52 protein-coding genes (2 of these 52 cut by a window edge) are annotated in these 56315 nt (G+C 70.6%); 28 read left to right on the forward strand and 24 right to left on the reverse strand.

Features of this window, described 5'->3' with window-relative positions:
* The 5 genes in view from acsA to AHIS1636_RS13190 are tightly spaced (each overlapping or abutting the next) and all read left to right on the forward strand, a layout consistent with a single transcriptional unit that may run on beyond the window.
* Nucleotides 1–1477: the 3' portion of an acetate--CoA ligase gene (gene acsA, locus AHIS1636_RS13170; RefSeq protein WP_264796290.1), read on the forward strand. 323 nt of this gene lie to the left of the window's left edge; the window shows 1477 of its 1800 coding nt (coding positions 324–1800); its start codon lies beyond the left edge, outside the window; the stop codon is at nt 1475–1477.
* Nucleotides 1477–2496 carry a pyruvate dehydrogenase (acetyl-transferring) E1 component subunit alpha gene (gene pdhA / locus AHIS1636_RS13175; protein WP_264796291.1) on the forward strand — a complete coding sequence of 340 codons (1020 nt, stop codon included), beginning with the start codon at nt 1477–1479 and terminating at the stop codon, nt 2494–2496. The genes acsA and pdhA overlap by 1 nt, the downstream gene beginning before the upstream one ends.
* Nucleotides 2493–3473: an alpha-ketoacid dehydrogenase subunit beta gene (locus AHIS1636_RS13180; protein WP_264796292.1), complete on the forward strand. Its 981-nt coding sequence runs from the start codon at nt 2493–2495 to the stop codon at nt 3471–3473. Before pdhA ends, AHIS1636_RS13180 begins: the two co-directional genes overlap by 4 nt.
* Nucleotides 3466–4947, forward strand: coding sequence for a dihydrolipoamide acetyltransferase family protein (locus tag AHIS1636_RS13185; RefSeq protein ID WP_264796293.1), 1482 nt, complete (start codon nt 3466–3468; stop codon nt 4945–4947). The genes AHIS1636_RS13180 and AHIS1636_RS13185 overlap by 8 nt, the downstream gene beginning before the upstream one ends.
* Nucleotides 4944–5186 carry an acyl carrier protein gene (locus AHIS1636_RS13190; RefSeq protein WP_264796294.1) on the forward strand — a complete coding sequence of 81 codons (243 nt, stop codon included), beginning with the start codon at nt 4944–4946 and terminating at the stop codon, nt 5184–5186. The genes AHIS1636_RS13185 and AHIS1636_RS13190 overlap by 4 nt, the downstream gene beginning before the upstream one ends.
* Before the next feature lie 12 nt (nt 5187–5198).
* On the opposite strand, the gene AHIS1636_RS13195 is transcribed toward AHIS1636_RS13190, so the two are convergent.
* Complete coding sequence (locus AHIS1636_RS13195; RefSeq protein ID WP_264796295.1) at nt 5199–5534, reverse strand: CU044_2847 family protein; 336 nt, start codon at nt 5532–5534, stop codon at nt 5199–5201.
* Between the two features lie 209 nt (nt 5535–5743).
* On the opposite strand from AHIS1636_RS13195, the gene AHIS1636_RS13200 reads away from it, so the two are divergent.
* Both AHIS1636_RS13200 and AHIS1636_RS13205 read left to right on the forward strand, forming a co-directional pair.
* Nucleotides 5744–6772, forward strand: coding sequence for a zinc-dependent alcohol dehydrogenase family protein (locus tag AHIS1636_RS13200; protein ID WP_264796296.1), 1029 nt, complete (start codon nt 5744–5746; stop codon nt 6770–6772).
* A complete protein-coding gene (locus AHIS1636_RS13205; protein ID WP_264796297.1) occupies nt 6769–10047 on the forward strand; it encodes an HAD-IA family hydrolase in 3279 nt (1092 codons plus the stop codon). The genes AHIS1636_RS13200 and AHIS1636_RS13205 overlap by 4 nt, the downstream gene beginning before the upstream one ends.
* Here the strand turns inward: AHIS1636_RS13205 and AHIS1636_RS13210 are convergent.
* Genes AHIS1636_RS13210 through AHIS1636_RS13220 form a run of 3 tightly spaced genes read right to left on the reverse strand, consistent with a single transcriptional unit; the run spans nt 9992 to nt 15056 of the window.
* The gene (locus AHIS1636_RS13210; RefSeq protein WP_373875843.1) at nt 9992–12589 is read right to left on the reverse strand and encodes a cation-translocating P-type ATPase; all 2598 of its coding nucleotides are present in this window, start codon (nt 12587–12589) and stop codon (nt 9992–9994) included. The genes AHIS1636_RS13205 and AHIS1636_RS13210 overlap by 56 nt on opposite strands.
* A gap of 11 nt (nt 12590–12600) precedes the next feature.
* Nucleotides 12601–14490 carry a heavy metal translocating P-type ATPase gene (locus tag AHIS1636_RS13215; protein WP_264796299.1) on the reverse strand — a complete coding sequence of 630 codons (1890 nt, stop codon included), beginning with the start codon at nt 14488–14490 and terminating at the stop codon, nt 12601–12603.
* Nucleotides 14487–15056: a flavodoxin domain-containing protein gene (locus AHIS1636_RS13220; protein WP_264796300.1), complete on the reverse strand. Its 570-nt coding sequence runs from the start codon at nt 15054–15056 to the stop codon at nt 14487–14489. The genes AHIS1636_RS13215 and AHIS1636_RS13220 overlap by 4 nt, the downstream gene beginning before the upstream one ends.
* 215 nt (nt 15057–15271) lie before the next feature.
* On the opposite strand from AHIS1636_RS13220, the gene AHIS1636_RS13225 reads away from it, so the two are divergent.
* The 4 genes from AHIS1636_RS13225 (at nt 15272) to AHIS1636_RS13240 (ending at nt 17794) form a co-directional block, all read left to right on the forward strand.
* Nucleotides 15272–15904 (forward strand): cation efflux transmembrane domain-containing protein, encoded by a 633-nt coding sequence (locus AHIS1636_RS13225; RefSeq protein ID WP_264796301.1) that lies wholly within the window; start codon nt 15272–15274, stop codon nt 15902–15904.
* Nucleotides 15905–16138: 234 nt separating this feature from the next.
* Complete coding sequence (locus AHIS1636_RS13230; protein WP_264796302.1) at nt 16139–16441, forward strand: hypothetical protein; 303 nt, start codon at nt 16139–16141, stop codon at nt 16439–16441.
* Between the two features lie 208 nt (nt 16442–16649).
* A complete protein-coding gene (locus AHIS1636_RS13235) occupies nt 16650–17066 on the forward strand; it encodes a hypothetical protein (RefSeq protein ID WP_264796303.1) in 417 nt (138 codons plus the stop codon).
* A gap of 80 nt (nt 17067–17146) precedes the next feature.
* The gene (locus AHIS1636_RS13240) at nt 17147–17794 is read left to right on the forward strand and encodes an SDR family oxidoreductase (protein WP_264796304.1); all 648 of its coding nucleotides are present in this window, start codon (nt 17147–17149) and stop codon (nt 17792–17794) included.
* A 9-nt stretch (nt 17795–17803) separates the two neighbouring features.
* Here the strand turns inward: AHIS1636_RS13240 and AHIS1636_RS13245 are convergent, their stop codons facing one another.
* Both AHIS1636_RS13245 and AHIS1636_RS13250 read right to left on the reverse strand, forming a co-directional pair.
* Entirely contained in the window at nt 17804–18862 is a 1059-nt protein-coding gene (locus AHIS1636_RS13245; RefSeq protein WP_264796305.1) for a zinc-dependent alcohol dehydrogenase family protein, read from the reverse strand.
* Nucleotides 18863–18907: 45 nt separating this feature from the next.
* Complete coding sequence (locus AHIS1636_RS13250) at nt 18908–19270, reverse strand: hypothetical protein (RefSeq protein ID WP_264796306.1); 363 nt, start codon at nt 19268–19270, stop codon at nt 18908–18910.
* 529 nt (nt 19271–19799) lie between these two features.
* Here AHIS1636_RS13250 and AHIS1636_RS13255 point away from each other — a divergent pair.
* From AHIS1636_RS13255 to AHIS1636_RS13300, 10 genes are all read left to right on the forward strand, one after another.
* Complete coding sequence (locus AHIS1636_RS13255; protein WP_264796307.1) at nt 19800–21353, forward strand: sensor histidine kinase; 1554 nt, start codon at nt 19800–19802, stop codon at nt 21351–21353.
* 210 nt (nt 21354–21563) lie between these two features.
* Nucleotides 21564–23192 carry a RecQ family ATP-dependent DNA helicase gene (locus tag AHIS1636_RS13260; protein WP_264796350.1) on the forward strand — a complete coding sequence of 543 codons (1629 nt, stop codon included), beginning with the start codon at nt 21564–21566 and terminating at the stop codon, nt 23190–23192.
* 190 nt (nt 23193–23382) lie between these two features.
* Nucleotides 23383–24429 carry a T6SS phospholipase effector Tle1-like catalytic domain-containing protein gene (locus tag AHIS1636_RS13265; RefSeq protein ID WP_264796308.1) on the forward strand — a complete coding sequence of 349 codons (1047 nt, stop codon included), beginning with the start codon at nt 23383–23385 and terminating at the stop codon, nt 24427–24429.
* Nucleotides 24408–25586 (forward strand): caspase family protein, encoded by a 1179-nt coding sequence (locus AHIS1636_RS13270; protein WP_264796309.1) that lies wholly within the window; start codon nt 24408–24410, stop codon nt 25584–25586. Before AHIS1636_RS13265 ends, AHIS1636_RS13270 begins: the two co-directional genes overlap by 22 nt.
* On the forward strand, nt 25583–26884 hold the full coding sequence (locus AHIS1636_RS13275; RefSeq protein ID WP_264796310.1) for a hypothetical protein: 1302 nt from the start codon (nt 25583–25585) through the stop codon (nt 26882–26884). Before AHIS1636_RS13270 ends, AHIS1636_RS13275 begins: the two co-directional genes overlap by 4 nt.
* Entirely contained in the window at nt 26877–27914 is a 1038-nt protein-coding gene (locus AHIS1636_RS13280; RefSeq protein WP_264796311.1) for a ComEC/Rec2 family competence protein, read from the forward strand. The genes AHIS1636_RS13275 and AHIS1636_RS13280 overlap by 8 nt, the downstream gene beginning before the upstream one ends.
* 49 nt (nt 27915–27963) lie before the next feature.
* The gene (locus AHIS1636_RS13285) at nt 27964–28653 is read left to right on the forward strand and encodes a zinc metalloprotease (protein WP_264796312.1); all 690 of its coding nucleotides are present in this window, start codon (nt 27964–27966) and stop codon (nt 28651–28653) included.
* Between the two features lie 34 nt (nt 28654–28687).
* Nucleotides 28688–31072 carry a caspase family protein gene (locus tag AHIS1636_RS13290; protein ID WP_264796313.1) on the forward strand — a complete coding sequence of 795 codons (2385 nt, stop codon included), beginning with the start codon at nt 28688–28690 and terminating at the stop codon, nt 31070–31072.
* Nucleotides 31065–31610 (forward strand): hypothetical protein, encoded by a 546-nt coding sequence (locus AHIS1636_RS13295; protein WP_264796314.1) that lies wholly within the window; start codon nt 31065–31067, stop codon nt 31608–31610. Before AHIS1636_RS13290 ends, AHIS1636_RS13295 begins: the two co-directional genes overlap by 8 nt.
* Before the next feature lie 34 nt (nt 31611–31644).
* Nucleotides 31645–32094, forward strand: a complete 450-nt coding sequence (locus AHIS1636_RS13300) for an exodeoxyribonuclease VII small subunit (RefSeq protein ID WP_264796315.1) — start codon at nt 31645–31647, stop codon at nt 32092–32094.
* On the opposite strand, the gene AHIS1636_RS13305 is transcribed toward AHIS1636_RS13300, so the two are convergent.
* Both AHIS1636_RS13305 and AHIS1636_RS13310 read right to left on the reverse strand, forming a co-directional pair.
* Nucleotides 32084–33166 carry a PKD domain-containing protein gene (locus AHIS1636_RS13305; protein ID WP_264796316.1) on the reverse strand — a complete coding sequence of 361 codons (1083 nt, stop codon included), beginning with the start codon at nt 33164–33166 and terminating at the stop codon, nt 32084–32086. The genes AHIS1636_RS13300 and AHIS1636_RS13305 overlap by 11 nt on opposite strands.
* Nucleotides 33167–33277: 111 nt before the next feature.
* Nucleotides 33278–33709: a hypothetical protein gene (locus AHIS1636_RS13310; protein ID WP_264796317.1), complete on the reverse strand. Its 432-nt coding sequence runs from the start codon at nt 33707–33709 to the stop codon at nt 33278–33280.
* A 264-nt stretch (nt 33710–33973) separates the two neighbouring features.
* On the opposite strand from AHIS1636_RS13310, the gene AHIS1636_RS13315 reads away from it, so the two are divergent.
* Nucleotides 33974–34492, forward strand: coding sequence for a hypothetical protein (locus AHIS1636_RS13315; protein ID WP_264796318.1), 519 nt, complete (start codon nt 33974–33976; stop codon nt 34490–34492).
* A 68-nt stretch (nt 34493–34560) separates the two neighbouring features.
* Here the strand turns inward: AHIS1636_RS13315 and AHIS1636_RS13320 are convergent, their stop codons facing one another.
* From AHIS1636_RS13320 to AHIS1636_RS13340, 5 genes are all read right to left on the reverse strand, one after another.
* Nucleotides 34561–35262: a response regulator gene (locus AHIS1636_RS13320; protein WP_264796319.1), complete on the reverse strand. Its 702-nt coding sequence runs from the start codon at nt 35260–35262 to the stop codon at nt 34561–34563.
* The gene (locus AHIS1636_RS13325; protein ID WP_264796320.1) at nt 35262–36464 is read right to left on the reverse strand and encodes a sensor histidine kinase; all 1203 of its coding nucleotides are present in this window, start codon (nt 36462–36464) and stop codon (nt 35262–35264) included. The genes AHIS1636_RS13320 and AHIS1636_RS13325 overlap by 1 nt, the downstream gene beginning before the upstream one ends.
* A 6-nt stretch (nt 36465–36470) precedes the next feature.
* Complete coding sequence (locus tag AHIS1636_RS13330; protein ID WP_264796321.1) at nt 36471–37175, reverse strand: hypothetical protein; 705 nt, start codon at nt 37173–37175, stop codon at nt 36471–36473.
* A gap of 87 nt (nt 37176–37262) precedes the next feature.
* Nucleotides 37263–38072: an alpha/beta fold hydrolase gene (locus AHIS1636_RS13335; protein WP_264796322.1), complete on the reverse strand. Its 810-nt coding sequence runs from the start codon at nt 38070–38072 to the stop codon at nt 37263–37265.
* Between the two features lie 125 nt (nt 38073–38197).
* Nucleotides 38198–38329, reverse strand: coding sequence for a hypothetical protein (locus tag AHIS1636_RS13340; protein ID WP_264796323.1), 132 nt, complete (start codon nt 38327–38329; stop codon nt 38198–38200).
* A 700-nt stretch (nt 38330–39029) separates the two neighbouring features.
* On the opposite strand from AHIS1636_RS13340, the gene AHIS1636_RS13345 reads away from it, so the two are divergent.
* Nucleotides 39030–40220 (forward strand): acyltransferase family protein, encoded by a 1191-nt coding sequence (locus AHIS1636_RS13345; RefSeq protein ID WP_264796324.1) that lies wholly within the window; start codon nt 39030–39032, stop codon nt 40218–40220.
* Nucleotides 40221–40264: 44 nt separating this feature from the next.
* Here the strand turns inward: AHIS1636_RS13345 and AHIS1636_RS13350 are convergent, their stop codons facing one another.
* Entirely contained in the window at nt 40265–41383 is a 1119-nt protein-coding gene (locus AHIS1636_RS13350; RefSeq protein WP_264796325.1) for a zinc-binding dehydrogenase, read from the reverse strand.
* 2 nt (nt 41384–41385) lie between these two features.
* Nucleotides 41386–42213, reverse strand: coding sequence for an alpha/beta fold hydrolase (locus tag AHIS1636_RS13355; RefSeq protein WP_264796326.1), 828 nt, complete (start codon nt 42211–42213; stop codon nt 41386–41388).
* Nucleotides 42214–42467: 254 nt separating this feature from the next.
* On the opposite strand from AHIS1636_RS13355, the gene AHIS1636_RS13360 reads away from it, so the two are divergent.
* Both AHIS1636_RS13360 and AHIS1636_RS13365 read left to right on the forward strand, forming a co-directional pair.
* Nucleotides 42468–43454 (forward strand): glycosyltransferase family 2 protein, encoded by a 987-nt coding sequence (locus tag AHIS1636_RS13360; protein ID WP_264796327.1) that lies wholly within the window; start codon nt 42468–42470, stop codon nt 43452–43454.
* Nucleotides 43451–44803: a polysialyltransferase family glycosyltransferase gene (locus tag AHIS1636_RS13365; RefSeq protein ID WP_264796328.1), complete on the forward strand. Its 1353-nt coding sequence runs from the start codon at nt 43451–43453 to the stop codon at nt 44801–44803. Before AHIS1636_RS13360 ends, AHIS1636_RS13365 begins: the two co-directional genes overlap by 4 nt.
* Nucleotides 44804–44880: 77 nt before the next feature.
* Here AHIS1636_RS13365 and AHIS1636_RS13370 read toward each other — a convergent pair whose 3' ends face one another.
* Both AHIS1636_RS13370 and AHIS1636_RS13375 read right to left on the reverse strand, forming a co-directional pair.
* The gene (locus AHIS1636_RS13370) at nt 44881–46173 is read right to left on the reverse strand and encodes an alanine racemase (protein WP_264796329.1); all 1293 of its coding nucleotides are present in this window, start codon (nt 46171–46173) and stop codon (nt 44881–44883) included.
* Entirely contained in the window at nt 46170–46889 is a 720-nt protein-coding gene (locus AHIS1636_RS13375; protein ID WP_264796330.1) for a hypothetical protein, read from the reverse strand. Before AHIS1636_RS13375 ends, AHIS1636_RS13370 begins: the two co-directional genes overlap by 4 nt.
* 152 nt (nt 46890–47041) lie before the next feature.
* On the opposite strand from AHIS1636_RS13375, the gene AHIS1636_RS13380 reads away from it, so the two are divergent.
* Nucleotides 47042–47278: a DUF6480 family protein gene (locus tag AHIS1636_RS13380; protein WP_264796331.1), complete on the forward strand. Its 237-nt coding sequence runs from the start codon at nt 47042–47044 to the stop codon at nt 47276–47278.
* A gap of 80 nt (nt 47279–47358) precedes the next feature.
* Here the strand turns inward: AHIS1636_RS13380 and AHIS1636_RS13385 are convergent, their stop codons facing one another.
* From AHIS1636_RS13385 to AHIS1636_RS13410, 6 genes are all read right to left on the reverse strand, one after another.
* Nucleotides 47359–48906, reverse strand: coding sequence for a molybdopterin-dependent oxidoreductase (locus AHIS1636_RS13385; protein ID WP_373875845.1), 1548 nt, complete (start codon nt 48904–48906; stop codon nt 47359–47361).
* 306 nt (nt 48907–49212) lie between these two features.
* A complete protein-coding gene (locus tag AHIS1636_RS13390; protein ID WP_264796332.1) occupies nt 49213–49656 on the reverse strand; it encodes a DUF4383 domain-containing protein in 444 nt (147 codons plus the stop codon).
* Nucleotides 49657–49955: 299 nt separating this feature from the next.
* Nucleotides 49956–50900 carry an anti-sigma factor gene (locus AHIS1636_RS13395; protein ID WP_264796333.1) on the reverse strand — a complete coding sequence of 315 codons (945 nt, stop codon included), beginning with the start codon at nt 50898–50900 and terminating at the stop codon, nt 49956–49958.
* Nucleotides 50900–51478 carry an ECF RNA polymerase sigma factor SigK gene (sigK, locus tag AHIS1636_RS13400; RefSeq protein WP_264796334.1) on the reverse strand — a complete coding sequence of 193 codons (579 nt, stop codon included), beginning with the start codon at nt 51476–51478 and terminating at the stop codon, nt 50900–50902. The genes AHIS1636_RS13395 and sigK overlap by 1 nt, the downstream gene beginning before the upstream one ends.
* Before the next feature lie 130 nt (nt 51479–51608).
* A complete protein-coding gene (locus AHIS1636_RS13405; RefSeq protein WP_264796335.1) occupies nt 51609–52280 on the reverse strand; it encodes a fasciclin domain-containing protein in 672 nt (223 codons plus the stop codon).
* Nucleotides 52281–52421: 141 nt separating this feature from the next.
* The gene (locus tag AHIS1636_RS13410) at nt 52422–53438 is read right to left on the reverse strand and encodes a LacI family DNA-binding transcriptional regulator (RefSeq protein WP_264796336.1); all 1017 of its coding nucleotides are present in this window, start codon (nt 53436–53438) and stop codon (nt 52422–52424) included.
* 219 nt (nt 53439–53657) lie between these two features.
* Here AHIS1636_RS13410 and AHIS1636_RS13415 point away from each other — a divergent pair, with 219 nt between their 5' ends.
* Nucleotides 53658–54761, forward strand: coding sequence for a Gfo/Idh/MocA family oxidoreductase (locus AHIS1636_RS13415; RefSeq protein ID WP_264796337.1), 1104 nt, complete (start codon nt 53658–53660; stop codon nt 54759–54761).
* Nucleotides 54758–55552, forward strand: a complete 795-nt coding sequence (locus tag AHIS1636_RS13420) for a TIM barrel protein (protein WP_264796338.1) — start codon at nt 54758–54760, stop codon at nt 55550–55552. Before AHIS1636_RS13415 ends, AHIS1636_RS13420 begins: the two co-directional genes overlap by 4 nt.
* Nucleotides 55553–55556: 4 nt before the next feature.
* On the opposite strand, the gene AHIS1636_RS13425 is transcribed toward AHIS1636_RS13420, so the two are convergent.
* Nucleotides 55557–56315: the 3' portion of a Gfo/Idh/MocA family oxidoreductase gene (locus tag AHIS1636_RS13425; protein ID WP_264796339.1), read on the reverse strand. Its footprint extends 264 nt past the window's final position; 759 of the gene's 1023 nt are visible here — the last part of the coding sequence; its start codon lies off the right edge, out of view — the gene reads right to left on this strand; the stop codon is at nt 55557–55559.

Here is a 56315-nt window from a genome sequence, read left to right on the forward strand (position 1 = left end):
CCGCCCGGGGGAACGCGTTTTCTCGCTGCTCGGACGCGTGCCGCCGCTGTACTCCGCGGTCCTGGGGACGCTAAAGCACGGCAGCGTCTTCTGTCCGTTGTTCTCCGCCTTCGGCCCGGAACCCGTACGGCAAAGGCTGTCGCTCGGCGGAGCCAGGGTCCTGGTCACCACCGCGTCCCTGTACCGGCGCAAGATTGCCGGGATCCGCACCGCCTTGCCGGAACTCCGGCACGTCCTCCTGGTGGATGCCGACGAGGCGCCCGGCCCGGACACGCTGGACCTGGGTGCCCTGATGCGGGAAGTGACGCCGGCGGCGGGGACCGCACTCACCGGTCCGGAGGACATGGCGCTGCTGCACTTCACCAGCGGTACAACCGGCACCCCCAAGGGAGCCATCCACGTCCACGATGCCGTCGCCGCGCACTATGCGACCGGCCGCTTCGCCCTGGACCTTCATCCGCAAGACATCTACTGGTGCACGGCCGACCCGGGTTGGGTCACCGGAACGTCCTACGGGATCGTCGCGCCGCTGGTGCATGGCGTGACCTCGATCGTGGACGAAGAGGAGATGGACGTGGACCGCTGGTACGGCATCCTCGCCGGCCAGCGGGTGACGGTCTGGTATACGGCGCCGACGGCGCTGCGCCTGCTCATGAAGGCCGGCACGGGGCACGCGGAGGGCCACGATCTATCCGCGCTGCGTTTCGTCGCGAGCGTGGGCGAACCCCTGAACCCAGAGGTGGTGGTGTGGGGCCAGGAAGCATTCGGCCTCCCGGTCCACGACAACTGGTGGCAGACCGAAACCGGCGGAATCATGATCGCCAACTTCCCGGCGCTGCCGATCCGCCCCGGCTCCATGGGCCTGCCCCTGCCCGGCGTCGAGGCGGCGCTCGTGAAGCGGGACGCGGCGGACCGCCCCGTGATCGAGGACGGCGAAGCGGTCCTCGTCTCCAGCCCCGGCGAGGTCGGCGAGCTCGCGCTGCGCCCGGGCTGGCCCTCGATGTTCCGGGGCTACCTCCACGAAGACGAACGCTACCGCCGCTGTTTCGCGGGCGGCTGGTACCTGACCGGCGACCTCGCCAAGCGGGACCCGGACGGCTACTACTGGTTCGTCGGCCGCGGCGACGACGTTATCAAGTCCTCTGGCCATCTCATCGGCCCCTTCGAAGTCGAAAGCTCGCTCATGGAACACCCGGCCGTCGCCCAGGCAGGGGTGGTCGGCGTGCCCGATCCGGTGGCGGGCGAAATGGTCAAGGCCTTCGTCGAACTCCGACCCGGCCATGAACCGGACGACGCACTGCGGCTGGAGATCATCGGCTTTGCGCGCAAGCGGCTGGGGCCTGCGGTGGCGCCGCGGCAACTTGACTTCACGCCTGCTCTGCCCCGCACCAGGAGCGGAAAGATCCTGCGCCGGCTGCTGAAGGCCAGGGAACTCGGGCTTCCCGAAGGCGACACCTCGACCGTGGAAGGACAATGATGGCTGGGTACCGCTCCAAAACCGGCACGGCAGGCGCCGCGGACCGATCCCCCGAAGCCGGCCGGCGGCGGGAGCTGCTCCGCGAGATGCTCCGGGTCCGGCGGCTCGAAGAGCGCTGCGTGGAACTCTACAGCGAAGCCAAGATCCGGGGCTTCCTCCACGTCTACATCGGCGAGGAAGCGGTAGCCGCCGGTGTCATGTCCGCCTTGGCTCCCGAGGACGCCGTGGTGGCGACCTACCGGGAGCATGGGCACGCGCTGCTGCGGGGGGTGCCTGCCGGGGCCATCCTGGCCGAAATGTACGGGAAGGTGGAGGGCTGCTGCCGGGGACGGGGCGGCTCCATGCACCTGTTCGACGCCGACACCCGTTTCTACGGCGGCAACGCCATCGTCGCGGGCGGCCTGCCGCTCGCGGTGGGGCTGGCGTTGGCGGACAAGCTCTCGGGCCGGTCCCGTGTGACCGCGTGCTTCTTCGGCGAAGGCGCCGCGGCCGAGGGCGAGTTCCACGAAAGCCTGAATCTCGCGGCGCTGTGGAACCTGCCCGTCCTGTTTTGCTGCGAGAACAACCTCTACGCGATGGGGACGGCGCTCGCCCGGTCGCAGTCCCAGACGGACCTTGCGCTGAAGGCGGCCAGCTACGAGATTCCGTCCTGGGCCGTGGACGGCATGGACGTCCTGGAAGTGGAAGGGGCGGCGAGGCGGGCGGCCGATGGCATCCGCGGTGGCAGCGGGCCCCACTTCCTGGAACTGCGCACCTACCGCTTCCGGGCGCATTCCATGTTCGATCCGGAGCGGTACCGGGACAAGGCCGAAGTCGCCCGGTGGACGGAACGGGATCCCCTGCTGCTGCTCCGGACGCTGCTCGAATCCTCGGGCCAGCTGGACGCCGCGGACTGGGAGGCCATGGAGCGCGAGGTCGATGCCGAGATGGCCGAAGCGGTGAGGTTCGCCGAGGCGGGCACCCCCGAACCCGCCGACCAGTTGCTGCGGTTCGTCTACAGCACCCCGGTGCAGCCATGAAGACCACCTACCGCGAGGCGATCCGGGCTGCCCTGCGGGAGGCCCTGATCAATGACGAGCGGGTCTTCCTCATGGGCGAGGACGTGGGTGCCTACGGCGGTTGCTTCGCGGTGAGCCTGGGCCTGTTCGAAGAATTCGGGCCGGAACGGATCCGCGACACCCCGTTGTCGGAATCCGCCTTCGTGGGCGCGGGGATCGGTGCGGCGCTGGGCGGGATGCGTCCGATCGTGGAAATCATGACCGTGAACTTCAGCCTGCTGGCGCTCGACCAGATCGTCAACAACGCCGCCACCCTGCTGCACATGTCCGGCGGCCAGTTCAATGTGCCGATCGTGATCCGCACGACCACGGGTGCCGGCCGCCAGCTGGGAGCGCAGCACTCGCACAGTCTGGAAGGCTGGTTCGCGCACATTCCGGGCCTGCGCATCCTGGCCCCGGCCACCTTGGAAGACGCGCGCGGGATGCTCCCCACGGCGCTGCAGGACCCCGATCCGGTCCTCATCTTCGAGCACGGTTCCCTCTACAACGCCGCAGGGGAACTGGACGACGACGCCGGTGCGGTGGAGATCGGGCATGCCGCGGTACGGCGGGCCGGGACCGACGTTTCGCTCATCACCTACGGCGGAACGCTGCCGGTCACGCTGGAGGCGGCCGCCACGCTGGCGGAGGAGGACATCGACGCCGAGGTGCTGGACCTGCGGACGCTGCGTCCCCTCGATGAGGCAGCGGTGCTGGCGACCGTCGCGAAGACGCACCGCGCCGTCGTCGTTGATGAAGGCTGGCGCAGCGGCAGCCTGTCCGCTGAGGTGAGCGCACGCATCACGGAGTCGGCGTTCTACGACCTCGATGCCCCCGTCCTCAGGGTCTGCAGCGCTGAAGTGCCCGTGCCCTATGCCAAGCAGCTGGAGCTGGAAGCCCTGCCTTCTGCCGCCCGGATCGCAATTGCCGCACGCCAGGTGGTGGGGGCGCGTGGGTGACTTCCGGATGCCGTCCCTGGGCGCCGACATGGAGCGCGGCAAGCTCATCGAGTGGCTGGTCAAGCCTGGAGACTACGTGCACCGCGGCGACCTTGTCGCCGTCGTCGACACGGACAAGACGGTGATGGACGTCGAAACCTTCGAAGAAGGAATCGTCGCCGAGCTCTTCACGGACATTGGGTCCACCGTCCCGGTGGGAACCGTGATGGCGCGGATAGTCCAGACGCCGGCGGAGACTTCCGCAGCCGCGCCCGGGCAGGGTCCGCCGCGCGCCGTCCCTCCGCCGGAAGGCACGACGGAGGCTGCCCCGCGGCCCCGCAGCTGGCCGCCGCCGATCCGGAACCTTGCGCAGCGGCTGGGCGTGGACCTGGCCTCGGTTGCGGGGACCGGACCGGCCGGCGCCGTCACCCGGGCGGACGTGGAACGCGCCGCGGCCGCCGCGGGTGCGGCTGCGGGTGCGGGTGGAGCCGTGCCTGCGGAGCAGGTTCCTGCGGCTGTGCCTCCGCCGGCGAAACCGGTGCCCGCGGTTGCTGCACAGGCGGAGCCGGTGCGCGGCAGGACGGTCAGGTCCTCGCCGCGGGCCCGGAAGATCGCCCGGGAACTCGGCATTGATCCCGCCGCCGTGCACGGCTCCGGGCCCGAGGGCGCTGTTACCGAATCGGATGTCCGGGCGGCAGCAGCCCGCGCCGGCGCGGCTGCCGGCCCGGAGCAGGCGGCACCGCCCGGTCCCGAGCAGGCGGCGCCGGCCACACCCCTTCCGCCGCCTGGCCCGCCGGCCGAGGCAGCCGAGGCTGGCGGGGCCGCCGATCGCAGAGGCAGCCTGCGCCGCGCGGTCGGCAAGCTGATGTCGCGTTCCAAGAAGGACATCCCGCACTACTACCTCAGCAGCACCGTTGACCTGCACGCGGCGCTGACCTGGATGGAGGCGGCCAATGCCCGCGTCCCGGTGGCGTCGCGGCTGGTGCCCGCGGCGCTGCTGCTCAAGGCGACGGCCTTGGCCGCCCTGGAGGTCCCGGAGGTCAACGGCCATTATGCAGACGGCCGCCACCGGCCAAGCAGCGCGGTCCATCTGGGGGTTGCCGTGTCGCTCCGAGAAGGCGGCATCATCGCCCCGGCCATCCGCGACGCCGACAGCCTGGCCCTGGCCGACCTGATGGCGAGCCTGCGCGACGTCGTGGGCCGCGCCCGGTCCGGCAGGCTGCAGCGGGCGGAGATGGCCGATCCGACCCTCACCGTCACGAACCTCGGCGACCTCGGCGTCGATGCCGTCTTCGGCGTCATCTATCCTCCACAGGTAGCCATGGTCGGCTTCGGCCGCATCGCGGAGCAGGCATGGGCCCACGAGGGCATGCTGGCGGCCCGGCGCTGCGTCACGGCCACGCTCTCGGCGGACCACCGCGTCAGCGACGGGCTGCGGGGCGGCCGCTTCCTGGCGAGGATTGGCGAACTGCTGCAGAAACCGGAGGAGTTGTGAACCGAACGAAAGCCGCGGAGACGGCGTGGGCGGCGCTGCACCAGGTGGCGCCGGACCTCGAGCCGGACCTCACCGAGGGCGGCGCCCGGCTGCGCCAGGACCTGGAACTGGACTCATTGGACTTCCTCGCCCTGGTGGAGACGCTCTCCCGCGATGCCGGAGTGGAGATTCCGGAGAGCGACTACGCGCAGGTCGCCACCGTGGACGGGCTGGTCGGCTATCTCGAGACCCACGGCTGAGGCCGCCGGCTCCTACTCCTCTTCGCCTTCCGCCATGGCGGGACCGCCGGACCAGGACATCCGGACGACGAAGTGCGCGTCGCCGCAGTTCCTCGCGATGATGGCCCCCGCGTCGCCCGCCAGCTTGATCCCGAAGGTGATTTCGACCTCCTCGGGCGCCAGCTCGGCGAGGGCGTCCACCGCGGCGCTGGCGGCCGGGCGGACCGCGGCGAGGGCCTCCTCCAGCCGGCGGCCCGCGTCCAGGATGCCCTGCTCGTTGCGCGCGGGACGGTCCACGCCGTAGCTGTCCTCGTCGACCTCCACCAGCACCGTGCCGGAGCCGACTTCATACCTCAGCACCTCAGTCATTGCCTTCTCCTTGTCCGCGCCACCGGCAGGCCCCTCCCCAGCCCGTGCTGGCTCAAGTATCCGCCGGACGGACGCGCGAGGGGATGACCCATTTGGGGGGGCCCGGCCGCACCATCGAGTCCGTCCCGACAGTGACGCCCGACTCTGCCCAAAGCGGGCCGGTGCGGGGATACTGGAGGAATTCCCATCGTCGAGGGAGCCGAGGGGTCATGAAGGCCTGGTGGATCGACCATACTGCCCCGCTGACGGGCCCGGTCCGCGACGGGCCGCTGCGCTTCGGCCACCTTCCCGACCCGGTGCCTGGGGCCGGCGAACTGCTGGTGCAGGTGCGGGTGTGCGGGGTCTGCCGCACGGACCTGCACCTGGCCGAAGGCGACCTGGCGCCGCACCGCCGGCACGCCGTGCCCGGGCATGAGGTGGTCGGCACGGTGCTGGAGGCCGGTGCGGGCTGCACGCGGTTCCGGACCGGCGAGCGCGTTGGCATCGCGTGGCTGCGCAGCACCTGCGGCACCTGCCGGTTCTGCCGGCGGGGCGCGGAGAACCTCTGCCTGGCGCCGCGGTTCACCGGCTGGGACGACGACGGCGGGTACGCGGAGCGTGCGACCGTCCCGGAGGATTTCGCGTACCGGATTCCGGACGAGTTCACCGACGAACAGGCCGCTCCCCTGCTCTGCGCCGGCATCATCGGCTACCGCGCCCTGCGCCGTTCTGCGCTGCGTGCGGGCGGCAGGCTGGGCATCTACGGTTTCGGCGCCTCCGCGCACCTGGCTGCACAGGTGGCAATGTACGAGGGTGCCGAGGTCTACGTGATGACCCGGTCCGGCGAAGCCCGCGAACTGGCCGCACGGCTGGGCGCAGCCTTCGTCGGCGGCGCCGAGGACGAACCGCCCGACCTGCTGGATGCCGCGATCCTCTTCGCCCCGGCGGGCAACCTGGTGCCGGCTGCGCTGCGTGCGCTGGACCGCGGCGGAACCCTGGCCGTTGCGGGCATCTACCTCAGCACCATTCCGCCGCTGGACTACGCCGCCGACCTCTTCCAGGAACGCCAGCTGCGCAGCGTGACCGCCAACACCCGGCGGGACGGCGAGGAACTGCTGGAGCTGGCCGCCCGGATTCCGCTCCGCCCGACCACGGTCAGCTATCCGCTGGAACAGGCGGGGCAGGCCCTGCGGGACCTGGCCGCAGACCGGGTCACCGGCGCAGCCGTCCTCCGGGTCTCCGCCGGCCGGGCCCCGTGAACACGCCGGGGCTGCCCGACGGGATGATGCTGCCCGCCGGCCGGCACGGCGGCTCGCCCACCGCCGCGGGCACCCTTTCCCCGTTCTCCGCCGTCATCCTCGACCTGGACGGCGTCGTCACGGACACCGCCAGCGTGCACCGGGCCGCGTGGAAGGAACTCTTCGAGCGGGTCTTCGCGGACGCCAGGATGCCCCCTGCCGCCCGGAGCCGGTCCTATACCGACGACGATTACTTCCGGTACCTTGACGGCCGCACCCGGCTGGAGGGCATCGCCGCCCTGCTCGCCTCGCGGCACGCCGAGCTGCCGGAGGGCGACCCTGCCGATCCGCCGGAAGCCTGGACCCTGAACGGCCTGGGGAATGCGAAAAACCTGCTCTTCCGCGATTGGCTGCGGCAGCACGGGGTCAAGACCTTCCCCGGAACGGTGGACTTCGTGGACCGGCTGCGGGCCGGACGTGTCCCGGTGGGCCTGGTCACCGCCAGCCGCAATGCCGTCCCGGTGCTCACCGCCGCCGGGCTCGAGGACGCGTTCGACGCCGTCGTCGACGGTTACGCCGCCGCGCAGCAGCACCTGGCCGGCAAGCCGGACCCGGCGATGTTCCTGGAGGCCGCACGCCGGCTGCACGTGCCGCCGCAGCGCATCGCGGTCCTGGAGGACTCCGCGGCGGGCATCGCCGCGGCGCGGGCCGGCGGCTTCGGCCTGGCCGTCGGGATCGACCGCACCGGCCGGCGCCGCGACCTGGAGCGGGCCGGCGCCCAGCAGGTGCTCGAGGACGTCGCCGAGTTCGACATCGGCCTGGTCCTCGCCGACCCGTGGCACCTGGTCTACGACGGCTTCGATCCCCAGCACGAGGGCCACCGGGAAGCACTCACCGCGCTGGGCAACGGCTACCTGGCCACGCGCGGCGCGGCGCCGGAACGCGCGGCCGACGGTGTCCATTACCCGGGCACGTACCTCGCCGGCGTCTACAACAGCCTGCCCTACCTCGTGGACGGCGTGTGGACCGTCGGCGAACACATGGTCAACGCGCCCAACTGGCTGCCCTTCGACCTCCGGCTGGGCGGCACGTGGTGGTCGGACGGCGCCCTGGCGATGCTCCGCGAGCGCCGCGACCTCGACCTGAAGCGTGCCCTGCTGGTCCGCCACGTGCTGCTGCGGGACGAGGCCGGCCGGCGGCTGGACGTGAGGCAGCGGCGCATCGTGTCCCTGGCGCGGCCCCACCTGGCTCTGCTGGAGACGACGCTGACGGCCCGCGGCTGGAGCGGAATGGTGGAGCTGCGCACCGGGATCGACGGCGAGGTTGTGAACCGGAATGTGCCGGAGGACGCCGCGCTGGGCAACCGCCACCTGCGCTGGCTGCCGGAGGAGCCGGCCGGGCCGCGGGATCCGGAGGACCTGGAGACGCTGGAGGTCGAAACCAACCACAGCCGTATCCGGATCGCGACCGCCGTGCGCACCGGATTCGGCTGGCCGGACACCGCCGGCAATCGGCCGCCGGTCCTCCCGGCGCCGGCTCCGTCCCCGGAGGAGCAGGACCGGTCCGCCGGCACCGAGGGTCCGTGGCGGCACGCCTGGACCGTGCACCTGTCCGACGGCATTTCGCTCAGTGTCTGCCGCACCGCCGCCGTGGTGACGTCCCGGGATGCCGCGATCGCCTCGCCGCTCGACGGCGCCAAGGCGGCGCTGGCGCGCACGCCGGCGGGCTTCGCCGAGCCTTTCGCCGAGCACGAGGCGGCGTGGCGGCGGCTGCTGCGGTTGTTCACCATCGACCTGCATGCCGACCCGCAGACCCAGCTGATCCTGAACCTGCATGTCTTCCACCTGCTGCAGACGCTCACCCCGCACACGGCCGGGCTGGACGCGGGGGTGCCGGCGCGCGGGCTGCACGGCGAGGGCTACCGCGGCCACATTTTCTGGGACGACCTGTTCGTCCTGCCGCTACTCACCTCGCGGCTGCCGGCGGTGAGCCGCTCGGTGCTGGACTACCGCTGGCGCCGCCTCGACGCGGCGCGGGATGCGGCGCGCGCGGCCGGGCTGCCGGGCGCCATGTTCCCGTGGCGCAGCGGCAGCGACGGCACGGAGCAGACTCCGTCGTCGTTGTTCAACCGCTACAGCGGACGGTGGATGGCGGACAACTCCCGGCTGCAGCGCCACGGCGGCCTGGCGGTGGCGTACAACGCGTGGCAGTATTTCGAGGCCACCCAGGACCGGGACTGGCTGCTGCTGCACGGGGCGGAGATCATCGTGGAAGTTGCGCGGCTGTTCTCCGCTATGGCCACCAGCGACGACGGCGGCCGGTACCACCTGCGCGGCGTCATGGGGCCGGACGAGTACCATGACGGCTACCCGGGGACGCCCGGCAGCGGGCTGGACGACAACGCCTACACCAACGTGATGGCCGCCTGGATCTGCACCCGGGTAGCCCGGATCATGCGCCTGCTGCAGGGCCGCGACGGCCGCGACCTGCGGGAACGCCTCGGCATCGGCACGGCGGAGCTGGACCGCTGGCGGCAGCTGTCGCGGCGGCTCTACGTCCCCTTCCACGACGGGATCATCAGCCAGTTCGAAGGGTACGGCGACCTGCGGGAACTCGACTGGGCCGGGCTGCGGCGCCGCTACGGCAAGATCGAGCGGCTGGACCTGATCCTCGCCGCCGAAGGCGATTCGCCCAACCACTACCGGCTGTCCAAGCAGGCCGACGTGCTGATGCTCTTCTACGTCCTTGGCGAGGACCAGCTGCGCCGGCTGCTGCAGCGGCTGGGCTACCCGGTCACGCAGGCCCAGCTGGACCGCACCGTCGACTTCTACCTGGCCCGGACCGTGCACGGTTCCACGCTGAGCCGGGTGGCGCATGCCTCGGTGCTGGCCGCATCCGATCCGGAGCGGGCCTGGTCGACCTTCCGCGAGGCACTGGATGCGGACCTGGACGACACGCAGGGCGGCACCACCCGCACCGGCATCCACCTTGGCGCGATGGCCGGCTCCGTCGACGTCATCCAGCGCAGCTTCGCAGGGCTGCGGCTGGCCGGCGACGAACTGGTGTTCGCCCCGCGGCTGCCGGCCGAACTGGAGCAGGTGTCCTTCCGGCTGCGCTACCGGGACAACCTCCTGGACATCGCGCTCGACCACGCGGTGCTGCAGGTCTCCGCCGCCCGGGGCTCCGCGCCGCCGGTGCGGGTCCGCGTCGGCGCCAGGACGGCCGTCCTGGCGCCCGGCGCTACCGTGGCCCTGCCGCTGCCTGCCGCCCGGCCGCCGCGGACCGGCGGTGCCTGACCGACTTGTACGCGTAGTCCGCGGCGAGCAGGCCGGGGATGGCGAGCAGCGCCACCAGCAGGCCGGGCAGGGTCGGCGGAGCCTGGCCGAGCATCCGCGCGATCGGCTCCACGAACAGGAAGGCGGCCAGCGCGAGCAGTTCGGCCCCGACCGCCCAGAGCAGCAGCGGATTGCTGCGCCAGCCGAGCTGCCACGGCGGGACCGTTTCGCTGCGGCAGGCGAAGGCATTGGCGAGCTGGGCCAGCACCACCACGGTGAACGCGGTCCCCGAGGCCGCGGCAAGCACTTCCGGGCCGGGCAGCCCGCCGCCCGGCCGCCAGCCCGCGAGCCAGAGGAGCATGGTGAAGCCCGCCATCTCGAAGAGCGCCTCGACCGGCCCGAGCACGCCGAAGACCCGGCGCATCAGCGCCCCGTCCATCAGGTGGCGCCGTTCCGGGGGCCGGTTCAGCACGCGCTTGCCCGGAGGTTCGCTGCCCAGCGCGAGCGCCGGCAGCAGGTCGGTGCCGATGTCGAGGAACAGGATCTGCAGCACGCCCAGCGCCAGCGGGAAGCTGCCGCCGGAGAGGGCCCAGATGACGAACGGCGTCAGCTCGGCGACGTTGTCCGTCAGGTGGTAGGTCAGGAAACGCCGGATGTTGGCGTAGGTGGCGCGGCCCTGTTCGACGGCGGTGATGATCGTGGCGAAGTCGTCGTCCAGCAGCACCAGGTCCGCCGCTTCGCGGGCGACGTCCGTGCCGCTGGCCCCCATGGCGACCCCGATGTCCGCCTCCTGGAGCGCCGGACCGTCGTTGACGCCGTCGCCGGTCATCGCCAGCACGTGTCCGCGCTGCTGCAGGCACCGGGCCACCCGCAGCTTCTGCTCCGGCGAGACCCGGCTGACCACCACGCCGTCACGGTCCAGCAGGGCGCCGAGCACCTGGTCGTCCGCCGGCAGCCCGTGCCCCTCCAGGACCAGGCCGCCGGGTTCCTGCAGCCCGATTTCGCGCGCGATCGCCGCGGCGGTGGCGGGATGGTCGCCGGTGACCATGGCCACCTTGATCCCGGCGCCGCGGGCCTTCGCCAGCGCCTCGGGCACCGAGGGCCGCGGCGGGTCGTGCAGCCCGACCAGGCCCAGCAGCTCGAGCCGTGCCTCCGCCTCCTCCGGCCGCTCCGGGACGGCGCCGGGCGGGAGGCCGCGCCGGGCGACCGCGAGCACCCGCAGGCCGCGCGCCGCCAGGTCGGCCAGCGCCCGGTGGGCGTCCTCAATCCCTGCCTCGTCCGTGCCGTCCGCGCACAGCGGGAGGACTCCTTCCGGAGCGCCCTTGAGCAGCAGCTCGCCGTCGACCACCACGGACTCCCGGCGGCGGACGGCGTCGAACGCCCAGCGGACCGAGACCCGTTCCTCGACCGGCGCCGCCCCGCCGGACATCCGGTGCGCGAGCGCGTCCAGGGCCGCCTCCATCGGGTCGCCCTCGGCGGCCCAGCCCTGTTCCCGCTGCACGATCCGGCCGCGGGAGGCCGCCCGGGCCGCCCGGGCCAGCCGCCGGCCCGCCGCGACGGCCGCCGGACTGCCGTCCAGTTCGGCCATCGGCTCGTACCCGGTCCCCTCCACTGCAACGCTGCCTTGGGGAGTCCAGAGTTCGACGGCGCTCATTCGGTTCTGCGTCAGCGTCCCGGTCTTGTCGGTGCAGATGAAGGTCGTGGAGCCCAGGGTCTCCACTGCCTGCAGATGCCGCACCAGCGCGTTCCGCCCGGCCATCCGCTGTGCGCCCATGGCGAGGGACAGGGTGACGGTCGGCAGCAGGCCCTCGGGAATCAGCGCCACCGACACCCCGATCGCGAACAGGAACGCGTCCCGCCAGGACGTCCCGGTCAGCAGCGACACCAGGAAGAACAGGCCGCCGAGGGCCAGCGCCACCAGCGCGATGACCCGCACGATGCGCCGCAGCTCCCGGTTGAGCGGACTCGGCGGCGGCTTGGTCTGCGTGGTCAGCGCCGCGATGTCCGCCAGCCGCGTGCGGCCGCCGGTCGCGATGACCAGGGCCTCGGCGTCCCCGTTGGCCAGGAAGGTTCCGCCGAAGCCGGTATCTTCCGGCCCCTTGGCCACCGGCTCGCTCTCGCCGGACAGCATGGACTCGTCCACGGTGCAGCTGTTCGTCCGGACAAAGCGCACGTCCGCCGGGACCCGGTCCCCCGCCGCCAGCAGCACCGCGTCCCCGGCCACCAGCTCAGAGACGTGGATCTTCACCGGCCTGCCGTCCCGCACCGCCAGCACCTGGCTCGGCAGCAGGGCCCGCAGCGTGGCCGCGGCATGTTCGGCGCGCGCCTCCTGCGCGTACGAGAACAGGCCGTTGACTACCACTACGACCAGCACCGCCACGCCCAGCTCCGGCATTCCGGCCACGAACGCCAGCGCCGCCGCCACCCAAAGCATCAGCGCGAAGAAGTGCGTGAACTCGGCCGCCACCCGGCGCCAGCGCGGCACGGGCCGCACCCGCGGCAGCAGGTTGGGCCCCTGCCGGACGAGCTGCTCCCGGGCCTGGTCGGTGCTCAGGCCGAGCATGGCATCCATGGCTATGGGACGGAATCCGAATACCGCGGTTCCCGCGCCGCCGGAACCGCGGCCGCCGCCGTCGTACGCCCCGGCCCCAGCGCCCGCAGCGCGTTGAGGATGGTGGCCAGGTCCACCAGTTCCTGGAACAGCGCCCCGGCCACCGCCGGCACGAAGCCCAGCGCCGCGAGGACCATCAGCCCGATGCTCAGCGCGATCCCGATCCAGATGCTCTCCAACGCCACCTTGACGCTGCGGCGGCCGATCTCCACCGCCCGCGGCACCTTGGACAGGTCGTCGAGCATGATCACCACGTCGGCGGACTCGCTCGCCGCGGTCGACCCCTTGGCGCCCATTGCCACGCCGACGTCGGCGGCCGCCAGCACCGGTGCATCATTGACGCCGTCGCCGACCATCATGACCGGCCGGTGCGGCAGCGAGCGCACCGTCTCCACCTTGTCGGCCGGCAGGCACTCAGCCTGGACCCGGGTCAGCCCCACCTCCGCGGCGATGTGCCCCGCCGTCTCGCGGGCGTCGCCGGTGAGCATCAGGGTCTCTTCCACCCCGAGCGCCCGCAGCTGCCCCAGCACCGACGCGGCGTTCGGGCGCACGGCGTCGCTCATCACGAGCGTCCCGGCGAAGTCCCCGTCGACGGCCACGTACACGGCCATCTCGCCGCTGGCCAGCGGAGTCCGCTCCACGCCGCGCGACCGGTTGGCGACGAAGGCAGGCTTGCCGACGACGACGGCGTGCCCGCCGATCTGCGCTGCGACGCCGTGGGTGGCAGCCTCCTCCGCCTCGGCGGCCGCCTGCAGCTCCAGGCCTCGGTCCGCCGCGGCCTCCATCACGGACGCGGCCAGCACATGGGAGGAGTACTGCTCGGCGGATGCGGCCAGCCGCAGCAGCCCGTCCGGCCCCAGCCGCGCGCCCGCGGCACCGGCCGGGCGGATCTCCAGGAGCACCGGGCGGCCCCCGGTCAGCGTGCCGGTCTTGTCGAACGCGGCCACCTTGACCCGGCTCAGCTTCTCCAGGGTGCCACCGTTCTTGATGATGATCCCGGACTTCGCCGCGCGCCCCATTCCGCCCACGAAGGCCACCGGCGCCGCAATCAGCAGCGGACACGGCGTCGCCACCACCAGCACCTCCGCGAACCGTGCCGGGTCGCCGCTGAACAGCCATGCCGCCCCGGCCAGCAGGAAAGCGAAGGCGGTGAACGGCACCGCGTACCGGTCGGCAAGCCTGACCACCGGCGCCCTGCTGGCGGAGGCCTCCCGGACCAGTGCCACGATCCGGCTGTACTGCGAGTCCTCTGCGGCGGCCGTGGCACGGATCCGCACCGCCGCCTGCCCGTTGAGCGCACCGCTCATCACATCCTGCCCGGCCGTGCGTTCCACCGGCAGGCTCTCTCCGGTCAGCGCCGACTCGTCGAAGGAACCGAAGCCGGACAGCAGGGTCCCGTCCACCGGCACCACCTCCGCCGGGCGCACCAGCAGCACGTCGTCTGGGCGGACCTCGTCAACGCTGATCTCCTCGGGCGGCTCGCCCGCCCGTTCGCGGTGCGCCGTCATCGGCGCCCGCTCCAGCAGCGCGCTCAGCTCGCGCTGCGCACGACCCTGGGCGAAGTCCTCGAGCGCGCGCCCGCCGGAGAGCATCAGCACAATGATCAGCGACGCAATGTATTCGCCGACGACGACGGTGCTCACCACCGCCGTCACGGCCAGCAGGTCGATGCCCCAGTGGCCCCGAAGCAGCTGGCGGACCATGTCCCAGGCCAGCCGCGCGGCCACCAGCAGGGAGTAGAGGCTGGCCGTCCACTGTGCCGCTTCCGGATAGCCGAACAGCAGCAGCCCGGCCACCACCGCGGCACAAAGCAACGTGGCCGCCACCAGCGGGTAGCGGCCGATCAGCGTCAAGGGTCCTCCCTCCCGTTGCCCCCGGCCTGTCCCTGGCCGGGAAGCGTGCCCGCGGCCGCAGCCAGCTCCTGCGAGATCCCGTCCGCCCAGGACTCGATCGCGGCCCAGTCCCGGAAGTCCCCGAAGCGCCCGCCGATCAGCTTGAACATGGCATGCGCCGTGCCCTTCAGCTGGCCCTCGCGGTAGACCCCGGAGAAGAGCCGGTGCCCCTGCGCCTGCAGGACGTCGGCCCCGAGCAGCCCCAGGATCCGCTTCTCCTGCAGTTGCTTCCCCTTCGCCCGCAGCAGTTTGGGCAACCCGTCGGACATCCCCACGCTGAACAACCACAGGGGAAGGGCCGACAGCGCCGACACATGCCGCGAAACGAAGTCGGCGGCCTCCGGCAGCCACGCCTGGTTGTGCACCGCGCTCCCCAGCACCACGGCGTCGTACCCGGAAACCTCCGGCCCGCCCCCCATCTCCGCCACGTCAACGTCCCGACCCGCTCCCCGCAGCCGGCCGGCCACCCGCTCGGCGATCTCCGCCGTCGACCCGTTCCTGCTGGCAAAAGCCACCAATATCCGCATGAAGCGCCTCCTAAAGCACCCGCACCGCCCGGCAGCATCAGCGTAGCCGGGCCCGCCCGCGCCTGCCCAGTGCCTTAGGCCGCCAATCCGGGGGTATCCGCCACTCATCCGGCACGAAACGACGGCGGCGCACGGGTCCGGCGGCCGGTATCCTGCAGGGGTAAGCACAGCCAAGGGGTCCGCGGATCGGCGGGCCCGCGGGAGGTCAGCCGCACGTGGATTCACCGGCAGCAGCGGGGCACGAACCCGAACGCAGGCTGCGGCGTGCCGTGCTGTGGGTTGCGGGGCTGAACCTGGCCTATTTCTTCGTCGAGTTCGCCGTCGCCATCGCGATCGGCTCCGTCTCGCTCTTCGCGGACAGCGTCGACTTCCTCGAAGACACCGCCATCAACCTGCTGATCTTCGCCGCGCTCGGCTGGACGCTGCACCGCCGGGCCCTGGCGGGCAAGGCCATGGCCCTGATCATCCTCCTGCCCGCCCTCGCCGCCGCGTGGCAGGCCTTCGCCAAAGTGGCGTCCCCCGAACCGCCGGATCCGCTGTCGCTGGTGCTGACCGCCGGGGGCGCCGCCGTGATCAACCTGGTGTGCTCGCTGATCCTCGCCCGTTTCCGGCACCACGGCGGCTCGCTGTCCGCGGCGGCCTTCCTTTCTGCGCGGAACGACGTACTCGTGAACCTTGCCATCATCGCGATGGCGTTGCTGACCGCCTGGTTCGGCTCCGGCTGGCCGGACATCGTCCTCGGCCTGATCATCGTCATCCTCAACGTGGGCGCCGCCAAGGAAGTCTGGGAGACCGCCGAAGAGGAGCGCCTGGCAGCGAGGGCCCTGGCCGGCGAGGAAATCGACTGACTGCGGCAGCGGCCCGTCATGGTGCAGGCTGTCACGCCCGCCTGCGCCGCCCGCCGGCTGGTCCGGGAGCCGGCGTGTCAGGGATCTCACCGCCCGTCGGCTGCGGCCTCCCGGTGAATTGGTTCATCCGGTCCTAAAATGACCGAGGACCCGACGCCGCCCTGCGAGCCGCCGGATCCAAGGTAACCATTCCCTGCTTGGTCCGGCCCTGGCGGCCGGCCGGAAGTTGAGTTGATGAACACGGGCGATATCGACCCTTACCCGCGCCGCCGCGACATCCGCACCGGCGCGGCCGACCCGGTTCCGCCGACCGGCATGATCCCGGTCGTACCGATCGTCGAGGCGCCCGCCGGTGACCCCATGCCGACGCGGAAGGAACTGCGCACCGGCATGATCCAGGTCGTTCCCGTCCCCGGGGAGGCAGCGCAGAAAACCGTCGCACCGGAGCAGCCGCGCCGCCGCGGGCCCTGGCTGACCGCCGGGGCGGTAGCCGTCGTCGTTGCCGGCCTGCTGGCCTGGCTCCTGCTGGGCGCCTGACCCCGCCCGGCCTCCCGGCCGCGTCCGAGCCCAAGGATCGGGGGCAGGATTTGGCGCTTTCCGCCGTGTCGGCGCGGGAAAGCCCGGGTCTATGATGTGGCTATCCATAGAGTGATGAGCACCCGCGACGGCGGGCTCCTGGCTGGCCGGCGCGGCATGCCTTTCGAGGCACCGGTTTCCGTCCACCGCCCACCCCTTGGGACCCATCATGAAAACCCTGTCACGTACCTGTTCGGCCGCCGGGTTTGCCGCCCTTCTGGCGTTCGCCGGAACGGCCGCGGCCAACGCCGCCACCATCACTGTTCCCGATACGGGCACGCTCCTGGCCGACGGCGCGGGAGCCACGGTCTCCGTCAGCTACACGTGCAGCAGCGGCTCGACCGTCAGCATCTTCCTGGACGCAGCCCAGACCGTCGGGGGCAACCGCGTCGCCACCGGTAACGGTTTCTCCAGCACCGCCGACTGCACCGGCGGGACCGACTCCCTCGACGTGACCTTCCTCGCCGCGGGTGATTTCGTGGCCTTCGAGGAAGGCACCGCAGCCATCCGGGTCGTCCTGATTTCCTGCGACACCCAAACCTGCGAGCAAGCCATCGAGGCAGGCGAAGTCGACCTCACCGAGTAACCCGCACCGGCTGGCCTTCCGGGCGCCGCCCGTCCTAGGGTGGCTGTGACACCGTCCCAGCTACCCTAGGAGCCGCCAGCATGCCACGCATCGCCATCATCGGAGGCCACGGAAAAGTCGCCCTGCACCTCGCCCGCATCCTCGCCGGCCAGGGCCACCAGGTCAGCTCACTGATCCGGAAGCCCGAAGACCGGGCGGACGTTGAGGCGACGGGTGCGACGGCAGTGCTTGCCGACGTCGAACATCTCACCACGGAGGAACTGGCAGAGACGCTCCGCGGCCATGACGCCGTAGTCTGGTCCGCCGGGGCCGGCGGCGGCAACCCTGCGCGCACCTATGCCGTGGACCGTGACGCTGCCATCCGGTCCATGGACGCGGCCGCGCAGGCCGGCGTCGGGCGGTACGTCATGGTCTCCTACTTCACCTCGGGAACGGACGAGGTCCCGGAAGACAACCCGTTCCGCCCTTACGCAGAGGCCAAGGCGGCCGCGGACGAGTACCTGCGCGGCACGTCGCTGGCGTGGACCATCCTCGGACCCGGCCGGCTCACGCTGGAACCGGCCACCGGACGGATCGACGTCGGCCGGGCCGCGGAGAAGGGCGACGTCAGCCGCGAGGACGTTGCGCGCGTGGCGGCCGCCGTGCTGGAGCGGCCGGAGACTGCGGGCCGGTTCATCGCGTTCAACAACGGCAACACGCCGATCGAGGAAGCGCTGGTTACCGCCTGACCCGCGCGTTCATTCCCGCGTGATCACCACTTTGAGCGCCTTGGTTTCGGCCGCGCGGCCGAACGTGTCGTAGGCCTCGAGGATGTTGTCGAGCGTGAAGTGGTGGGTCGCGAACATCTCGGCGGCGATCTTCTGCTGCTCGACCAGGCGCAGCAGCATCGGCGTGGTGTTGGCGTTCACCAGCCCCATGCTGATGTTGATGTTCCGGATCCACAGGTCTTCCAGGTGCAGTTCCACCGGCCTGCCGTGCACGCCGACGTTGGCCACGTTGCCCCCGGGCCGGACCAGGTCCACCGCCATCTGGAACGTCTCCGGAATGCCTACGGCTTCCACGGCGACGTCCACGCCCGCGCCGTCCGTCACGGCCAGCACCTGGTCCTTCCAGTCCGGAGCCGACGAGGCCACCGTATGCGTCGCCCCGAACTCGCGGGCCCGCTCCAGCCGGTTTTCGTCGAGGTCCACGGCGACCACCGCCGCCGCACCGTACAGTCCGGCGGTGGCGACCACGGCCAGTCCCACCGGCCCTGCCCCGATGACCGCGACGGTATCGCCCGGCTTGACCCGGCCGTACTGCACGCCGATCTCGAAGCCGGTAGGCAGGATGTCCGAGAGCATCACCGCCTGCTCGTCGCTGACGCCTTCGGGCAGCTTGTAGAGCGAGTTGGCCGCGTACGGCACCCTCACGTACTCGGCCTGCGTGCCGTCGATCAGGTGGCCGAAGACCCAGCCGATCCCGGAGGCCCCTTCGCTGCCGAGGCAGTGCGAATAAAGTCCCGACTTGCAATTGGGACACTGGCCGCAGGACTTGATGCAGGAAATGATCACCCGGTCGCCGGCGGCGAGGCCCGTCACGGCGGAACCCGCCTCGGTGACGGTGCCGACCCCCTCGTGGCCCAGGATCCGGCCGCTTTGCACGGCGGGGACATCACCCTTGAGGATGTGCAGGTCGGTGCCGCAGATCGTCGTCGTGTCGATCCTGACGATCGCGTCGGTCGGCTCCAGCAGCTGCGGATCCGGCACTTCCGTCCAGTCCTTCTTGCCCGGCCCGCCGTATACCAGTGCTTTCATCAGTGCCCTCCCAGGCTCCCCTGCCGCAACACTGCCCCTTCGCTGCTAGGCAGCTACCAGGTCGAGGACGCGAAGCCGGCACGCCAAGTGCAGCGGGTCGGAGGCCTCCGGCAAGTGCTCCTGCCGCTCCACGGTCTTAAGGTCGTCCAGCGCGTTCCCCGTGACCCGGGCCCCGGAGAGGTCCACCAGGATCTCGATGCCCGGAGCGAGCGCGTTGGTTCGCCGCGCCACCGCATAGAGCGCGCGCAGGTTTTCGGACGTCAGTGTCCCGCCGACCTGGATCCGCGCCGACTGCAGGTCGGTGTCCAGCCGGACCAGCACCCTGATCTTGCGCCCGGATGCCGCTTCGAAAGCTGCCCGGTCGGAACCGGGCCTGCGGGCGATACCCCCGGAGACTTTGTCTTTCATCAATGTCCTGTCGACCCCCATATCGGTTTGTCCATCCGGCGCCCCCTGCGCCGGATGCCATACAACGCCGTGGGCCGTCCGCAGCGGACGACCCACGGTTTTCTCCGCAGCGGGGACTGGAAGGGCACCACTTCTTCCGTCCCCTGCGGACTTCCGGGTCTGTCTCAAGCGCAACCGGTTTCCCCCACCGGCCCCCGAAAACGCGCCGCTTACAGCATCACGTCTGCGTGCCGGCGGCGGCAGGGTCCAAAGTCCCGGATTCCATGATCCAGATCACTTTGGCCGCGCGGCCCCAGTCCCTGCGCTTCCCGTCGGGCCCCTGCGGAACTGCCCGCCTCCCCTCCGACATGTTCTTGACATGTCCGCAAGGGATGGCCTTTAGTGGCATATGTGCGGCCGGGGGGAACCGCACACGGAATGACACTATTCGGCCCGATGGGGGTGCCGGACCAGGCGATGATCCGCCTGCCGTGCTGAATCGGGCACCTTTTGGGGGAAGCATGAGTCTCAACCCGGGACGGGCCGCACTATGGTGACCCAAGACATGCTCCTGGCAGCGTTGGATGTAGCCTCCGACCTCGGCATCGAGACCACCATGCGCAGGCTGGTCCGCTCAGTACGCAGCCTGACCGACGCGGAATCCGCGCAGCTCCGGCTCGCGGTAAGCGGTGACGGCAGCCGCACCATTTCGGCGACGCACGAATCGCCGGAGCCCCGGGAGACAGTCGACCGCGCTGGCGTGTCCCCCTACGACGACGACGCTCCCCTTCCCCGCGTAACTGCGCCAGGTCCTTCGGACACAGGACGGCGCATCACCGCCGCGCTGCTCGTCCACGACAAGGAGTACGGCAGGCTCGACCTCACGGGCAAGGTAGGCGGCGCCGGTTTCACCGAGGAAGACCGCGCCGCCGTGGCCTGCCTGGTTTCCGCAGGCAGCGTGGCGATTGCCAATTCGCTGCGGTTCGATTCCATGCGCCGCTGGCTGGGAACCTCGATCGCCCTCAGCACGCAGTTGCCTCCCAAATCGCAGGACGTGCGCGAGCTCATCGTGAACCAGGCGCTGCGCCCCTCGGCCGCCGTCCTTGCGGCAGTGGTGTCACCGAGCTCCGACCGCAGCTTCGCCCGGTGCGAAGCCGCCGCCGGAGAACGGGCGGAGAAGGTACTGCGCAAGACGCTGGCGCTGACTGATTCGGTGGCGGGCGACGTGCTGGCCGCCGGACGCCCCCGGGTGTGCCGGGCGGCGGACCTCGTGGGCGAAGATTTTGCCGACGGCCTCGGCGAAGCCCTGCTCGCTCCCCTGATGCCTCGCGGCGGTGAACCGAGCCTGCTGATTCTCTGCCGCGAGCGCGGCGCGGACCCCTTCCAGCCGCTTGACCTTGAGATGGCCGAGGTCTTCTGCACCCACGCGGGGCTGGCCATGGAACTGACGCAGGGCCAGCGGCTGCGCGAGCAGCTGGTCCTGTTCGCCGACCGTGACCGTATTGCCCGCGACCTGCACGACGTCGTGATACAGCGCCTGTTTGCCGCCGGGCTCAGCATCCAGAGCCTGCGGCGCTACACGGACGACGAAGCAGCCCACCAGCGGATCACGGGAGTCACTCAGGAACTGGACGAAGCCATCCGTGAACTAAGGGACACCATCTATTCCCTCCAGGCGGAAACCGAGGAGGAGCTGAGCAGCCGGTTGGCGCGCACCGTCCAGGACGGCACCGACTCGCAGTCGGCCATACCCCGGCTGGAAATCAACGGCCCGGTCGATGCCGCGGTCCCCGACCGGATCGCCGACCATTTGGTCGCCGTCGCCACCGAGGGCGTCAGCAACGCCGTACGGCACTCCGGCGCTACCACCATCGACGTCTCGGTCACCGTCGAGGACGGCATTGTCCGGCTGGTCGTCCAAGACGATGGCCGGGGCTTCGCGGCGACGAGGCGGCGCAGCGGCTTGGCCAACCTCGAACAACGGGCCTCGGACCTGCACGGAACCTTCAAGGTCAGCAGCCTGCCGGGGAAAGGCACGCGCCTCAGCTGGACCGCGCCGCTTCCCGGCGACGATTCGTCCGAAACGGCGGCAGAACTCAGTTAGCCCCAAGCCGGCATGCGCCGAAAGTCACTCCCGACCGGAACCCGGCCTGCTGAACTAACGCCGGGCCCGCGGGATTACGATGGGCGCAGACCCGAAGGAGCCAGCGTGCCGAAGCAACAGAAGCCCGAACGTCCCGCCGACCGGCAGCAGCCGGAGCCGGCAGCCCGCGACACGCAGGAGACGCCAGCCGCGGACGGAGCCGGAAACACCATCGGCGCCGATGAGCTGCGCCGCGTCGCGGAGGAATCCTTCGGCCTCAAGACCCTCCGCGAGGGGCAGCTCGAGGCGATGGAAGCCGCGGCCGCCGGTCGGGACGTGCTGGCGGTCATGCCGACCGGCCACGGAAAGTCCGCGATCTACCAGGTGCCCGGGCTCGCCTTGCCGGGCACCGCCGTCGTCATTTCGCCGCTGATCGCCCTGCAGTTCGACCAGCTGGAGGCGATCAACGAAGACCTCGGCGAGGAACGGGCGTTCGCGATCAATTCGCACGTGGGGGTCAAGGCCGAAAGGACCGCTTGGGAAGCCGTGGAGGGCGGCGCGGCCAAGTTCATCTTCCTGGCGCCGGAACAACTGGCGCGGGAGGAGACCCTGGAGCGGCTGGCGGCGCAGGACGTGTCGCTGTTCGTGGTGGACGAGTCGCACTGCATTTCCTCGTGGGGCCACGATTTCCGTCCCGATTACCTGACGCTGACCGCCGTCGTGAAGCGCCTCGGCCATCCGCCGGTCATCGCGCTGACGGCCACAGCGTCCCCGCATACCCGGGCGGAGATCGAGGACCGGCTCGGCATGCGGGACCCGTTCCTGGTGGTGCACAGCTTCGACCGGCCCAACCTGAACCTCAGCGTGGTGCGCCACCACCGGGACGAGGACAAGCGGCACGCTGTGCTGGACCAGGTCACGGAACTGCGCGGCCCCGGCCTGCTCTACGCCGGCACGCGGAAGGACACCGAGTGGTACGCCGCCGAACTGGCCGAGCGCGGCCTGCGCACGGACGCGTACCACGCCGGCCGTAAGGCGTCGGAGCGCGAGGCCATCCACGAGCGGTTCCACGCCAACGAGGTGGACGTTGTCGTGGCCACCACCGCGTTCGGCATGGGGATCGACAAGCCTGACGTGCGGTTCGTGGTGCACGCCAACATCACCGATTCGCTGGACAGCTACTACCAGGAAATCGGCCGTGCCGGGCGGGACGGCGAACCCGCCCGCGCCGTCCTGCACTACCGCTCCGAGGACCTCGGCATGCAGCAGTTCTTCGTCGGCGCGACGCCCGATCCCGAGGACCTGAAGGCCGTCTTCGGCGCCCTGCAGGAGCACGGTCCGTTGCGCCCGGCCAAACTCAGCGACCGGACCGAGCTCGGCACGCGGCGGCAGTCCCGCGTGCTCAACCTGCTCGAGCACAGCGGCAGCATTGCCGCCAACCGGCAGGGCTACCGTGCCCGCGGCGGCGTGTCCGCGGCAGAAGCCGTGGAGAAGGCGCTGGCCGAGGCCGAGTCCCGCCGCAAGATCGACCAGTCCCGGATCGAGATGGCCCGCGGCTACGCCGAAACGGACAACTGCCGCCGCGACTGGCTGCTGAATTACTTCGGCGAGGAGACGGACGGCTACTGCGGGAACTGCGACAACTGCGAGGCGGGCTCCCGGGCGGAGGCGATGGCGCATGAGGCGGCCATGCCGGAAGGCTACGAGATCCAGCAGCCCGTCTCGCACCGCGAGTGGGGCCCCGGCATCGTCATGGGCACGCAGCCGGACCGCATCACCATCCTGTTCGAGTCGGTCGGCTACAAGGACATCGCGCTGAAGGCCATCGAGGCGGAGGAAGGCCTGCTGACCAGCGGATGAAGTACGCTAACGGCCGGCCGGTGACGCAGCCGTAACGGCCCGATAACACCGCTTCTGATAGATCGGTTCAACGTGCCTCCGCGGTGCCAGGGACAGCCCGGCTTCCTGCGGCAGGGACCGCCGCGCGGCCGATGCCCAACGCGACATTATCGACGACAAGAACCAGAGCTTGATTCGACGGTGGTGGGAATTGGGGAGGAGTATCGTCGTCTGCCTCGACGGCACCGGCGGCCAGGTAGACGCCGCCGGGAGCAGCAATGTCGTGCGGCTTTTCGAAATGCTCGAGCTCGGCGACCGCAGCAAACAGATCGCCTACTACGATCCGGGCGTCGGTACGTTCAGCTCCTTCGCCGCCTGGGTACCGGCGCTCAAGCGGGTGGCGAAGGTCCTGGGCCTCGCCACCGGAATCGGGATGCGCGAGAACCTCGCCGAGGCCTACACCTTCATCCTGCAGCACTGGCAGCCGGAGGACCGGCTCTACGTCTTCGGTTTTAGCCGCGGCGCCTACACCGCCCGGGCATTGGCAGGGCTGCTCTACCGGGTGGGCGTCATGCGCCCGGGAAGCGAAAACCTGGTGGAGTACGCCATCAATGCCTACGCCCGGAACGAGCGCCGCTGGGAGGACGACGACTGGGACCAGATCGACCGCTTCGCCCGTGCCTTCTCCGTGCGGCGCGGCCGCTCTCTGGCCGTGCCGATCGAGTTCCTGGGCATCTGGGACACGGTGAAGGCCGCGGGTGTGCTGCGCCGGGACCTGAAATGGCCCTACACCAGGCAGTTGCCCAACGTGCGGCGGATCTGGCACGCCGTCTCGTTGGACGAACGCCGGCGTCCCTTCCGGGAGTACCTGGTCGAAGCCGGCTCGGTGGGGACCGAAGTCAACGAGGTATGGTTCGCCGGCGTGCACGCCGACGTGGGCGGGACCTTCCTGGACGACTGGCGGCTCGCGGACGTGGCGCTGAAGTGGATGGCCGACGGCGCCATCGCCGCCGGGCTCGGCGTCCGTTCCGATTCCTACCGGAAAACCTGCACGCTGGCAGAGAGCCACGCCCTGGGAAAGATCCACCGGCCGGGCTTCGTCTGGTATGCCCTGGTGCTGCGGCCCCGCACCGTTCCCGCCGGCGCGCGCGTGCATGCGAGCGTCCGTGACCGCATCGCCGCGGACGGCAGCTACGGGCGCCGCCTGCCGCCCGACACTGTCTGGGAGGACACGCAGTGGCTGGCTCCGCGGATCTGATCTACACCGGTCCGGAGGGAGCCGGCACCCATGCACTGGTCATCGGGATCGGCGCGTATCCGAACCTGCTGGGCGGCAGCAGCCCGGCCGCAAAGGCGGCGGGCATGGGACAGCTGACTTCGCCGCCGCTCTCGGCTCGCTCGGTGGCCTCGTGGCTGCTGGCGGACTACAACTTCGAGGCGAAGCCGCTGGCCAGCCTCTCGTTGCTGCTCAGCGAACAGAAGCCCGCGCCCTTCCGCAATCCAAGGACCGGAGCCGGCCATACCGTCCCGGAGGCTACCGCCGACAACATCGAGGCGGCGGTCAAGGCCTGGAGGAAGCGGGCGAACGGCTCCCCCGACAACAGGCTGGTCTTCTACTTCTGCGGCCACGGCATCTCCGAGGGCACGGACATGGCCCTGCTCGCCTCGGATTTCTCTCCCGATGACGAAGACAACCCGCTGGACCAGGCGCTCGACTTTGAACAGCTGCGCCGTGGGCTGAAGGGCTGCCAGGCCAGCGAGCAGGTCTTTTTCGTCGATGCCTGCCGGGCCGCCTCGAACTTCCTGATCAGCCAGACCGACGCGCGCTTCGCCGGACGCGTTCCGCTGCTGGGACTCCGCCGTCCGCCGGAGCTGCCCCGCGTCCTCTCGGTCCCCTACTACGCCTCCCTCGCCGGCGAACGTGCCTATGGGCGGCCCGGCCAGGTCAGCCTCTTCACCCAGGCGCTGCTCCGCGGACTGCGCGGCGCCGGCAGCGACAATCCGGAGGGTGACTGGCGGGTCAGCACGGCGACGCTGGCGACTGCCATCGACGACTTCATGAGGCGCCCGGTCCTGGCGGGACGCGCTGCCACCGTCCAGACGCCCACGGTCCATGAACTGGCGGTCTTCGACCTCCACCGGCTGCCCGGCGATCCGCTTGTTCCGGTCTACGTGAGCTGCCAGCCGGCGGAGCAGAACGCCGCGGCCGAGTTCGTCTGCCGCCAGGGCAGCGAGGAATGCGGCCGCCGTCCGCGGTCCGAGGTAGACGCCGAGGACCCGTTCAGCGAGTGGTACCTCGAACTGGCCCTTGGCGACTACTTGTTCGAGGCCGAGGTAGACGGTGCCGTACCGCGCTCGCTCACCAGGGCCGTGCGTCCTCCCTACAGCCCGGTCCGGCTGGCGGCCGCGCCATGACCGGCCTGCTGCGGGTGCGCGTGAACGTTGCCGGGGGCGGTCCCGGGCTGGAGGACGGCGTGAAGATCGTCGGCAATATCCATGCCACGGCGCCAGGGGCCCGGGGATTGCGCTCCGTCCTGTTCCCGCTCGGGACCCAGGCGCCACCGGCCGAGTTCAGCGTCGAGGCCGGCGGCTACCTTGTCGAAGCCACACTGCCCTCCGGGGTACTGCTGGCCGGACAAGTCCATGTTGCCGACGGCGCATCCGCCACCGTCGAGCTGGACGCGCCCGGAGAGCCGGATGAATCCCGGTCGCTGCAGTACGTCCTGGGCAACGTCCTGCCCGTACCGGGCCCGCCGGCCCGCGTCCCGCCCCCGCAGCAGGACCTTCCGGGGCGACTCGGGATCCCGCGCCCCGCGCCGCAGGCGGAGGCTCCGAAGCTGGTGCGGCTCCGCGCGGAGGCTTCCTCCGCCGCGTCCTACGGCAGCTTGAACGAGCTGGCCGGCCTCCCGCCCGCGGATGCCGCGACCGCCGTGCGGGCCGCCATGGCGCCTACCGGCCCGCCGGAAGACCCGGTGCCGGCCACGGGGGACGACGCCGTCGCCATCTACCGTTTCCCGGGCGGGACCACGCCCGCCGGCGGACCGGTTCCGTCCCGGGAGTTCCTCCTCGTGGAAGCCGCCGGGCATCGCCTGCTCGCCGTCCTGCCCGCACCGTGGCTGGATGCCCGCGGCCGGAACACCGCGGCCGAAGTTGTTGTCCACCTCCGGCCCCGGCCAGCAGTAAGCCGGGTGTCGGTGACCGTGCGGGACCCGGACCTGACGGCGGGACTCGCGTACCTGGCCGCGGGCAATCTCGCGAAAGCGGCCGCCGTCTTCGCGCCCGCGGAAGGCCTGCTGCACGCCCCGGACACTCCGGGCGCCGTCGCCAATCCCCTGGCTGCCGCCGCCGCCTGCTACCTCTTCCTCGGCACCGGCTCGCCGGGAACCTCGGCGGGCTGGACCGCTCGGGTGCCGGACCTGTCCCGGCAGCTTCCGCTGTCCGGCGACGGGCCCATCCTGCAGGCCGCGCTGCGGCTCCGGGAAGCAACTACCGCCCGGGACGAGGAGGCCGCGATGCAGCTGGCCAAGGCCGCCTTCCGCCGCGGGCTGCCGGCGTTTACGCTCGGACTCTCCTGGCTGGTGGACCTGCTCGCCGAGTTCGGCGACGACGCGGAGAGCGCGGCCATGCTGGCCCAGGTGCGCCGCCTCGCCTGGCGCGCAGAGATGCGGGAAGCGTTCGTCATCCTCGAACTGGGAGGAGGCCGGGATGATTGAGCTGACCATGCTGCCGGCCCAGGACGGAGACGCCCTGCTGCTGTCCTACGGGGCGGCCGGCAGTTCCGTCCCGCAGCACCGCATCCTGATCGACGGCGGCAGAACCTCCTCCTATCAGCTGTACGCCCCGTTACTCGCTCGGCAAGCAATCGATGTCCTGGTCGTCACGCACGTCGACCAGGACCACGTGCTCGGTGTGCTCGCCCTGGTCAACGATCCGGCGCACCCGCCGCTCGGCGATGTGTGGTTCAACGGCTACGACCACCTCGTGGGCGACGGCCTGGAGCACTTTGGCCCCCGCGACGGCGAACTGCTCACCGCTGCTGTGGCTGCCCAGGGCCTTGCCTGGAACGCGGCGTTCGGGGGCAGGACCGTCCTCGCCGGCCGACGCGCGGAACTGGCCGGCGGGGCCGTGGTGTCAGTGCTCTCTCCGGACCGGACGCAGCTGGACCGGCTCCGTCCGCTCTGGGAAAAGGAATGCGCACGGCACGGCCTCATCCCGGGCCGGGAGCCGGCGCAGCCGGAACTGCCGGGCCTCGAAAGCCTCGGAGCCGCGGCAGGCATCGAGGAACTCGCCGCCTCGCGGTTCGTCCCCGACGGATCGCTCACCAACGCCACCAGCATCGGCTTCCTCTTCGAGTTCGAAGGCAGGCGGCTGGTCTTCACCGGTGACGGGGCCGACGGACGCCTGGCGGCATCGCTGCGGCCGCTCGCCGAAGATGCGGGCGGCAGGCTGGGCATCGACGCGCTCAAGGTTCCGCACCACGGCAGCGCCGCCAACCTCTCGAAGGACCTGCTGGCGCTGCTCGACTGCCCGCGCTACCTGATTTCGACCAGCGGCGACCGGCACCGCCATCCCGACGACGAGTGCATGGCCCGGATCCTCAAATTCGGCGGTCCCTCCAAGGAGATCGTCTTCAACTACCGGGAGCGGGCCGCCCGGTGGCAGGACCCGGCCCTGCAGAAGGAATACGGCTACCGCGTCCTCGCGCCCGAGACGTCCGACGGCTTCATCACCCTCGCGTGGTGAACCCGGCAAAACCGGCGAATTTCCGGCAGTTACCAAGGAAGGAAGACCAATGGCTGACAGCACGAACAAGGACCGCTACTGCGTGATCCGGACGGCCACCGCAACCTCCGGCAACACCAAGGCGGCGCTGCTCAACGAGGCGCGCTGGAACGTGTCCCGGTTGAAGGTCGGCTTCCTGGAGGGCGACCCCGGGCTCCAGCAGCGGGTCCTCGCCGTCGCACGGGAGTGGACGGGCCCGGACCTGGCGAACCTGCAGTTCGATGAGGCCGCGGATGCCGAGGCGGACATCCGGGTTGCGTTCCAGCAAGGCAACGGCTCGTGGTCCTACCTGGGGACCCAGGCGCAGCACATCGGCGCCGGCGAACCCACCATGAACTACGGCTGGCTGACGCCGGATTCCCCCGACGACGAAGTCAGGCGGGTCGTGCTGCACGAATTCGGGCATGCGGTCGGACTGATCCACGAACACCAGAATCCGCAGAAACCGATCCAGTGGAACCGGGCCGCCGTGATTGCCGACCTGTCCGGGCCGCCGAACAACTGGGACGAGGCCACGATCGAGAACAACATCTTCCGCAAGTACGATCCCCAGGACCTGGCCGGCACGGACACCGACAGTTCATCGATCATGATGTACCCGATCCCCGCGTCCTGGACCTTGGACGGCTTCTCCGCGGACCTGAACAGCTCGCTCTCCGCAACGGACAAGGACTTCATCCGGTCCGCCTACCCCTGGTAAACCGCCCGCACCATAGAGCAGGAGGAGGGAGCACGTGGCTGACTACGCCGTCGTCGTCGGGATTTCCCGGTACCCGAAGTTCGCCGCCCCCGGCGCGAACGCGGACCTGCAGGGGCCGGACACGGATGCGGCCGACATCCGCGACTGGCTCCTGGCGCCCGACGGCGGGGCGCTCAGCCCCGAAAATGTCCGGATGGTCCGGTCGGCGGACTTCGAACCCCCGCGGCCGGAGGAACCCCAGCCGGAGGAGGCGAAAATCCGCAGGGTCCTGACCTGGATCGAGGAGGAAACGGCCCGGACGATGGGCGGCAGGCTCTACCTCTACTTCTCGGGCCACGGGTTCGCGCCGGTGCTGGAGGAAGGGGCGCTCTTCACCGCCGAGGCCACGCTGAGCGTCCCCTCGTATGTCTACGCGTACGACTGGATGCGGAATTTCCGGAAGGCCCTGCGGTTCCGTGAATACGTGCTGTGGATGGACTGCTGCATGACGAGCCAGCAGAGCATTCCGGTCAGCAGCGTGCCGATCCGCGCCGGCAGCGGCACCGGCGTGCCCGGCCCGGCGTTCGTCGCCGTGGCGGCGCAGACCAAGAGCGCCTTGGAGCACCCCATGCCGGACGGGAAGGTCCACGGGGTCTTCAGCTACACGCTGCTGCAGGGCCTGCGTGGCGGCGCCACCGACGAGCACGGCAGGATCACGGGCGAGAGCCTGAAGGCCTTCCTGCACGACACCATGCCGGAGTTCCTGCCCGAGCAGGTCCGCAATTCTTCGGCGGTGGACCTCCATCCGTTCATCAGGGCCGACGCCGGCATCACGTTCAGGCGCCTGCACAGCCGCCCCACCTACCCCGTCCGTCTTGGCCTGCCGCCGAACGCGGCCGGGCAGCCGCTGAAGCTCTGGACCGGCCGGCCGCACGCGGCGGTCGTGGACCAGAAAATCACCGGCAGCTTCTGGCAGGGACAGCTGGCCCGGGGACTCTATGTCGCGGAAATGCCCGACGCCGGCATCCGCCAAGGCTTCCAGGTCACCGGGGCCGGCCCCCTGGACATCGAACTTAAGCAGACCGGCCGGCGGGTGCGGCCGCCGCATCCCACGCAGCTGTACGGAATCGACGTCGAGGCCAACAACCCCGCCGCGACCGTCTCGGTGCTGGACCACAACCTGAACCGCATCTTCTCCGACACCGGAGCCCTGCACGAATTCGACGCCCCCGGCGTCTACAAGATCCGGATCGAACTCGGCCGCGATATCTCTTCGGTGACCGAGGACGTGATCCTCCTCGACGATCACCTGGCCGCGGCATCTCCCGCTCCCGCCGTGCCGTCGCCTGCACCGATTCCGGGCAGCGCGATGGTGCACGAGAGCCATGTCGAACCGTTCGTGAAAGCGGTCGAACGCGCGGGTGCAGCCGGCGGGCCGGTCGGCTCCACCCTCTCCGTCCTGGCGCGCTACTGGCTGGAGGCGGACAGGCTGCCCGGCCAACCGGGCCATCCGATGGAAGGCCTGGAGCTCGTATCCCCATCCGGGGGCGTTGTCGCCGGCCTGCTGGAGCATTCGCAACTGCAGCACGGGTCGTCCGCCGAGCCGGTAGCGGTCTGGGAACGCGAGCTGGAACCCGGCCCGTACTACCTGCGCCATACCTTCCGCAGCGGCCGGATCGGGGAAGCGACCGTGATGGCCTGCGCCGGCTGGGTGACCCAGGTCGCCCTGCAGCGCTCCCCCGCCCTGCTCATTCCGGGCGTCGGGGAGAACGATATCGTTCCCATTGTCGACGCGGCGGTGTTCATGCGCCGGGCCGGAGGCAGCGCGAGGGAGACGGACGCCGCGTCCGAAGAGGACCAGGTGCTGGAGACCGCGCGCCTGGCGCTGGCCCAGGGCCGCGACCTGCTGGGCAAGCCGCACGGTTCGGGGCTGCAGAAACTGCTGCTGGAGGAATATGAAGACCCGATCGCGGCGATCATCGGTTCCTACCTGCTGCTGATCGCGATGGAGGGCGCCCAGGGCGGAACCCCGAGCCAGCATGAGCAGCTGGACGCGGCGGTGGTCCGGCTCAGGCAGAAGGTCGAGGGCTTCCACCCGGACATCGCCGCCTTGTCGCTGCGCTGCACTGATCCCGCCCTCCGCTGGCAGGAACCGTTCCCCGTCCCGCCGATCTTCAAATACGGGTGGAAGCTGCTGACGCAGGCGAGCTATGCCAATTCCCGGCTCATACCGGATGAGCTTTGGCAGCGCGTGCACGCCGTAACGAACTTCGGTCCGTTCCTGACCTGGGCGGCGGATCCCGGCGCCAAGCTGCTGCATGCCCGCCAGCTCGCCCGCTGGGCCAAGGACAATGCTCCGCAGGAAGACGAGGAGGCGACGCGCAGGCTGCTGATTCCGGCGTCCGCGGCCAAGACCATCCTCGGGAACGACAGTGTTTGAGCTGGCCCTGGCGGAGGGGCTGTCCGTCTCCTTCCAGCGCTATCCGCTGCCCGCTTCCGGCCTGCTCTCCTCCCTCCCGGCCAGCGCCGGCGCGCTGCCCTGCTGTTCCGCAGGACCGGGCAGTTTCCTGGTCGCGCTGCCCCAGGGCGAGGGCTGCTGGATCGGCATCACGGCCTCCGGCGCCATACCGCCCGCGGACGTGGGCGTCCTGGTCCACACCGCGGACCACCGGACGGTGGATCCCCTCTCCGGCGGGGAAGCCGGTCAGCCTCCCGGCCCGTCCCGTGTCCGGGTACCGCCCTCGGCGCAGGTTCCGGGAATCGGCAGGAACGACGGCGGGTGGTGGTGCCTGCGGCGTCCTCCCGCCCCTGCCGGGTTTCCCGCCGTCCGCTCGCTGGACGTCTACGCCGGCGGACGTGGCAGTGCCGCCTCGCTGCGTGCCAGGTTCGTCCCGGCCCCGGTCTTCGAACGCCTCGGCGGCGGAATCACGCCGCCGCTGCGCCCGGATGCCCGGTACGGAGGCTGGCGGCTGCCCTGAGCCCAGCTGCGCACACGATCGAAGGGAAGACGAGATGGACAACGCGCAAGGCCGCCAGGACCTAAGCCGGCAAATCGACGAGCGCCGTGAAAACATCCGCGCGTACCTGCGCCGTGCGCGGCCGAGGCGCAACCTTCTGACCAACACCAGCGTCATCGCGAGCGCCGTGGCGGCCGCCTTGACCGCCGGCCCGGGCTTCGGCCAGGACGGCTTCAATAATGCGGTAGCGGAAATCTTCTCCCTCCCGGACAGCGCCATCGTCTGGCAGGTCATCTGCGTGCTGGCCTCGATCCTTTCGCTGGTTGCAGCTATCACCACCGGGCTGGCGAATTCCCGCAACACGAGCGAGCAGATTTCCACCGCCGAATCGGCCAGTGCGCAGCTCGAGGGCCTGCTGGCCGCGCTCAGGTACGGGCAGCTTCCTCTGGACGAGGCCGTGCGGCTCTACCAGGAGTACAGCTCCAAGGCAGCCTTCATCGACTAGGCGGAGTGGAGGTATTGGAGGCGGGGGCATGCCTGGGCTTGTACCGCCGCCGCTGCCACCACACGTAGAGCGCGCCTATCGCACCGACCACCACGGGAATGCTCAAGCCGAGCGGCCCGGCCCATTCCTTGACCGCGTTGCCCACGACGTAGCCCAGCCGCACCTGCACATCGATGGTTTCCCGGTACGTCTCGACCATGATGCTGCTGCCTTCGGGCCCCGGCGCCAGCAGCCGCAATGTCAGCTCCTTATCCCCGGCCTCGCGCGGCGTGATGTCCCAGCTCCACTCGCCCACGCCTTCGGCGGGGAGCGAGATCAGTCCGCCGGCGCCGCTGGTCGCCGTGATGTCCATGCCGTCCCCGGTCAGTTCGGCCCGCATCAGCTCGCAGAGCCGTGGCGTGCGGGTCTCCACCGGCCCCTCGCCGGGCAGGCCCTGTGACGGATCCTCGTCCGAGCCGTGCAGCGCCACGCGGATCGACCATGACGTGGTTTCGCCCTGCTCCATTGGCGACGGCGGCCGGAACACGAGCGTGCCCTCGAAGCAGCGGTCCAGGATGTCCTGGGCGGCCTGTCCCGGAAGGGGCGGGCTGCTGCCTGCCCCCGGTTCCGTGCCGGGCACCGGCTCCTCGGAGTAGGAATACCAGGTTTCGGTCGGAAGCGGCGGGATAACGACGTCGGGCGGCGTGCTTTGCGCGGGCGGCGGCCCGGCCGGCAGCTGCAGCGTCACGGTCTGGCTGAAAGCCGACGACATCCCGGACCTGTCGGTGACGGTCAGCACAATGGTGTAGGTTCCGGGTCCGCCGAACTGGTGTTCCAGCGCTTTGCCTTCGCCGCGGGTTCCATCCCCGAGGTCCCAGTCGTAGGAGGCGATGGATCCGTCCGGATCGAGGGAAGCGGACGCATCGAGGAAGCAGTCCAGGTCCTCGCACGCGGCTTCGAAGACCGCGATCGGAGGCAGCGGCGGCTGCCCCGTGGTCCCCGCGGCGAGCGGGGGCGGGCCAGCGCCGGCTGGGGCGGTCCCGGCCAGCCAGGACATGGCGGCCACGAGCACAAGCAGGACCCTGCGGAGCACACGTGGCGCTCCGCCTGCCCCCGTCACGCCTGCTGCAGGGAACACGGATCCTCCGCCTGGCCCCGGTCTGCGGTCTCCCTCCTCCTAATGTGGCCCCGGCCGGAGCAGCAGTCAACGCGCGGCGGCCCGGGCCCCGCCGGCCTCCAGGCCGGCACCGGCCTGGTCGAGCACCCACTGGAGCCGCTCCAGCCACCAGCCGAGTTCACTGCTGAGGTACCTGATGTAGTTCTGCCGGGCCGTCGCGAGGTCGGCCGCGACAAGGTCCGCCAGGCGGCGGACCGCCCCGAGCAGGTCCTCGTCGGTTCCCGCCGCGCCGTCCTGCAGCGCCGCGCGGTATCCCTCGGCGAGCGCGGCGAACGTGCACGCCTCCGCCACCTGGGCGTAGCGCGGCATGTAGACGGTCGCTTCGTTCGGCGGCGGGGCGGGAGCCGCTTGCAGGTGCCTGAAACCGCAGCAGAACCGGACTGTGGCGGCGTAGGAATCGCGCAGCAGCGCGGGAGACGGATCGTGGCTCCTGTCCGCGCAAAGGGCTTGGACAGACATGAAGGCGTCTATCCGTGGAACTGCTTGCTCGGCCATCCTAAGGTCCTCTCCCATGTCGGTGCGATTGCCATCAGTGTGCCCGCGGGGCCGCTCCGCCGGCGTCGGCCTGCCGCTGCAAATCTCCCGCCGCCGCTACAACCGGGGATGTACGCGCCAAATCAGACCCGGGGTGGACTCGCGGCCGGCCCCCGGGGGCCGAAGCTGTTGGTGTGTTCCCGACGGGAACGCGAACTACGGACAAGACCTCTCAGCAGGAGCAAGCACATGGTCACTAAGAAGACGGATTCCTTACCAGGGCAGGCGACCCGCAGGTCCAGGTTCGGAAAGGCGGGAGCGGCGGCAGCCGCGCTGGCCCTGGCCGCCGGTACCGTCCCCATGGCGTTGGCCGGCCCGGCGCAGGCCAGCAACGATTACGGCGGGGACGATCACCAGGGATGTGAAGTGTGGGCGCTCAAGCCCGTGGTCGACTACAACGATTACGGCACGCACGACGACTCCGTCGACTACCGGGTCAAGGTCCATTGCGACGAGGGCTACGGCATCGAGTTGTACGACCAGCAGTGGGAGCAGGACCACGGTCCGGACGAGTACTTGGGCGACTGGTCGACGGACGACTACTTCGAGCACGAGGACACCCGGATCTACCACATCGAGCGGCAGGCCCCGGACACCGAACACGGTGACGAGGAGGTCTACCACCGCGTGACCTACCAGGTCTACGACGGACAATGGAGCGGCTGGCACGGCTGGAAGTACAGCCACGTCGCGTACGTCTACCAGTAGGCCGGACGCCTAGACTAGTCCGGGCCGGAAGCCAGGGGGACTTCCGGCCCGGACTGCCCGCCGCCGGGCTACAGCCGGTCCTCGGAACGGACGAGCCCGCTCTTGTAGGCGGCGGCTACCGCCTGGGCCCGGTCGGTGATGCCCAGCTTCAGGAAAATGCGGTGCATATGGGTCTTGACCGTCGCCTCGCTCAGGAAGAGGTGCGCGGCGATTTCGGCGTTGCTGAGCCCGTGCGCCGCCACGGTCAGCACGTCCCGCTCCCGTTTGGTCAGCTGGGCCATTTCGGCGGAACCCGGATCCCGCCTGTCGGGCCTGCGCACGAAATCGGCCAGCAGGCCGCGTGTGATCGCCGGATCAAGCCAGCCGCCCCCGGCCGCCAGCGCGCGGACGGCGTCGCCCAGGGCCCGCGGCGCCGAGCTCTTCAGGATGAAACCGGAGGCACCCGAGCGCAGCGCGGTCCTGACGGCATCGTCGTCTCCGAACGTGGTCAGCACCAGCACCGCGGGGACCGTGTCCACCTTGTCCAGGAACGCGTCGGAACTCAGCTGGCGGGTCGCTTCCACACCGTCGGTCCCCGGCATGCGGATGTCCATGACGACGACGTCCGGCTGGATCCGGAGCGCCTGCTCCACCGCTTCGGCCCCGTCGGCGGCCTCCCCCGCCACGGTGATGCCCTGCTCAGCCTCAAGCAGCATCGCCAGTCCTCCCCGGACCAGCGCCTCGTCGTCAGCCAGCAGGACCCTGATGCCGCCCGTCTCCGGAGCCTCCATCAGGACCGGCCTCCCGCCCGGGCCAGCCGCGGCCGCCAGTGGTGCCGCCGCCCGCGGGCCGAAGCCCGGCCCGCCGCTGGGAACGAAGCGGAGACCAGGAAGCCGCCGTCCGGCGTCGTACCCGCCTCCAGCGTGCCCCCGACCGACGCGGCCCGCTGCCGCATCCCGCCGATTCCGTGCCCGGTTCCCGCCGGCCGCCCGGTGCCGGCACGGCTGCCGTGGCTTCGCACGGTCAGCCCGAGTCCGGCGTCGCTCCAGTTAAGCCGCACTTCCACCGGACCCTGCGGATCCGCGTACTTCGCCGCATTCGTCAGCGCCTCCTGCACCACGCGGAACGCGGCTGCCCCGGCGTCGTCCGGCAAGGCTGCCGGTTCGCCGTCCACCTCCAGCACAACGTCCCGCCCAGCGGCCCGCAGCTGCCGGAGGAGGTCCGGCAGCTCCTCCAGCCGCCGTGCCGCCGCCTCCGTCCCGCCGGAGTCCGAGGGAACCAGCAGGCCCAGCATCCGGCGCAGCTCGGCGATGGCCTGGCCGCCGAGCTCGTCGACATGGCCCAGCGCCGTCCGGGCGCGCTCGGGATCGCTCTGCAGGAGCCGTGCGGCTCCCGCGGCCTGCAGCAGCATCAGGCTGACCGAATGCGCCACCACATCGTGGAGCTCGCGGGCAATGCGGCTGCGTTCGTCCGCCGCCGCGAGCTGGGCCTGGATGCGACGCTGGCGCGCGGCGCTGCGTCCCCAGCGTCCTGCCGCGAAGGCCGCCACCGTCATCATCGTGCCCAGCAGCCCGCTGACCAGGATCAGCTGGCCGGCGTCCTGCGGCCCCACCAGCTCCAGCTGCGCCAGCACGTTCACCACCACCAGCACCAGGGCCATGCCCAGCCCCGCGTAGGCGGGCCGCAGCTTCGTGTAGCGGGCCGCCGAGTACAGCGCCACGAACGGCCCGAGCATCAGCACCGTGTGCGGAACCAGCAGCGAGACCCCGATGCTCGCCAGCACCGACAGCGCCAGCACCAGCAGCGGCCGCTTCCGCCGCCAGAGCAGCGGCACGTAGACCGCCAGGCCCAGCAGGGGAACGGCGCGCGGATCAAGCCAGGCCGGCGTCGCGCTGTAATCCCAGGACACCGCCAGGTCCAGCGCGTAGAGCAGCACCAGCCCCAGCATCTCCAGCGCCGGGGTCACCCCGGCCGGGAACCGCAGCGGGCGCATCGCAACCTACCTGCACTTCTTGAAGAAGCACAGCAGGATCCGGTCCGGCGGCTTCGGCGGCTTCGGCGCCGATCCGGCCTCTCCCCCGGTTCCGGGGCCCGCGCTTCCGCCCTGCGGCTCCCCGGGCCGCACGCCCTCGGGACGCGCGGCGCTGCGGGCCTCCGATCCTTCGGCCTCCGCGCCGGCCGCTTCGGCCAGCGGGGCGCGCGGATCGAAGCTCCGGATGCGCAGCCCCCGGCCGTCCGGCTGCCACTCGTCCACCGGCCCCAGCACCTCGGTGACGGTCCCTGCCGGCCGCTCCGGGGGCAGCACCCGCACCGCCTCCAGCGCGGCGCACACATTCCCCTCGGCGCCGAGTGCCCGGTAGAACTCCTCCTCGTCGAAATCATCGAGGACGACGTCGGTGCGCACCTCGTGAGCCGGGGCATGGGCGAGTTTCACCAAGGCAACCGTGCCGGACGCGCCCGGACTGCCGAGTACGTCGATCTCCCGCATCCGGATATGCTCCGCCGTGCCCGCGCCATCGGCCAGGGGCGCAGCCACGAGCACGTCCCACCAGCGGTCGGCCTCCTCCACCCAGCCGGGATCGCGGCAGACCACCATCGTGTCGCTGATCAGCACTCCCCAGCACGCGTGGCCGGCATCCGCATCTGCTGCGCCCGGCCTCTGGATGGATACGAACCGCGCGCAGACCGCTTCGTCTGTAGCCATGGGAACACCCCTTCCCGCTACGCCTGATTATCCCGCCGCCGGTCCCCCGCGTCCACGCGTTCCGGGACTGCGGCGCCGGGTGCTTCGTCAGGCGTTTTCGTGCCCCGGCCGACCGCGCCCGTCCAGCACACCGTCCAGGAATCCCAGCACTTCGGGCAGGCCCGGATCGGCAGGGCCGCCCAGGACAACCTCGTGCACCGCTCCCGGAACCAGATCCGCCAGCACCTCGTCCACGGCGCGGAAGACCGGCGGCGAATCGGCGCTGGAAACAACCAGCACGGGCTTGCGCAGTTGTACCAGGGCCCCTTCGTCCGGCCGCAAAGGGCCGCCCTTCAGTTCCGCCAGCACGGCCGGGGCATTGCCCAGCATCGTGCTGCGCAGCTCCTCCGGCAGCCCTTCCCAGCCTTCGTCGCCCAGCACCCGGCGGTAATAGCTCTCGGCCCCCGCCTCGGGCCCGCCTGCCGCGGCCGCCAGAACCACACCGTCCACCAGCGCGCCTTCCCACGCGTGGGCCTCGGCCGTGAGGGTGAGGATGGCCGGCTCCAGCAGGATCAGCGCACGCACCAGCCCCGGATAGCGTTCCACCAGGTCGAGGGCGATCCCGGCACCGTACCCGCGGCCGATCACGACGGCCGGCGCCGCGTGTAGGCCGCGCAGGAGTCCGGCCGCGTCGTCCGCGTGCTCCTCGACCGAGGTGAATTCGTACGGCTCGGGCCGTTCGCTGCGGCCGTGCCCGCGCCGGTCGTACGTGATGGTCCGCCCGCGTCCGGCCAGCTTATCCAGCGCGCCGCCCCATCCGCCGGCCGAGCTGCCGGTGCCGTGGATACACAGGATCGGCGTGCCCGCCCCGTGCTCCTCGTAGTACAGGGTCAAGTCCCTCACGCGCAGCTCGCTCATGTTCCGACCCTACGCGCCGCGGTTTAGGCGGTCCATGCCGGGACGTACGACGGCGGAACCTCAGGCTTAGGTGCCGGCCGCCCGCCGTCGTTGTCCCCTCCCAAGGCCCAAGGCCCTGCCCGCCCTTACAGCGAGAAGGAATAGGTCCCCGCCGCCAGGACCATGGCACCGAGCACGAACACGACGGTGTTGGCCATATGGCGCTTCTTATCAGGATTCAAACGACGCCATTTGCGGCGCAGGCTTCGATAACTCATTGCAGTTTCCCCAACTGTTCAGCACTAACCCGAAGGGAGCCGCAGCCCTGCTGGGCCGGGCACGTACTGACCCGATTTTTGGGGGATCTGGTACCACGTACGTGCCCGGCGTTTCAGGACTGAGAGCCTCCCAGTACTAGAGCGCACTGAGGCACGGATATAGGAAGAAATTACAACGTTCCCCAACGCCCCAACTTGCCCGCAGCCCGCAATGGATGAACGTTCCATTCCGTGCTGCATGCAAAAACATAACCCATCGGCGGCCGGTCTGTGAAGCGCGGCGCGGTGTGATCTTTTCCGGGCCGGTTACCGGCCGCAGCCGGAGCTCCCGGCGATCGGACCGGAGATGCGGAAGACCCCCGCCAGTCTCGGAGCGGGGGTCTTCGCAACGGCACCTCAGCGGATGCAATGGGGGAACGCATCCGCCGGGCCAGGCCAGCGTCTTTGGGGGTAAATCGCGGCCGCTCGTGCCGCGAATCAGTTTGCCATTCATATTTCGATGCCGGAAATTAATTGTTACAGATCCGCGTAACGTACTGGCCGGTCGCCCGCGGCCCCTGATACCGAGGATTCCTGCGGTCCTGATAACCGAGGTTTCGTGTCCCGGCAGCCTGCCGCGCCGAGGTCATCCGGCATCGGAACCCGGGCCTTCGGCTAGTAACATCGGACGGAATTCGCCCGCGATGCTTTGGAGACAAGCTTGTCGTTGCCCGCCACTGAGCCCACCCCGCCGAAACGCCCCGAGTTTCCGTACCTGGACGGCCTCCGCGGCCTCTCGGCGATCCTCGTCGTGCTCTACCACGCCTACCTCTTCACCGGCCTCAGCGGCGAGTCCCGGTCGGAACTGCCGATGCTCAAGGAGTTCCTCGGCTGGGGCTACCTCGGCGTCCCGGTGTTCATCGTGCTCTCGGGTTATGTGCTGATGCTTCCCGTCCTCTCGACACCGGGACTGAAGTTCCGCCACGGAGTGTGGTCCTTCATCAAACGCCGCGGCAAACGCATCCTGCCGCCCTACTACGCCGCCCTCGCCTTCTCGCTCCTGCTGATCGCGCTTTTCCCGGTCCTGCAGGAAAAGGGCGGAACCCAGTGGGACTCGAAAATCCCCGTCACGTGGGGCAGCACCATCAGCCACTTCCTGCTGGTGCACGACTTCAACCACCACTGGATCGGCAAGATCAACGGTCCGCTCTGGAGCGTCGCAGTCGAATGGCACATCTATTTCCTGATGCCGCTGCTGCTACTGCCTCTGTGGCGGCGGATCCATCCGGCAATCATCGTCGGCGCCCTCACCGCTGCCAGCTTTTGGCTGCTGGCCGAGCGCGCCTTCGGCTTCGTGCATCCCTGGCTGGTGGCCCTCTTCGCCGCCGGGATGTGGGCCGCGCAGCTGACCATGCGGCAGCAAAGGGTCCGCGCAGCCGGCCCCGTCTTCGTTTTCCTGGCCGCCGCTACGGTCGGTTGCGCGGTGTTTAGGTCGGAGATCCCGCTGCCCACCCGGGGCCTGATGGAACTGATGACCGGCCTCGCCGTCGCCGCCGGCCTCGTCTGGCTGGGCCGCCGGGCCGTGGCGGGACGGATCCCCCGCGGGGCACGGTTGCTGCAGGCGCGCCCGATGCTCTTCGTCGGACTGATTTCCTACAGCGTCTACCTGTTCCACAGCCCCCTCCTCGGACTGGCGAACCTGCTGCTGCTGCCGCTCGACCTGAGCCTGGGTGTCCACTGGGCCGTCATGACCTTCGCCGTCGTGCCGGCCGTCCTGGCCCTGTGCTGGCTCTTCTTCCTGCTGGTCGAGCGGCACTTCCTCAACACGCGCCAACGGCACACCGTCGAGGCGCACGGTCCCGCGGGGCTGCCCGAGACGGGTGCTGAAGACGTGTCCGGCGTCCGGCGCTAGCGGGGCACGGCTGCCGCCCGCGGGTTCCTGCCTTCCTGCTGGTATCAGGGGGTGAAAAGCCTGCGGACCACCTCGCCGGCGGCCAGGGCATCGAGGCCTTCGTTGAGCTCGGAGAGCGGCCGCGTGTCCGTGTGCAGCAGCTCCACCGGCAGCCGCCCGGCGCGCCAGTGTTCCAGGTAGAGCGGGATGTCCCGTCCGGGCACGGCGTCGCCCATGTAGGAGCCCAGCAGCCGCTTTCCGGCGCCGGCGAACTGCAAGGCCGGCACCGTCAGTTCCTGGGACGGGTGCGGGAGTCCGACGGCGACGGCGGCGCCGCCGCGGTTCGTCACCTCGAGGCAGGCGGCGAGCACGCGGGCGGAACCGGCGGCCTCGATCGCGACATCGACGCCGTCCTCCCCCGTGGCCTGCCGGATCAGCGCCGCCGCCTCGTCCGGGACGCCTGCATGCGTGGCCCCGGCTTCCAGCGCCAGCGGATGCTTCGCGGCATTGGGGTCGATGGCCACTACCGCGGACGCGCCGGCCAGCGTCGCCGCCATCACGGCTGCCAGGCCGACGGCGCCGAGCCCGAACACGGCGACCGACTGCCCGGCCTGCACCTGCGCCGTGTTGGCCACCGCGCCCATGCCGGTGAGCACGGCGCAACCGAACATTGCCGCCACCTCGTCGGGCACGTCGTCGTCAATCACCACCACGGACTCGCGTGCCACCACGGCGTGGTCGGCGAAGGCCGAGACTCCCAGGTGGTGGTTGATCCGCTCCCCCTGACGCGTGCGCAGCAGCGCCGGCCCGCGCAGCAGGTCGCCGCTGCCGTTGGCCTCGGCGGCTTTCGGGCACAGCGCCGGCCGCCCGGCCCGGCACAGCTTGCAGGCGCCGCAGCTCGGCACGAACACCAGCACCACGTGGTCCCCCACCCGGACATCGTCCACGCCCTCCCCGACGGCGGCCACCCGGCCCACGGCCTCGTGGCCCAGCGCCATCGGCAGCGGCCGCACACGCACTCCGTCCACCACCGACAGGTCCGAGTGGCACAGGCTCGAGTAGGTGATGTCGACGCCGATCTCGCCGGACCGGGGTGCAGGTGCGTCCAGCTCCTCCAGCACCAGCGGCTTCGAGTCGGCGTAGGGCCTGGGCAGGCCGGCCGAGTAGAGGACAGATGCGCGCATGTTCAGCTCCAAGTCGTACCCGAATGCTTCCTGTCCGCATCCTGCCAGAACTCATGCACGCGCGCATTCCAAATGCCGGGAATCTCCTGGAAGGGCTGGTGAGCCTCCCCGGCCATCACCTCGAACAGCGCCCCGGGGATCTCGTCCGCCACCGCCCTGCCCAGCTCCGGCCGGCTCATCGGATCGATGCCGCCGGCCAGCACCAGCGTCGGCACGTCGATGCCGCCGAGCCGCCCCGTTGTCTCGTGGCCGATGAAGGCGTCCAGGAACTTCAGGAAGTCCTCGTCGGACTGCGGGTGCTCGAAAGCGAGGACGTCGTCGATGATCTTCTCCACCATTCCGCTGTTGTAGGCCCGCGGCGTGTACACGAGCAGGTAGAAGTACTCCAGGAACGAACGCGGATCCGGCGCCCGCCCCAGCTGCCAGTGCAAGGCGCCGGTCAACGCCTTCAGGTAGCCATCCATGGCGGACCAGGTGCTCTGCAGCACCAGGCTGCGCACCAGGCCGGGGTGCCGCAGCGCCAGCTCCTGCGAGATGATGCTCCCCCCGGAAAACCCGGCCACGTGGGCCGACTCGATGCCGAGCGCCCGGAGCACCTCGGCAGCGTCGTCTGCCATGGCTTCCACCGTCGGAGGTTCCGCCGGCATCGCCGTCCTGCCGGCGCCCCGGTTGTCGAAGGCCGTCAGACGGTAGCGGTCCGCCAGCCCCTCCAGCTGGTGCTGCCAGGACTCCACGGTGTCGCCCAGGCCGCCGATCAGCAGCACGTCCGGGCCCTCCCCGACCTGTTCCGTCCAGACCTGCAGCTGCCCGGCCTGCACATGCTTGCCCATCCCGGCCTCCCCTCTGGTACCAGTACCGTCGGAACCTCGCGGGCAGTCCGGCCGACCCGCCCCCGGCCGGCGAGGCCGCCCACCTCGAAAGCTACCTGATGTGTGCGGCCGCCAGAAGGGCACCAAGGCCCCGCAGGGACGGCCTGTCCCGGGGAGCCAGGACCGGAACGGCGGGCGACGCGCCTGTGAAGCCACCTTTTGGATCCGCTCCGGAGCGCAACTTAGACTGACCCGGTGACGAGGGGAAAAACGATTTGGTAAGCCAGCCTCTAATAAGTGTCATCGTTCCGGCCAAGGACCAGGCGCCCTTCATCCGCGATTCGATGACGAGCCTGACCCGCCAGTTCGAGGATTCGGCGGCAGTAGAGGTCATTGTCGTCGACGATGGGTCAACCGACGGGACCGGCGAACTGGCCTCGGCCTTTACCCGGCGGCTGCCCGGCCTGAAGATCATCCGCAACGAGACGCCGGTGGGCCTGGCGACGGCACGTAACCAGGGCCTGGACAGCGCCACTGGCAGGTACATCACTTATCTCGACGGAGATGACTGGCTGGCACCAGGCCATCTGGCCCATGTGCTGGATTCCATGAGCACGCTGGATGTGGATTTCGTCCGGCTCGACCACGTCCGCGTGACACGGGGGAACCGCGTCCAGCACTATGCTCCGCAGGCGCGGCGCGGGGTTCCCTTGGATCCTCGCAACGACATCGCCCCGCCGACGAAGTCGACGATGATCGACTATGCGTTTGCCTGGGCAGGTGTCTACAGTCGAAGGATGGCCGACGCTGGTCTCCTGCGGTTTCCGGACGGCCTTTTCACCGCCGAAGATAGGCCATGGATCTGGCGGCTGCACCTGCAGGCGAAGAGCTACGCAGTGGTCAATTCGCCCGGAATCCTTTACCGGCGGGGCGTCACCACCTCGCTGACCCAGATCGTCGACATGCGGCAGCTCGATTTCCTTCCCGCCTACGCGCAGGTCTTCTCCCTCGTGGAATCGGACCGGGATGCGGAACTGTACTGGCCGAAGGCTGCCCGTCAGTTCGTGGCCATCCTGGCCCACCACCTCAACCGCGCCAGCCAGATGCCGGCGGACGTAGCAGCCAGCCTCCGTTCCCGGGCCGGCGGCGTCCTGCAGCTCATTCCTGACGCCATTCGGGCCCGTACCCTGGCTGAACTCGACGCCAAGCGGCTGCAGTCCCTCCGCACGATCGTTGCAACGTCAGGCAGGAGCACACGGTGAAGCACCTGATCATCGCCTCAACCACCTACCAGTGCCTGTCGCTGGCGGCCGCGATCGATGCCGGCGCCCTGCCCGAGGGCGAGAAGATCCTCGTGCTGGCCAACAGTTCCCGGGTCCCGGAGCTCACTGAGCGTCTCCAGGACGTCGCCGGCTTCGACCGGATTGCCGCGCGCTTCGACGCAGTGGTCGACTTGGCCGAGCTGATCTACCCGCGTCGCCCGCCCCAATGGGCTCCCCGCACGGAAGAACTGCCGATGTGGGAGAAGTTGCTGCGGTCGCACTGGAAGCTCGGAACCGGCCCCGTGAGCGTGCTGGTCGATTCGATCCAGGTCAATCCGGGTCTCGCCCTGGCCGGGGTCTTCCGCGACGCGCCCCTGGGGGCGCACTCGGACGGGCTGATGGCCTACGGCCCCACGCGCAAGGCCCTGCCGCTGCACTTCGCACAACGGATCGAACGGCTCGTCTACATCGACCTCGTTCCCGGCCTTCGGCCCCAGTTGTTGCGCGAATATGGCCCGGAACTGCATAGCGTTCCTGCCGGCGCCCTGCGGAAGGTGGTCAGCGAGGCAGCGGCCGCAGCTGAACCGGAAGTCCGGTGGCTTCGGGAACAGGTCGGCGAGCGGCGCAGCGCCCTCATCCTCGGACAATACCTGGCCCATTTGGGGCTGCTGAGCAGCGAGGACGAGACGGCTCTGCATGTCGAGATGCTGCGCAAGGCTGTCTCGGCCCAGGCCGAGGTGTGCATTTTCAAACCGCACCCCAGCGCCGGTCCCGCCGCCGTGCAGGAACTGCAGGCAGAGGCCGCGGCTGCCGGTATCGAACTGATCGTCGCCGAGACGCCGGTGCTCGCCGAAGTCCTGCTCGAGGTCCTCAGCCCTGCCCTGGTGGCCGGCTGCTTCTCGACCGGCCTGGCCACCGCGAAATTTGTCTTCGGCATCGAAACAGTTGCCGTCGGGACGGAGAGGATGCTGGAGGCGCTGACGCCCTATGAAAACAGCAACCGCATTCCGGTCACCATCATTGATGCCGTCCTCTGCCGCGGCGTGCCGGCTCCGGCCCTCGCGGGTCCGGAAGAGGCCGGACGACCGGATCGGCAACTGCAGCCGCTGATCGAAGCGGTCGCCTACTGCATGCAGAGCGTCAACCACCCGTACCTCCGCGACGGCGCAGCGGAATTCCTCACCGCCATCCTCGGGACGGAGAGCATGCGCTACTTCAAGCGGCGCAGGCTGACGAAACTGGCCCTTCCCGGCGCGCTGCCGGGTCCGGCTCGTCCGCCGGCCCTGCGCAGGTTCCGCCGGGCCGGCGGCCGGCTGACGCGGCGCTTTCTTGCGGTGGTGTCGCGCTAACGCGGCACCCGCCCTCTGGAAGTACGCCGGCGCCTGGACCGGCTCGAAGCTAGAAGCACGCCCGGCGCCTGGACCGCCTAGAAGCACGTCTCGATTAGCCGGGTGATCACGGCGTCCTCGCCAGGAACCAGGTTCCGGACGGCCGGAATGAGCCGCCACTTGTCGAAGGTGGTGCAGGGGTGGGACAGGCCGAGCACGACCAGGTCCCCCACCTTGGGTTCCCAGCCCGGGGCGGTCCGCAGGAAGGAATGCTGGTCGTTCATGTCGCTGACGATGGCGCCGTGCAGCGCGCTCACCTGCCCGTCCGCGTGGGAGACGGCGAACTGCGGGACGGGCAGTCCGTCGTCGTACGGGAAGTCGCGTTTGCCGCCGTCGAGCAGGGCGAGGCCGGGTTCCGGCTGGGAAAGCACCCGCGCCAGGCCGTGCGCGACCGGCACCAGGCTGTGCTCCTCCCCCGCACGATCCCGGTCGAACGGTGACAGCGCGTGGTAGGCGCCGTCGTCGTGCGTGATGTAGGCACCGGACCGCAGCACATAGCGCGCCGAATCCGACTTCCGCGCCGTGGCGAACAGGTCTGCCACGATGTCGGGATAGTTGCTGCCGCCGCAGGTGACCAGCACGTCCCCGTCGGCGTAACGGTCGCCGAGCTTGCCGTGCAGTTCGAGCAGGTCGGCGACGTAGCGCCGAATCAGCTCCACGGTCGGCTCCGTCCGGTCCTTGCCGAGCGCGCCCTCGTAGCCGGCCACCCCCGCCAGCCGCAGCACCGGCGAGGCCGCGACCGCGTCGGCCACTTCCAGGGCCGCCGCGACGCCGCGGGCGCCGGTGCGTTTGCCCGGGGCACCGAGCTCCACCAGCACGGACAGCGGCCTGGCCGGGGAGAGCCCGCGCAGCGCTTCTTCGGCGAGCCGCACGCCGTCGGCGCTGTCCACCCAGGACCAGATCGTGCACTCCGGATGTTCCAGCTCGCCGGCCACCCAGCGGATGGCGTTCTGGTCGGCCAGCTGGTTCGCCAGCATGACCGTGTCGAAGCCGTGCGCGCGGGCGACCTTGAGCTGGCTCGGATTCGCCACCGTGATGCCGGTGGCTCCGGCATCCAGCTGCTGCTGCCAGAGCTGCGGCGCCATCGTGGTCTTTCCGTGCGGCATCAGCTCGAGCCCGCGCTCGCGCAGCCAGCCGGCCATGAACGCGATGTTGCCGGCCAAGGCGTCCTCGCTGAGGACCAGCAGGGGCGTCCAGAACTCGGACAGTTCCGGCTTGCTCGCCAGGTACTCCCCCACGGTCAGGCCGGCGGCCTCGACCGGGAGGCCCTTGTCCTCGCCGCCGATCAGCCGTTCCAGCACGTGCGCTTCCCGTTCCTTGCCGGTGGTCATGGGCCTCCTCGTTCCTGGTCGGTGGGCCTGTGCGATTCCTTCTCGGGCGGCCTGCGCGCCACCGCGTACGAGGGCTCGCGCAAGGCCTGCGTCCAACTGTAGGTCCCTGCGCCGGGGATCGGGTGCTGCATGGGATCGAAGCGCATGGAAGTGTCTGCCGCCTCCGCGGACGCCAGGAGCGTCAGGGTGCCGCACCGCTGCCAGGGCGCGCCGGGACGGCCGTGGTACAGCCCCAGCACCCACTCGCCGCCGCCCAGCGCGTCCCGGAATCCGTGCGGGTCCGCGGGGAGCCGGCCATGCGGGCGCAGGGTGCGGGCCGCCAGCTGCACCGGGCCGCCCGTTCCTTCGTACGGCATCATGGTGGTCAGCGCTGCCGGACCGACGCTGCGGCACATTCGGAGCACGTAGCGGCCGGCCCGGGACATGCCGGTCGAGGCCAGCAGGATGTCCACCGGCGCGCTGTCCGCCGTGAGCCGCACGGCCAGGCCGATGATGTCCGGCCAGCCAGGCGGAAACCCGATGGAGCGGGACAGGCGGGCCTCCGCCTCGTGGTTCCCTGCCGTGTCCAGCCACGCAATCCCGCTTCGGAAGGGGCCGCCCTCGCGTTCCAGCCGGCCGCGCAGGTGCAGGCCGACGGGATGGATCGGCCGGTCCGGGCGGAGCGTCTTGACCGCGGCGAATGCCCGCGCGAAGACCCGGCCCGCTGTCGCCGCCATGTCTTTCTCCATGCCGTCTTTCTCCATGCCGCTGCCATCCCTTCTCCGGCCTGCTCCTTTGCGTAGACAGCTTACTGAGCATCTGCCTACGCTGGTCGGGACCGGCTCCGCAAGGGTGGCCCGCAGGATTCCACGAACGTCAGGAGAACGTGATGAACAGCCAGAATCCCGATCCCGAGGAGCAGAAGATCACCGGGCTCGAACCGGGCGGCGGCGTCCCTCCGGGCGAGACCCCGCCGGGTGAAGCCTCGACCAGCATGACCCAGGGCCACGACGAAGGCGGCGGGAAGCGCTGGGCGCAGTGGGTCTGGCTGGTGGTCATCCTGGGCGGCGGCCTCGTGATAGCTCTCCTGTTCCTCACCTACGCCGGCATCCTAGCCTTCGGCTGACACCCTGTTCGACTGGCCGGCCGGCCGCTGCCCGGGCAGCGGGGTCAGCCGGCCGGCTCGCCGGGCCATCGGGCCGCCGATCACTCCACGGTGAACGTGATCGTATGCCAGCCGGTCGCGCCGTCCGGAGCCGGCGGCGCCTCATCCTGCGTCTGCAGTTCGCCGGCCGTATCGTAGGCCCGCACCCGCACCTCGTGCCGTCCGGCGGGTGCGTCCTCCCAGCGGTAGGACCACTGCCGCCAGGTGTCGATGGACGGCACCGCGGCGAGGTCCGCGTCCTGCCAGCTGCCGCCGTCGAACTGGACCTGCACCCGTGAAATGCCGCGCTGCTGTGCCCACGCCGTACCTCCCACCGCCACCGTCCCCGCGGGAACCCGGTCGAACGCCCGCGGCACATCGATCCGCGAGGCCGTCTTGATCGGACCCCGCTCCGACCAGCCGCGCGTGGTCCAGTAGGCCGCCTTGTCGGCGAAGCGCGTGACCTCCAGGTCCACCACCCACTTCGTCGCGGAGACGTACCCGTAGAGCCCGGGCACCACCATCCGCACCGGATAGCCGTGCTCCAGCGGCAGCGGCTCCCCGTTCATCCCGACCGCCAGCAGCGCGTCCCGCCGGTCCTGCAGGACGGCCAGCGGGGTGGAGGCGGTGAACCCGTCGATGCTGGAGGACAGCACCATGTCCGCCCCGGCCTGCGGCCGCGCCCGCTCCAGCAGCTTGCGCACCGGGTAGCCGAGCCACTTCGCGTTTCCGGCCAGGTCGCCGCCAACCACGTTGGAGACGCAGGTCAGCGTCACATACGACTCCTCCAGGTCCAGTGCGAGCAGCTCATCGAAACTGAGGGTGAACTCCTCCTCGACGAGGCCGTGCACCCGCAGGCTCCAGCCCGCCGGGTCGATCTCCGGAACCACCAGCGCGGTGTCGATCCGGTAGAAATCCGGGTTCGGCGTCACGTACGGCGGCATCCCCTGCACCGGCGCGGTGGTCCCCGCGGGCAGCGGCTTGGCCGGGGACTTGGCGGCCGGCAGCTTGAGCGCCTGCCGGGCAATGCGCGCGGTGTTGCGGGTGGCGGAGAAGGTCCGCCCGGCAATTCCAACGACGACGGCGGCAGCCGCCGTGAGCCCGGTCGCGACCAGGAAACTCCGTCGGCTCCCGGCCTCCGTCGTGGCCGCGGAGCCGTCCCCCGGGACCACCGAGCCAGCCTCCGCTTCCGGTGCCCCGGTCCCCGCCTCCGCTTCCGGCGTCCCGGCCCCCGCCTCCACCGCCTTTCCGGTGAGCCAGCTCAGCGTCAGCAGTCCCGCCAAGGTTCCCAACGCCGTGGGCACCAGGTCCAGGACGCTGTTCACCGCGCGGGTCGCCACGCAGACTCCCATAACGACGGCGAGGGCCGCCACCAGGGACGCTCCGGCCGCGAACCTCCGCACGGCCAGCATCCCGGCAAGCGCTGCGAGCGCCGCGGTCACCAGCGCCATCGAAATGAACAGCACGGTCTTGTCGGCCGTGCCGAACACCGAGATGGCAAAGTCCTTGAGCCACGGCGGGGTGAAGTCGATGAAGGCGGCGCCGACCGAGACCAGCGGAGACGAGCCCGGCCCGAAGAACGCCGCCGCCAGCTCGGCCACCGCGAACAGCACGGCCGCGGACACGAGCCCGGCGAGCGCGCCGAGCCAGCGCCGCTTCCCGGGCCGCCGCCCGGCCGAGCCAGCCGGCCTACCCGACCCATCCGGCAGACCCGGCTTGCCCGTTCGTTCCGGCACACCCGGCTTGCCCGTCCGTTCCGGCACGCCCGGCCGACCCGTCCTTTCCGGCTCGCCGGCCCCTTCCGGCCCGCCCGTCCCTGCCGGCCGCCGGGGCGCCCCCGAGGACGGGGGCTCCTGCCGCTGATCCATCCGGACCACTTCCTTCCGCCGCGCCATCAACGCCGCCCGCCCGGACCGCTACGCCGTCGTCCGGCGCCGGCCCAGCACCGTGCCGAGGCCGATCATCGCCACGCCCAGCACGAAGTGCAGCCAGTTATCTGCCGTATTAACAGGAACGAAGTTCGCTGGGGTGCCGTGCCCGATGAGCAGCCCGTACAGCCACAGCACCAGGTACACCGCGCCGCCCCAGACCAGGTAGGACTTGGCAGCCGCGCGGCTCCGGGACAGCGCCAGCCCGCCGACGCCGAAGAGCAGATGGACGATGTTGTGCAGCACGGACACCTGGAAGATCCCGAGCAGCAGCGCGCCTGAGTGATGTCCCGCGAAGCTAAGCTCCGACACGTTCGAGGTGATGCCCGGAACGAAGCCGAGCACCCCGACCAGCAGGAATGCGCCGCCGACAGCCAGCGCCGCGGTCTGGACAGCGGTACGGCTGCCGGTTCGAGTGGCTGAAACAGACATGGTGTTCCTCCTTGGATCCGTCCGGGCCCGCCGGTTGGCCGACCCGGTATTCGTCATTCGGAGCGGAGGGGCCTTCGGATGGGATTCCAGCGCCTGTTGCAAAAACGATTGGCCGGAAACGACTGGTATAGCGGCCCTAAACGTGTCGTTTCCGGCCAATCGTTGGCGGGCAAGGCAGGGCCGGAAGGACAACAACCCGGGCGCGGCCATCAGCGGCGGGCAGGCACAGTCCCGGGGGTCGGCCAGCGGACAAGCGGCAGCCGGGCTACAACTCCTGCATCATGATCAACCCGGCCCGGCTACAGCTCCTGCACCATGATCGGCTCGGTGGTCGGCGCCGGGGATCCGCCCGCCGGCTCGACCGTGATGCCGACGGCCGTGGCACCCGAGAGCTGCCCCTCGAGCAGCGCCATCATGGGCGACCCGGCGGAGGCGCCGGACATCAGGCCGGCCGGGACCATGACGTCGTCGTGCTGGAGCCACAGCTCGTAGGTCTTGCCGGCCGGCAGCTCCGGCAGGCCGTGCGCCGTGACCGCGCCCTGGTTCAGCGAGGGCGCGTAGGCAACGGAAACGACGGCGCCGTCCGCCATCCGCGCGGTGGCCACCTTTGCGTCCTCGGACGTGAGGATCCCGAGCATCGCGCCCTGGGTCTGCTCGGCCTGCGCCAACTCCTGTTCGAGCCGGTTGTTTTCGGTCGACTGCCCGAGCGCCCAGCCGGTCAGCCCCGCGCCGGCCAGCAGGAGCACTCCCGCCGCCGCGGCCAGCGCCCGCACCGCGCCCGGCCTCGATCCTCCCGGCCTCGCCCTGCCCGAACCGCCGCTTCCGGCCGAACGGCGGCCCCGCCGCGCGCCCAGCTCGTCAGTACCCGCCCCGGCACCGGCGGCCGAACCATGCTCCGGGCCGGAGCCCTCACCTGTCCCGAGCCGAAGGTCCGCCCCGGCACCCGGCCGGACGCCGCCGTCGTGCCCCCGCTGCGCGGCCCCGGCCGCGCCGTCCGTCACCACGGCCTCCGCCGGGACCTGCCGGGTGTTGCGGATCGCCGCCATCACGTTGTCCTTCACGCGCTGCGGCGGACGCACCGGTTCCACACCGTAGGCGAGCATCGCCGCCGCCGCGCTCAGCCCGCGGACTTCCTCGCGGGTCTGCTCGGAAGCGAGCGCGTGCTGCTCGAAGGACGCGCGCTCGTCGCCCTCCAGGGCGTTCAACGCGTAGGAGCCGGTCAGGATGTGCAGCTGCTCGTCCATCACGCCACCCCCAATTTGTCCCTGAGCCTGATCATGCCGTCGCGGATCCGCGTCTTCACCGTGCCCACCGGCACTTTGAGCAGGTTGGCTACTTCCTGCTGCGTGTAACCGCCATAGTAGGCCAGCCGGATCGCCTCCTGCTGCGCCTGGGTGAGGCTCTCGAGCGCCTTGAGCACCCGTTCGCCCTCGATCTTCGCCTCGACGATGTCCTGCACGTCGTCGTAACTCTCCTGGAATTCCTTAATGCCCTGCCGGAGGTCCCGGTCCGCGCTGGCCTGCGCCGCCCGGATCCGGTCCACGGCCCGGCGGTGCGCGATCACGAGGATCCACGAAACGGCCCGGCCGCGGTCGGCGTCGAAACGCGCCGCCTGCTGCCAGACCTCCACGAAGACTTCCTGCGTGACCTCCTCACTCTGCGCCGGATCCCGCACCACCCGGCGGATCAGCCCGAACACCTGGGGCGACACCGCGTCGTACAGCTCCTCGAACGCCGCCTCGTCGCCCAGCGCCACCCGGCGGACCAGGTCCTCGTGGGTCGGCGGAGAAGGCTCGGCAGGGCGGAGCCACGGCAGTCGCATGGGCTCTAGACTCTCACGCCGGTCGGGCACAAGGAACCTTTCGCAGGGATGGGGTCGGTGGTTGAGCGGCCGGATGCGTATGGGCTCCTTGATTCCGCATCCGGCCGCGGTCTTGCAGCGAAGGCCCCGGCTACTTGGCCGGAGGCATCAGCACGGTGTCGACCAGGTAGACCGTGGCGTTGGCCGTCTGGACGCCGCCGCACACCACGCTCGCATCGTTGACCTTCAACTCGTCGCCGCTGCCCGCAATCTCCACCGGCTCGCCCTGCACCGTTTCCAGCTCGCCCGTGAGCTTGTCCGGCGCCATCCGGCCGGGCACCACATGGTAGGTCAGCACGTTGGTCAGCGCGTCGGCGTCCGTCTTCAGCGCGTCGAGGCTCTTGGCCGGCACCTTCTCGAACGCCGAGTCCACCGGCGCGAACACCGTGAACTCGCCGCCATTGAGCGTGTCCACGAGGTCGACGTCGGGATTCAGCTGGCCGGATACGGCTGCGGTCAGGGTGGTCAGCAGCGGGTTGTTCGAAGCCGCCGTCGCCACCGGATCCTGCGCCATGCCCTCTACGGAGCCGGCCCCGTCCGGCACCTGGGCGGCGTAGTCCGCGCACCCCGGGCCTACGAGGCTGGCCGCCGGGTCCATCCCGCCGGCCGCCGGCGCCGACGACTCCATGGGGGTGCCGGTACTCATATTGTCCTCGGCGGCCTCGCCGCCCGAGCTGCCTGAACCGCCGCCGCATGCGGTCAGTCCCAAGGCCGCCGCAGCCGCCAGGCCGATCAGTCCGCTCACCCTCGTGTACGTAGCCATAATGGGTCTCCTTCGTCCGGGCAGCCGCGCCGCCCTGGGGTCCCGCACTCCGGTGCAGGCTGTCGGAAGGAATTCGGAGCGGGCGGGCGGACGGATTGGATCTGCGCGGAAGAATTTCCGAAAGGCGGCGCGCGCTGGAGATCAGTCGGGCGGGGTACCGGTCGTGGAGCGGACAACGAGGGCAGGCTGGAGGACCAGGCCGTCCGGCTCCTCCGAGCGGATCCGGGCCGCCGCGCAGGCAACGGCGGCTTCGGCAAGCCCCGCGGCGTCCTGGCTCACGGAGGTCAGCCGGACGTGGTCGAGCCGCGCGAGCTGGCTGTCGTCGTAGCCGACCACGGACAGGTCGTCCGGCACCCGCAGCCCGGTCCGCCAGGCCGCCTCGAGGATGCCCAGGGCGCAGCGGTCGTTGAAGGCCACGACGGCGGTGGGCCTGCGGCCGGCGAGAAGCTCTCCGGCGGCGGCGATGCCGTCGGCTTCATGCGCCCCGCCGTGAAGGATCCGGATGCATTCGCCGATCCCCGCTTCCCGCATGCTCTCTTCGTAGGCGGCCCGGCGCTCGGCCGAGGCGACGGCGTCCCCTCCATCGACGTGCGCAATGTCCCGATGCCCCAGCGCGGCCAGGTGCTGCACGGCCGCCCGTATGCCGGCCGCGTCGTCGCTGCGCACGGCGTCGATCCCGGGGACCGCGGCGCTGAGGAGGCTGATCACCGGCACCTGCCTGGCCAGCGCGGCGAGGTCTGCCGGGCCGGAGGAAGGCGAGATCATCAGCGCCGCCTCGACGCCGGCGTCGAGCAAAGTCTCCACCGCCCGGGCCTCGGGCCGCTGCGCACCGACGGCGCTGAGCAGCACTTCGAAACCCGCGGCCTCGGCGGCCGCGTAGATGGATTCGACGATCTCCCCGTGGAATGGCTCCGAGACGGTGAACGTGATGCCGAGCAGGCGGGTCCGGCTGCTGCGCAGGAGCCGCGCCCGGGAATCCGGGCGGTACCCCAGCTGCCGGGCGGTTTCGAGCACCCGTTCCCGCGTCGCCTCCCCGGCGCCCTCCGCGCCGCGCATCACAATGGACGCGAGGGCCCGCGAAACGCCGGACGCCGCGGCGACGTCGGCCAGCGTCGGCCTGCGCCCCGGCCGGCCGCCCGGCTGCTGGTCACGCTCCACATTCTTCCTCCGCTTCTCTCCGCATCTGCCGGGCCGCCCCGGCCGGCCGCCCTGTCCTGCCGGAGCCTCCGGCGTCGTCCAAGTGAGCTGCTGCTGAGCACGATACTAGATCGATCTAGACAGCGCCGTCCACCTGTGCCACAGTTATGCCATCCGATGTACTAGATCGATCTAGAACCGCAGCGGCGACGCCCTGCCGCCCTACCGAGGAGACAACCCATGGCATATCTCGAGCGGACTCCCGCCCGGCCGGCACCGGTCCGGCTGGCCCTCATCGGCTCCGGCTGGATCGGGGCTTTCCATGCCGAAAGCGCGGCGACCCGGATCGCCGGTACCCGCGTTGAGGCCATCGCGGATCCGGCCCTCGACGCCGCGGCGGTCCTCGCCGACCGGCTCGGAGTGGCCAAGGTGACCGCGGATGCCGCCGACCTCTGGAGCGATCCGGACGTCGACGGCGTCATCATCGCCGCGCCCGCCCGCTTCCACTCGTCCCTGATCGCCCAGGCGGCCGCCGCCGGGAAGCACGTCTTCTGCGAGAAGCCGGCGGCAAGGACCGTGGAAGAACTTGACGGCGCCCTCGCCGCAGTGGAATCCGCCGGCGTCGAACTCCAAATCGGTTTCAACCGCCGCTTCGCCGCCGACTTCGCCTCCGCCAAGCGCAAGGTGGAGGCCGGCACCATCGGCGAACCGCGGCTGCTGCGTTCGCTGACCCGCGATCCCGGAACCGCCGAGGGGATCCCGAATGCGGGCCGGATCCCGGCCGGAACGATCTTCCTCGAAACCCTGATCCACGATTTCGACACCCTGAACTGGTTCAACCACGGCGCCCTGCCGGAGCAGGTCCACGTCATGGCGGACGCGCTGGTCGAGCCCGGGCTGAAGGACCAAGGCTTCCTCGACACCGCCGTCGCCACGATCCGGTACAGCAACGGCGCGATCGCCGTCGCCGAAGCGAACTTCAGCGCGCTCTACGGCTACGACGTCCGGGGCGAGGTCTTCGGCTCGGCCGGCATGGTCACCGCAGGATCGCTGCAGGAGACGGCTGCCACCGCCTATACCGGGCAGGGCTTCAGCGGCGATACGCCCCGGCTCAACGTGGAGCTCTTCCACGACGCCTATACCGCCGAGCTCGCCCATTTCGCCGAACTGGTCCGCAGCCGCCGCGACGGCACGCCGCGCCCGCCCGCCGCCGCGCCCGGGGGCGCCGATGCGCGGGCGGCCCTCGCCGTCGCCCTGGCCTGCATCAAGTCGGTGGAAACCGGCGGCACGGTCAACATCAGCGACGTTGCCGCCCTCTCGTCCTCCCCGGCGGCCGCCCGATGAGCGCCCCGCAGGGCGGCGTCCGCCTGGCGGTCTGCGCGGAGATGGTCTACCTGGACCTGCCCATCGAAGAGCGGGTCCGCCGCATCGCCAACCGCGGCTTCGACGTCGAACTCTGGGACACCCGGCGGCACGACACCGGCAAGCTCGCCGCCACGGGAGCCACGTTCTCCTCGATGACCGGCTATTCCGCCGGCAGCGTGATCGATCCGGACTCGGCCGCCGACGTCCTGCGGACCGCCGCCGAGCTCATCCCGACGGCGCTTGAGCTCGGCGTGAGCCGCATGGTGGTCCACCCGGCCGAGCTGATCGACGGGCAGGCCGCGCGTCCGGCCTACCGCTCCGACGGCCGGATGTGGCTCACCGGCCTGAGGACCCTCGAGAAGCTCGGAGCGCTCGGCGAGCAGCACGGCATCAGCTTCGTCCTGGAGAACCTCAACACGATCGTGGACCATCCGGGCATCCCGCTGGCCCGGGCCAAGGACACGCTGGACCTCGTCGAGGGCGCCGGGCATCCCAACGTCAAGATGATGCTGGACCTCTACCACGCACAGATCGGCGAGGGGAACCTGATCGAACTGCTGCGGCGGGCACAGCCGCACATCGGCGAAATCCAGGTGGCAGACGTGCCCGGCCGGTGCGAGCCGGGCACCGGGGAGATCAACTATCCGGCGGTGGCGCGCGCCCTGGCGGACATCGGCTACGAGGGCACCGTTGGCCTGGAGGCCTGGGCGGAATCGGACAGCGATCTGGCCCTGGACCGCTTCCGGGCGGCCTTCACCGTCGAGGACTGAGGGTTCAGGCCTCGACTTTGACCGGTACGCCGGTCTCGAGGGAGAGCTGGGCCGCGTCGGCAACCTTCGACGCGGCTACGGCGTCTTCGGGGGTGCACGGGTTTTCGCGCTGCCCCTGGACCAGTTCGAGGAAGGCCAGCATTTCGGCCCGGTACGCCGCCTCGAACCGCTCGGCGAAGGTGCGGTGCGGCTCCCCCTGCGGGAAACCGGTGTCCGGCTCGGTGGACCGCAGGGCGGTTCGGTCGTCCAGCCCCACCATGACCGAGGCCTTCGAGCCCTGGATTTCCAGCCGCACGTCGTGGCCCGCACCGTTGTACCGGGTGGCCGAAACCGTCCCCACCGTGCCGTCGTCGAGGGTAACGACGGCGAGGGCCGTGTCCACGTCGCCGACCTGGCCGATCGCGGGGTCGCCGTTGTTGGAGCCGCGCGCGTAGACCTCCACGATCTCCCTGCCGGTCAGCCAGCGCAGGATATCGAAGTCGTGCACCGAGCAGTCGCGAAAGAGCCCGCCCGAGGTCGCCAGGAATTCGACCGGCGGCGGGAACATGTCCCCGGTGACGGCGCGGAGGGAATGGATCCAGCCCAGCTCCCCCGCCTGGTACCGGCGCCTGGCTTCCAGGTAGCCGGTGTCGAAGCGGCGCTGATGCCCGATCTGGACCACGCCGCCGTGCGCGCGGACATGGTCCAGGACGGGCAGCGAGTCGGCCACGTTCCCGGCGACGGGCTTTTCGCAGAAAACCGGCACGCCGGCGTCGACCCCGGC

The organism is Arthrobacter mangrovi (assembly GCF_026011795.1).
Classification (GTDB): domain Bacteria; phylum Actinomycetota; class Actinomycetes; order Actinomycetales; family Micrococcaceae; genus Crystallibacter; species Crystallibacter mangrovi.

Bases quoted from the DNA above. Each gene is read 5' to 3' on its own strand.
- AHIS1636_RS13335 (WP_264796322.1), bottom strand. From the start codon at position 38,072: ATGAGCGAGCTGCGCGTGAGGGACTTGACCCTGTACTACGAGGAGCAC.
- AHIS1636_RS13280 (WP_264796311.1), top strand. From the start codon at position 26,877: ATGATTGAGCTGACCATGCTGCCGGCCCAGGACGGAGACGCCCTGCTG.
- AHIS1636_RS13245 (WP_264796305.1), bottom strand. From the start codon at position 18,862: ATGAAAGCACTGGTATACGGCGGGCCGGGCAAGAAGGACTGGACGGAA.
- AHIS1636_RS13380 (WP_264796331.1), top strand. From the start codon at position 47,042: ATGAACAGCCAGAATCCCGATCCCGAGGAGCAGAAGATCACCGGGCTC.
- AHIS1636_RS13405 (WP_264796335.1), bottom strand. From the start codon at position 52,280: ATGGCTACGTACACGAGGGTGAGCGGACTGATCGGCCTGGCGGCTGCG.
- AHIS1636_RS13375 (WP_264796330.1), bottom strand. From the start codon at position 46,889: ATGGCGGCGACAGCGGGCCGGGTCTTCGCGCGGGCATTCGCCGCGGTC.
- sigK (WP_264796334.1), bottom strand. From the start codon at position 51,478: ATGCGACTGCCGTGGCTCCGCCCTGCCGAGCCTTCTCCGCCGACCCAC.
- AHIS1636_RS13180 (WP_264796292.1), top strand. From the start codon at position 2,493: ATGAAGACCACCTACCGCGAGGCGATCCGGGCTGCCCTGCGGGAGGCC.
- AHIS1636_RS13255 (WP_264796307.1), top strand. From the start codon at position 19,800: ATGGTGACCCAAGACATGCTCCTGGCAGCGTTGGATGTAGCCTCCGAC.
- AHIS1636_RS13320 (WP_264796319.1), bottom strand. From the start codon at position 35,262: ATGGAGGCTCCGGAGACGGGCGGCATCAGGGTCCTGCTGGCTGACGAC.
- AHIS1636_RS13390 (WP_264796332.1), bottom strand. From the start codon at position 49,656: ATGTCTGTTTCAGCCACTCGAACCGGCAGCCGTACCGCTGTCCAGACC.
- AHIS1636_RS13220 (WP_264796300.1), bottom strand. From the start codon at position 15,056: ATGCGGATATTGGTGGCTTTTGCCAGCAGGAACGGGTCGACGGCGGAG.
- AHIS1636_RS13195 (WP_264796295.1), bottom strand. From the start codon at position 5,534: ATGACTGAGGTGCTGAGGTATGAAGTCGGCTCCGGCACGGTGCTGGTG.
- AHIS1636_RS13275 (WP_264796310.1), top strand. From the start codon at position 25,583: ATGACCGGCCTGCTGCGGGTGCGCGTGAACGTTGCCGGGGGCGGTCCC.
- pdhA (WP_264796291.1), top strand. From the start codon at position 1,477: ATGGCTGGGTACCGCTCCAAAACCGGCACGGCAGGCGCCGCGGACCGA.
- AHIS1636_RS13395 (WP_264796333.1), bottom strand. From the start codon at position 50,900: ATGGACGAGCAGCTGCACATCCTGACCGGCTCCTACGCGTTGAACGCC.
- AHIS1636_RS13250 (WP_264796306.1), bottom strand. From the start codon at position 19,270: ATGAAAGACAAAGTCTCCGGGGGTATCGCCCGCAGGCCCGGTTCCGAC.
- AHIS1636_RS13235 (WP_264796303.1), top strand. From the start codon at position 16,650: ATGAAAACCCTGTCACGTACCTGTTCGGCCGCCGGGTTTGCCGCCCTT.
- AHIS1636_RS13330 (WP_264796321.1), bottom strand. From the start codon at position 37,175: ATGGCTACAGACGAAGCGGTCTGCGCGCGGTTCGTATCCATCCAGAGG.
- AHIS1636_RS13315 (WP_264796318.1), top strand. From the start codon at position 33,974: ATGGTCACTAAGAAGACGGATTCCTTACCAGGGCAGGCGACCCGCAGG.
- AHIS1636_RS13420 (WP_264796338.1), top strand. From the start codon at position 54,758: ATGAGCGCCCCGCAGGGCGGCGTCCGCCTGGCGGTCTGCGCGGAGATG.
- AHIS1636_RS13285 (WP_264796312.1), top strand. From the start codon at position 27,964: ATGGCTGACAGCACGAACAAGGACCGCTACTGCGTGATCCGGACGGCC.
- AHIS1636_RS13350 (WP_264796325.1), bottom strand. From the start codon at position 41,383: ATGCGCGCATCTGTCCTCTACTCGGCCGGCCTGCCCAGGCCCTACGCC.
- AHIS1636_RS13370 (WP_264796329.1), bottom strand. From the start codon at position 46,173: ATGACCACCGGCAAGGAACGGGAAGCGCACGTGCTGGAACGGCTGATC.
- AHIS1636_RS13325 (WP_264796320.1), bottom strand. From the start codon at position 36,464: ATGCGCCCGCTGCGGTTCCCGGCCGGGGTGACCCCGGCGCTGGAGATG.
- AHIS1636_RS13210 (WP_373875843.1), bottom strand. From the start codon at position 12,589: ATGCTCGGCCTGAGCACCGACCAGGCCCGGGAGCAGCTCGTCCGGCAG.
- AHIS1636_RS13415 (WP_264796337.1), top strand. From the start codon at position 53,658: ATGGCATATCTCGAGCGGACTCCCGCCCGGCCGGCACCGGTCCGGCTG.
- AHIS1636_RS13200 (WP_264796296.1), top strand. From the start codon at position 5,744: ATGAAGGCCTGGTGGATCGACCATACTGCCCCGCTGACGGGCCCGGTC.
- AHIS1636_RS13300 (WP_264796315.1), top strand. From the start codon at position 31,645: ATGGACAACGCGCAAGGCCGCCAGGACCTAAGCCGGCAAATCGACGAG.
- AHIS1636_RS13355 (WP_264796326.1), bottom strand. From the start codon at position 42,213: ATGGGCAAGCATGTGCAGGCCGGGCAGCTGCAGGTCTGGACGGAACAG.
- AHIS1636_RS13230 (WP_264796302.1), top strand. From the start codon at position 16,139: ATGAACACGGGCGATATCGACCCTTACCCGCGCCGCCGCGACATCCGC.
- AHIS1636_RS13240 (WP_264796304.1), top strand. From the start codon at position 17,147: ATGCCACGCATCGCCATCATCGGAGGCCACGGAAAAGTCGCCCTGCAC.
- AHIS1636_RS13310 (WP_264796317.1), bottom strand. From the start codon at position 33,709: ATGTCTGTCCAAGCCCTTTGCGCGGACAGGAGCCACGATCCGTCTCCC.
- AHIS1636_RS13340 (WP_264796323.1), bottom strand. From the start codon at position 38,329: ATGAGTTATCGAAGCCTGCGCCGCAAATGGCGTCGTTTGAATCCTGAT.